The organism is Ruegeria hyattellae (assembly GCF_041537925.1).
GTDB lineage: Bacteria > Pseudomonadota > Alphaproteobacteria > Rhodobacterales > Rhodobacteraceae > Ruegeria_C.
In genome coordinates this window covers 1-57,139 of the sequence record NZ_JBGOSH010000002.1, presented here as the reverse complement: position 1 = coordinate 57,139, position 57,139 = coordinate 1, and the positions used below count along the sequence as shown (strand labels likewise).

General features: G+C 60.9%; 52 protein-coding genes (1 of these 52 cut by a window edge). 29 read left to right on the top strand and 23 right to left on the bottom strand.

The genetic code is table 11. The features are described from left to right. The 6 genes from AB1E33_RS04235 to AB1E33_RS04210 all read left to right on the top strand — a co-directional run. Positions 1-952, top strand: partial view of a hypothetical protein gene (locus AB1E33_RS04235; protein ID WP_372576019.1) — the 3' portion only. Its footprint begins 296 nt before the window's first position; only the last 952 of its 1,248 coding nucleotides appear in the window; its start codon lies beyond the left edge, outside the window; the stop codon is at positions 950-952. A gap of 47 nt (positions 953-999) precedes the next feature. Then, on the top strand, positions 1,000-2,565 hold the full coding sequence (locus AB1E33_RS04230) for a winged helix-turn-helix domain-containing tetratricopeptide repeat protein (protein WP_372576018.1): 1,566 nt from the start codon (positions 1,000-1,002) through the stop codon (positions 2,563-2,565). Between the two features lie 163 nt (positions 2,566-2,728). Then, positions 2,729-3,808: a PLP-dependent cysteine synthase family protein gene (locus AB1E33_RS04225; RefSeq protein WP_372576017.1), complete on the top strand. Its 1,080-nt coding sequence runs from the start codon at positions 2,729-2,731 to the stop codon at positions 3,806-3,808. Position 3,809: 1 nt separating this feature from the next. Beyond that, positions 3,810-5,210, top strand: coding sequence for a pyridoxal phosphate-dependent decarboxylase family protein (locus AB1E33_RS04220; RefSeq protein ID WP_372576016.1), 1,401 nt, complete (start codon positions 3,810-3,812; stop codon positions 5,208-5,210). A gap of 71 nt (positions 5,211-5,281) precedes the next feature. After that, positions 5,282-6,298 (top strand): AbrB family protein, encoded by a 1,017-nt coding sequence (locus AB1E33_RS04215; RefSeq protein WP_372576015.1) that lies wholly within the window; start codon positions 5,282-5,284, stop codon positions 6,296-6,298. 71 nt (positions 6,299-6,369) lie between these two features. Next, positions 6,370-7,557, top strand: coding sequence for a GAK system CofD-like protein (locus AB1E33_RS04210; protein ID WP_372576014.1), 1,188 nt, complete (start codon positions 6,370-6,372; stop codon positions 7,555-7,557). A gap of 128 nt (positions 7,558-7,685) precedes the next feature. Here AB1E33_RS04210 and AB1E33_RS04205 read toward each other — a convergent pair whose 3' ends face one another. The 8 genes from AB1E33_RS04205 to AB1E33_RS04170 all read right to left on the bottom strand — a co-directional run bounded on the left by AB1E33_RS04205 (position 7,686) and on the right by AB1E33_RS04170 (position 16,869). After that, complete coding sequence (locus AB1E33_RS04205) at positions 7,686-9,188, bottom strand: rhamnogalacturonan lyase family protein (protein WP_372576013.1); 1,503 nt, start codon at positions 9,186-9,188, stop codon at positions 7,686-7,688. Beyond that, positions 9,163-10,854: a thiamine pyrophosphate-binding protein gene (locus AB1E33_RS04200; protein ID WP_372576012.1), complete on the bottom strand. Its 1,692-nt coding sequence runs from the start codon at positions 10,852-10,854 to the stop codon at positions 9,163-9,165. The genes AB1E33_RS04205 and AB1E33_RS04200 overlap by 26 nt, the downstream gene beginning before the upstream one ends. A 375-nt stretch (positions 10,855-11,229) precedes the next feature. Then, positions 11,230-12,309 carry a DUF1513 domain-containing protein gene (locus AB1E33_RS04195; protein WP_372576011.1) on the bottom strand — a complete coding sequence of 360 codons (1,080 nt, stop codon included), beginning with the start codon at positions 12,307-12,309 and terminating at the stop codon, positions 11,230-11,232. 1 nt (position 12,310) lies between these two features. Beyond that, on the bottom strand, positions 12,311-13,306 hold the full coding sequence (locus tag AB1E33_RS04190; protein WP_372576010.1) for an imelysin family protein: 996 nt from the start codon (positions 13,304-13,306) through the stop codon (positions 12,311-12,313). Next, positions 13,307-14,830, bottom strand: coding sequence for a di-heme oxidoreductase family protein (locus AB1E33_RS04185; RefSeq protein WP_372576009.1), 1,524 nt, complete (start codon positions 14,828-14,830; stop codon positions 13,307-13,309). It abuts the gene before it with no gap. Beyond that, the gene (bfr, locus tag AB1E33_RS04180) at positions 14,817-15,302 is read right to left on the bottom strand and encodes a bacterioferritin (protein ID WP_372576008.1); all 486 of its coding nucleotides are present in this window, start codon (positions 15,300-15,302) and stop codon (positions 14,817-14,819) included. Before bfr ends, AB1E33_RS04185 begins: the two co-directional genes overlap by 14 nt. Beyond that, positions 15,245-15,544: a (2Fe-2S)-binding protein gene (locus AB1E33_RS04175; RefSeq protein WP_372576007.1), complete on the bottom strand. Its 300-nt coding sequence runs from the start codon at positions 15,542-15,544 to the stop codon at positions 15,245-15,247. The genes bfr and AB1E33_RS04175 overlap by 58 nt, the downstream gene beginning before the upstream one ends. A gap of 53 nt (positions 15,545-15,597) precedes the next feature. Further along, positions 15,598-16,869, bottom strand: a complete 1,272-nt coding sequence (locus tag AB1E33_RS04170) for an imelysin family protein (protein WP_372576006.1) — start codon at positions 16,867-16,869, stop codon at positions 15,598-15,600. A 277-nt stretch (positions 16,870-17,146) separates the two neighbouring features. Between AB1E33_RS04170 and nadA the strand changes: the two genes are divergently transcribed. The 5 genes from nadA to AB1E33_RS04145 all read left to right on the top strand — a co-directional run bounded on the left by nadA (position 17,147) and on the right by AB1E33_RS04145 (position 22,083). Continuing rightward, a complete protein-coding gene (nadA, locus tag AB1E33_RS04165) occupies positions 17,147-18,199 on the top strand; it encodes a quinolinate synthase NadA (RefSeq protein ID WP_372576005.1) in 1,053 nt (350 codons plus the stop codon). 7 nt (positions 18,200-18,206) lie between these two features. Next, the gene (locus tag AB1E33_RS04160; protein ID WP_372576004.1) at positions 18,207-19,775 is read left to right on the top strand and encodes an L-aspartate oxidase; all 1,569 of its coding nucleotides are present in this window, start codon (positions 18,207-18,209) and stop codon (positions 19,773-19,775) included. Further along, entirely contained in the window at positions 19,772-20,623 is an 852-nt protein-coding gene (gene nadC / locus AB1E33_RS04155) for a carboxylating nicotinate-nucleotide diphosphorylase (protein WP_372576003.1), read from the top strand. Before AB1E33_RS04160 ends, nadC begins: the two co-directional genes overlap by 4 nt. A gap of 317 nt (positions 20,624-20,940) precedes the next feature. After that, on the top strand, positions 20,941-21,330 hold the full coding sequence (locus AB1E33_RS04150; RefSeq protein ID WP_372576002.1) for an LCCL domain-containing protein: 390 nt from the start codon (positions 20,941-20,943) through the stop codon (positions 21,328-21,330). Positions 21,331-21,501: 171 nt separating this feature from the next. Beyond that, entirely contained in the window at positions 21,502-22,083 is a 582-nt protein-coding gene (locus AB1E33_RS04145; protein ID WP_372576001.1) for a GNAT family N-acetyltransferase, read from the top strand. A gap of 114 nt (positions 22,084-22,197) precedes the next feature. Here the strand turns inward: AB1E33_RS04145 and AB1E33_RS04140 are convergent, their stop codons facing one another. Further along, entirely contained in the window at positions 22,198-23,454 is a 1,257-nt protein-coding gene (locus AB1E33_RS04140; RefSeq protein ID WP_372576000.1) for a glycerate kinase type-2 family protein, read from the bottom strand. A 233-nt stretch (positions 23,455-23,687) separates the two neighbouring features. On the opposite strand from AB1E33_RS04140, the gene AB1E33_RS04135 reads away from it, so the two are divergent. After that, entirely contained in the window at positions 23,688-24,323 is a 636-nt protein-coding gene (locus AB1E33_RS04135; RefSeq protein WP_372575999.1) for a TetR/AcrR family transcriptional regulator, read from the top strand. A 7-nt stretch (positions 24,324-24,330) separates the two neighbouring features. Here AB1E33_RS04135 and AB1E33_RS04130 read toward each other — a convergent pair whose 3' ends face one another. After that, positions 24,331-25,497, bottom strand: coding sequence for an NAD(P)/FAD-dependent oxidoreductase (locus AB1E33_RS04130; protein WP_372575998.1), 1,167 nt, complete (start codon positions 25,495-25,497; stop codon positions 24,331-24,333). 374 nt (positions 25,498-25,871) lie between these two features. Between AB1E33_RS04130 and napF the strand changes: the two genes are divergently transcribed. The 8 genes from napF to AB1E33_RS04090 are packed head-to-tail and all read left to right on the top strand — an operon-like array spanning position 25,872 to position 32,378. Then, positions 25,872-26,387, top strand: coding sequence for a ferredoxin-type protein NapF (gene napF, locus AB1E33_RS04125; RefSeq protein WP_372575997.1), 516 nt, complete (start codon positions 25,872-25,874; stop codon positions 26,385-26,387). Continuing rightward, positions 26,384-26,632, top strand: a complete 249-nt coding sequence (locus tag AB1E33_RS04120) for a chaperone NapD (protein WP_372575996.1) — start codon at positions 26,384-26,386, stop codon at positions 26,630-26,632. The genes napF and AB1E33_RS04120 overlap by 4 nt, the downstream gene beginning before the upstream one ends. Positions 26,633-26,673: 41 nt before the next feature. Next, positions 26,674-29,166: a nitrate reductase catalytic subunit NapA gene (napA, locus tag AB1E33_RS04115; protein ID WP_372575995.1), complete on the top strand. Its 2,493-nt coding sequence runs from the start codon at positions 26,674-26,676 to the stop codon at positions 29,164-29,166. Between the two features lie 27 nt (positions 29,167-29,193). Beyond that, complete coding sequence (gene napG, locus AB1E33_RS04110; RefSeq protein WP_372575994.1) at positions 29,194-30,012, top strand: ferredoxin-type protein NapG; 819 nt, start codon at positions 29,194-29,196, stop codon at positions 30,010-30,012. Then, positions 30,009-30,926 (top strand): quinol dehydrogenase ferredoxin subunit NapH, encoded by a 918-nt coding sequence (gene napH / locus AB1E33_RS04105; RefSeq protein WP_372575993.1) that lies wholly within the window; start codon positions 30,009-30,011, stop codon positions 30,924-30,926. The genes napG and napH overlap by 4 nt, the downstream gene beginning before the upstream one ends. 12 nt (positions 30,927-30,938) lie before the next feature. Beyond that, entirely contained in the window at positions 30,939-31,376 is a 438-nt protein-coding gene (locus AB1E33_RS04100) for a nitrate reductase cytochrome c-type subunit (RefSeq protein ID WP_372575992.1), read from the top strand. A 29-nt stretch (positions 31,377-31,405) separates the two neighbouring features. Next, positions 31,406-32,110 carry a NapC/NirT family cytochrome c gene (locus AB1E33_RS04095; RefSeq protein ID WP_372575991.1) on the top strand — a complete coding sequence of 235 codons (705 nt, stop codon included), beginning with the start codon at positions 31,406-31,408 and terminating at the stop codon, positions 32,108-32,110. Positions 32,111-32,120: 10 nt separating this feature from the next. Next, complete coding sequence (locus AB1E33_RS04090; RefSeq protein ID WP_372575990.1) at positions 32,121-32,378, top strand: hypothetical protein; 258 nt, start codon at positions 32,121-32,123, stop codon at positions 32,376-32,378. Between the two features lie 106 nt (positions 32,379-32,484). Here AB1E33_RS04090 and AB1E33_RS04085 read toward each other — a convergent pair whose 3' ends face one another. From AB1E33_RS04085 to AB1E33_RS04060, 6 genes are all read right to left on the bottom strand, one after another. Continuing rightward, positions 32,485-33,480: an ABC transporter ATP-binding protein gene (locus AB1E33_RS04085; RefSeq protein ID WP_372575989.1), complete on the bottom strand. Its 996-nt coding sequence runs from the start codon at positions 33,478-33,480 to the stop codon at positions 32,485-32,487. After that, entirely contained in the window at positions 33,477-34,508 is a 1,032-nt protein-coding gene (locus tag AB1E33_RS04080) for a Gfo/Idh/MocA family protein (protein ID WP_372575988.1), read from the bottom strand. The genes AB1E33_RS04085 and AB1E33_RS04080 overlap by 4 nt, the downstream gene beginning before the upstream one ends. Continuing rightward, positions 34,505-35,344: a carbohydrate ABC transporter permease gene (locus AB1E33_RS04075; RefSeq protein ID WP_249711227.1), complete on the bottom strand. Its 840-nt coding sequence runs from the start codon at positions 35,342-35,344 to the stop codon at positions 34,505-34,507. Before AB1E33_RS04075 ends, AB1E33_RS04080 begins: the two co-directional genes overlap by 4 nt. A 10-nt stretch (positions 35,345-35,354) precedes the next feature. Further along, entirely contained in the window at positions 35,355-36,269 is a 915-nt protein-coding gene (locus tag AB1E33_RS04070; protein WP_372575987.1) for a carbohydrate ABC transporter permease, read from the bottom strand. 62 nt (positions 36,270-36,331) lie between these two features. Beyond that, positions 36,332-37,585: an ABC transporter substrate-binding protein gene (locus AB1E33_RS04065; protein ID WP_372575986.1), complete on the bottom strand. Its 1,254-nt coding sequence runs from the start codon at positions 37,583-37,585 to the stop codon at positions 36,332-36,334. A 36-nt stretch (positions 37,586-37,621) separates the two neighbouring features. Beyond that, on the bottom strand, positions 37,622-38,509 hold the full coding sequence (locus tag AB1E33_RS04060) for an N-acetylmuramic acid 6-phosphate etherase (protein ID WP_372575985.1): 888 nt from the start codon (positions 38,507-38,509) through the stop codon (positions 37,622-37,624). A gap of 167 nt (positions 38,510-38,676) precedes the next feature. Here AB1E33_RS04060 and AB1E33_RS04055 point away from each other — a divergent pair, with 167 nt between their 5' ends. From AB1E33_RS04055 to nagA, 4 genes are read left to right on the top strand one after another with little or no spacing between them, the layout of a single operon-like run. Continuing rightward, positions 38,677-39,564 (top strand): glucosamine kinase nucleotide-binding domain-containing protein, encoded by an 888-nt coding sequence (locus tag AB1E33_RS04055; protein ID WP_372575984.1) that lies wholly within the window; start codon positions 38,677-38,679, stop codon positions 39,562-39,564. Next, the gene (locus AB1E33_RS04050; RefSeq protein ID WP_372575983.1) at positions 39,551-40,306 is read left to right on the top strand and encodes a GntR family transcriptional regulator; all 756 of its coding nucleotides are present in this window, start codon (positions 39,551-39,553) and stop codon (positions 40,304-40,306) included. The genes AB1E33_RS04055 and AB1E33_RS04050 overlap by 14 nt, the downstream gene beginning before the upstream one ends. A 13-nt stretch (positions 40,307-40,319) precedes the next feature. Further along, positions 40,320-41,348, top strand: a complete 1,029-nt coding sequence (locus AB1E33_RS04045; protein ID WP_372575982.1) for an SIS domain-containing protein — start codon at positions 40,320-40,322, stop codon at positions 41,346-41,348. Beyond that, positions 41,345-42,523 (top strand): N-acetylglucosamine-6-phosphate deacetylase, encoded by a 1,179-nt coding sequence (gene nagA / locus AB1E33_RS04040; RefSeq protein ID WP_372575981.1) that lies wholly within the window; start codon positions 41,345-41,347, stop codon positions 42,521-42,523. The genes AB1E33_RS04045 and nagA overlap by 4 nt, the downstream gene beginning before the upstream one ends. Before the next feature lie 9 nt (positions 42,524-42,532). Here nagA and AB1E33_RS04035 read toward each other — a convergent pair whose 3' ends face one another. Next, positions 42,533-43,216, bottom strand: a complete 684-nt coding sequence (locus tag AB1E33_RS04035; protein ID WP_372575980.1) for a DnaA N-terminal domain-containing protein — start codon at positions 43,214-43,216, stop codon at positions 42,533-42,535. A 465-nt stretch (positions 43,217-43,681) separates the two neighbouring features. On the opposite strand from AB1E33_RS04035, the gene AB1E33_RS04030 reads away from it, so the two are divergent. Both AB1E33_RS04030 and AB1E33_RS04025 read left to right on the top strand, forming a co-directional pair. Then, entirely contained in the window at positions 43,682-44,989 is a 1,308-nt protein-coding gene (locus AB1E33_RS04030; RefSeq protein WP_372575979.1) for an AAA family ATPase, read from the top strand. Continuing rightward, positions 44,986-46,092, top strand: a complete 1,107-nt coding sequence (locus AB1E33_RS04025; protein ID WP_372575978.1) for a ParB/RepB/Spo0J family partition protein — start codon at positions 44,986-44,988, stop codon at positions 46,090-46,092. The genes AB1E33_RS04030 and AB1E33_RS04025 overlap by 4 nt, the downstream gene beginning before the upstream one ends. 65 nt (positions 46,093-46,157) lie before the next feature. On the opposite strand, the gene AB1E33_RS04020 is transcribed toward AB1E33_RS04025, so the two are convergent. Continuing rightward, positions 46,158-47,213, bottom strand: coding sequence for a tyrosine-type recombinase/integrase (locus AB1E33_RS04020; protein ID WP_372575977.1), 1,056 nt, complete (start codon positions 47,211-47,213; stop codon positions 46,158-46,160). Positions 47,214-47,566: 353 nt separating this feature from the next. Between AB1E33_RS04020 and AB1E33_RS04015 the strand changes: the two genes are divergently transcribed. Beyond that, positions 47,567-49,009, top strand: a complete 1,443-nt coding sequence (locus AB1E33_RS04015) for a hypothetical protein (RefSeq protein WP_372575976.1) — start codon at positions 47,567-47,569, stop codon at positions 49,007-49,009. Further along, on the top strand, positions 48,949-50,817 hold the full coding sequence (locus tag AB1E33_RS04010) for a hypothetical protein (protein WP_372575975.1): 1,869 nt from the start codon (positions 48,949-48,951) through the stop codon (positions 50,815-50,817). The genes AB1E33_RS04015 and AB1E33_RS04010 overlap by 61 nt, the downstream gene beginning before the upstream one ends. Here AB1E33_RS04010 and AB1E33_RS04005 read toward each other — a convergent pair whose 3' ends face one another. From AB1E33_RS04005 to AB1E33_RS03985, 5 genes are all read right to left on the bottom strand, one after another. Further along, positions 50,818-52,293, bottom strand: coding sequence for a peptidoglycan-binding protein (locus tag AB1E33_RS04005; protein WP_372575974.1), 1,476 nt, complete (start codon positions 52,291-52,293; stop codon positions 50,818-50,820). 52 nt (positions 52,294-52,345) lie between these two features. After that, positions 52,346-52,567 (bottom strand): hypothetical protein, encoded by a 222-nt coding sequence (locus AB1E33_RS04000; protein WP_372575973.1) that lies wholly within the window; start codon positions 52,565-52,567, stop codon positions 52,346-52,348. Between the two features lie 512 nt (positions 52,568-53,079). After that, entirely contained in the window at positions 53,080-53,508 is a 429-nt protein-coding gene (locus tag AB1E33_RS03995; RefSeq protein WP_372575972.1) for a hypothetical protein, read from the bottom strand. After that, the gene (locus AB1E33_RS03990) at positions 53,505-53,900 is read right to left on the bottom strand and encodes a DUF1348 family protein (RefSeq protein WP_372575971.1); all 396 of its coding nucleotides are present in this window, start codon (positions 53,898-53,900) and stop codon (positions 53,505-53,507) included. The genes AB1E33_RS03995 and AB1E33_RS03990 overlap by 4 nt, the downstream gene beginning before the upstream one ends. Positions 53,901-54,125: 225 nt before the next feature. Then, positions 54,126-54,932 (bottom strand): helix-turn-helix domain-containing protein, encoded by an 807-nt coding sequence (locus AB1E33_RS03985; protein ID WP_372575970.1) that lies wholly within the window; start codon positions 54,930-54,932, stop codon positions 54,126-54,128. Positions 54,933-55,323: 391 nt separating this feature from the next. On the opposite strand from AB1E33_RS03985, the gene AB1E33_RS03980 reads away from it, so the two are divergent. Further along, positions 55,324-56,511, top strand: coding sequence for a sterol desaturase family protein (locus AB1E33_RS03980; RefSeq protein ID WP_372575969.1), 1,188 nt, complete (start codon positions 55,324-55,326; stop codon positions 56,509-56,511). Positions 56,512-57,139: the final 628 nt, after the last annotated feature.

Sequence of the window (57,139 nt, the reverse complement as noted above, 5' to 3'; positions counted from 1 at the left end):
CAGCGACGGGTTCGAAGATTTCATCCCCCGCATCAATCGCATGTATCCGCTGGCGCGCAAGCTGGCACAGACCCGCTATGTGGGCGAGATCTATGCCGCGACCGACCTGAAGTTCCTGCGCGACACGCTGGAGAATCAGAATATGCGGTTCGAATATGCCGGCGATACGGAAAACCCGTTCTATACCGGCAACGGGTTCCTGTTCTCTACACCGTCGGATTTCACTGCCAATCGGGTGGGGTATTCCAATCTGGATTTCAACAACCCCAATTCGCTGGGGCTCGGCGATGTCATCGAGTTGAGCACCGAAGAACGCGCCCGCCTGGACCAGGCCGCCGCATTCGGTGCCGACAGCAATATCTCGCCGCTGATGCTGGGGCTCGACCATATGGCGACGCGCATTCTGGCCGGTGAGCGCGAGGATGCGATCCTCGAATTCCTGACCATGGTACCCTACTATTTCTGGGGGGCCTACAACATCTCGGACATGAACTCGTCCACCAATGTCAACCGCAACCCCCACGTGGATGACGACAAGAAATCGCCCGCCAAGGTCTTTACCGCAAACAACACGCCCTCTTTCGTCAACTCATTTGACCGGCTGCCGATGCCAACCGAGGATTTCGTTCGCAATTTCGGGCGGCGCTTGCATCACATGGCGGTCGAGATCAAGGATGGTGATCATGCGGGCGGTGAGAAGAATGTCGATTTCGTGGTCAACACGCTGAAAGACAAAGGGGTGCCGTTCCTCGCGCATGTGGTTGGCGAATGCAAAGACGACCCGAATCTGAAACAGATCTTCTCGAAACATTCGCGCTACACGCTGCTGATCACCGAATATATCGAGCGTTGCCACAAATATGATGGCTTCTTCACCAAGGACAACGTCGCCGCCCTGACCGCTGCGGCGGGGCAGGATGAGCAGTATCAGCACGGCCATGTCTTTGACTGAGCGGCGCATGATTTAGACAGAACCGCGATTGCTGCTATGATCCGGCGATGATTTATCGGTTTGGGGCGTTTTCACTGGATATTGCGCGGCAGGAATTGCGCCGCGGCGATGCACTTGTCGAGACCGAACCGCTGGCGCTGGCGCTGATCCAGCACCTGATTGAACATCGCGAGCGGCTGGTCGGCAAGGACGAGTTGTTCGATGTACTCTGGGACGGACGGGCGGTGTCGGATGCGGCACTGTCGACCTGTATCAAATCTGCCCGCCGCGCGGTAGACGATTCCGGCACCCTGCAGGCGGCGATCAAGACCGTGCATGGCAAGGGCCTGCGCTGGATCGCCGAGATTGAACCCGCCCCTGCCACAACTCACCAGAACACTCAAACCGATCTGGACCAGCCCGACGAGGACTGGACCCAAGCCTCGCGCCGTCCCTCGCTGGCGATCCTGCCCTTCGACATCATGGGTGGTGACATGACCGCCGCCACGCTCAGCGAGGCGATCCCGCATGAGCTGATCGCCGCCATCTCGCGCCTGCGCTGGATTTCGGTGATTGCGCGTGGCTCTTCCTTCCGGTTCCGGTCGAACCACGGCAACCTGGACGAGATCCGGCAGAAACTGGGTGTGCGGTATTGCCTGACTGGTAGCGTCGAGATGATCGGACCGCAGGTCTGCATCAGCGTCGAACTGGCCGAGACCTCGGACGGTCAGGTGATCTGGGCCGAGCGGTTCCAGTCGCCGCTGGAAGAGGTGCACCAAATCCGCGAGACGATCGTGGCGCAGGTGATCTTTGCGGTCGAAATGCAAATCCCGCTCAGCGAGGCCGCCAAGGCTCGACTGCAGTCGCCCGAGAATATCGATGTCTGGGCGACCTATCATCTGGGCCTGCAATCGCTCTATCGCTTTGATCAAAGCGACAATGCCCGCGCGATAGCGATGTTCGAAAAGGCCATCGCGCTGGACTCCGGCTTTGCCCGCGCCCATGCAGCGCTGTCATTCGCCCATTTCAAAACTGCCTTCATGCATTACGGCACCGACCGGGACGTTGCGGTCAACGCGGCGCGCGGCGCCGCCGAGCGCGGGATCGAGCTGGATCCGATGGACCCGTTCACAAATTTTAATATGGGCCGGTCGCTGTGGCTGGTCGATGATCTGACTGGAGCACAAAGCTGGCTGGGCCGCGCCACCTCGCTCAGCCCCAGCTTTGCGCAAGGTCTCTATGCTCGCGCATGGACCGAAACCGTGTCAGGCTCCAGCGAAACCGGCCGCCGCCTTTCGGATGAAGCCCGCGCGCTCAGCCCGCTGGACCCGATGCTCTACGCCATGTTGGGCACCCGTGCGATCAGCCTGTCGCAGCAGAACCGCGATTATGAGGCCGCCAAATGGATCGAACGCTCGGCCAACGCGCCCGGCTCGCATTACCTGATCAAGGCCATCGCGGTGGCGATCAACGACATGGCTGGCAAACCCAGCGAAGCCGCCGCCTGGGCCGAGCGGCTGCTGCAACAGCGACAGGATATCACACAGGCGCAGTTCTTCCGCTCGTTCCCGTTTCGCGACGACACGTATCGCGCGCGGATGGCCGAAGCGCTGCGCCGGCACGGGATTGAATGACGGGGCCTGCGACTGCGTTTTTCCAACTTTCCTCAAGCTTTCCCCAGACAGCCCTCAAGACATTGCCGATTTCTGCGCATAGCTTGGAGCGACAAACCGGGGCTCGGGAAGACAGACCCAGACCCATTTAGGAATTTATTGAATGCCAAAGAAGGGGCGCATTATGACCACCGAAACCGTCAGAACAACAAAGGGCCACGGCCACACCTATGACAGCGTGCTGGAAACGATCGGCAACACACCCGCCATTCGGGTGAACAACATCGCCCCCGACCATGTCGACATGTTCGTGAAGTTCGAGGCGTTCAACCCGGCAGGCTCGGTCAAGGACCGGCTGGCGATCAATATTATCGAGGCCGCCGAACGCAGCGGCGCGCTCAAACCCGGCCAGACCGTGGTCGAGGCGACCAGCGGCAATACCGGCATCGGGCTGGCCATGGTCTGCGCGCAGAAGGGTTATCCGCTGGTGGTGACCATGGCCGACAGCTTCTCGGTCGAGCGGCGTAAATTAATGCGGATGCTGGGGGCCAAGGTGATCCTGACACCGCGCGCCGAAAAGGGTTTTGGCATGTATCGCAAGGCAGTGGAGCTGGCCGAGAAACACGGCTGGCTGCTGGCCCGCCAGTTCGAGACCGAGGCCAATGCCGATATTCACGCCGCCACAACCGCGCAGGAAATTCTGAATGATTTCGAAGGCAAGCGGCTGGATTATTTCGTCACAGGCTACGGTACCGGCGGCACGGTTGCAGGCGTGGGGCGGGTGCTGCGTGAAAAGCGTCCCGAGACGAAAATCATTCTATCTGAACCTGCCAACGCGCAGCTGATCGGCAGCGGTCACGCGCAAGAGCGCGGTGCCGACGACGCCCCCGCCGCCAGCCACCCGGCATTTGAGCCGCACCCGATCCAGGGCTGGACCCCGGATTTCATCCCCGCGGTCCTGCAAGAAGCCATTGATGGCGGTTATTATCAGGACCTGCGCCCGGTACCCGGCATGACTGGCGTGGAATGGGCCAAGAAGCTTGCCGCGCAGGAGGGCATCCTGACCGGCGTGTCGGGCGGGGCCAGCTACGCCATCGCCATGGAAGTGGCCGAAAAGGCTGAACCGGGGTCGACCATCCTGTGCATGCTTCCTGATACCGGCGAGCGCTACCTGTCGACGCCACTGTTCGAGGATATCGCCGAGGAGATGACCGAGGAAGAGATCGAAATATCGGCCTCGACCCCCGGTTATCACATGCCCTGACATGTCCGGGCCTCTCGCAGAACTGGAGCTGGCCTGTGCGCAGGCCCTGTCCTATCGACAGGGTCTGGCGGGCGCGCCCTGCATCGCGGCGCGCGACTTTGCGCAGATGCTGGACCTTTTTGACTCGCCCCTCCCCGAAACCGGGGAGCCGGGTGCGGCCGTCATCCGTGATCTGGCGGAAACCGCGACGCAGGGCCTGACGCCGATGGCGCATCCGCGCTTTTTTGGCTGGGTGCTGGGTGGGTCCGCCCCGGCAGGCGTGGCGGCAGACTGGCTGGTCAGCGCCTGGGGCCAGAACGCCGCCTTTCACACTAGCTCCCCAGCGGTTTCCGCACTGGAACAAGTAGCCGAACGCTGGCTGCTCGACATTCTCGACCTGCCGCGCGAAGCCGCAGTGGGCTTTGTCACCGGCGCAACGGTAGGCAATTTCACAGCACTTGCGGCGGCGCGCGGCACGGTGCTGCGCCAACATGGCTGGGACCCCGATCAGGACGGTCTGTTCGGCGCGCCGCCCGTGGCGGTGTTTCTGGGTGATGACGCCCATACCTCGGTCTTTTCGGCGCTGGGGTATCTGGGCTTTGGCCGCCGCCGGGTGCAGCGGATCGCCACCGACGCCCAAGGTCGGATGGACCCAAGCGATCTGGCAAGGCAGATCGCGCAGCTCCCCGGCCCGGCAATGGTTATCGCGCAGGCTGGTCAGATCAACACCGGGGCGTTCGATCCGTTTGAACCAATTGCCGATATCGCGGCTGAACATGGCGCGTGGCTGCATGTGGACGGTGCCTTTGGCCTCTGGGCACGGGCGCATCCGGACTATCGAGCGCTGACCCACGGCATCGAGCGCGCCCAGTCCTGGGCGTTGGATGGGCATAAATGGCTGCAAACCCCGTTTGACAGCGGCTATGCCATCGTTCGCGACCGCTCCGCGCTGGAGGCCGCGATGGGCATCGACGCCAGCTATCTGCCCGACCGTTACGAGCAGGACAGAATCCCCTCATTTCTTGTGCCCGAACTATCGCGCCGGGCGCGTGGTGTACCGACCTATGCGATGCTGCGCAGCCTGGGCCGTCAGGGCGTAGCCAACATGGTGGGGCGCCATTGCGGGATCGCCCGCCAAATCGCCGACCGGCTGACGGACCAACCCGGCATCAGAGTCCTGAACAACGTGCATCTCAACCAGATTATCCTGCGCTTTGGCGCAGGTGCGGGCTGCGATATGGCTACCGAGCAGGTCATCCAGACACTGCGCGATCAGGGTGCCCTGTTTGCAGGCGGCGCCAGATGGCGAGGTCAATGGGTCATGCGTCTGTCTGTGATCTGCGACGCCAGCGCCGCCGGGGATGCCGACCCCGTCGCCGAGGCCATCCTGGCCGCCTGGGCGCAGGCGCAGGTAGAATTCTGACAGGTGGAAATCACCTTGCTCTTTAATGTATACGACAGTATGCATTTTCGAGACCCAAAGGCCCGCCTGCCATGACCCTCTCCATCCTGCGCACACTTGCCATCTCCCTTACTGGTGTGCTCGTCTTTCTGACGGTCGGCCTGCCCCTGCCCTGGCTGCTGGGGCCGATGTTCGCCTGTCTCGCCGCAGCGCTGCTGGGCCTTGACCTGCGTGCGCCCGAGCGCCTCTGCGCCGGGATGCGGACGATCCTTGGAGTGGCCGTCGGCGCCTCGATCACACCTGCGGTGGTGGCACGGTTACCAGACATGGCGGCCTCGATCGCGCTGATCCCGCCTTTTGTCCTGCTGATCGGGCTGATCGGGTATCCCTATTTCCGCAAACTCTGGAGGTTTGACCCGGCCACCAGCTATTACGCCGCCATGCCCGGCGGATTGCAGGACATGCTGGTCTTCGGCGAAGCGGCGGGCGGCTCCGCCCGCGTGCTCAGCCTTGTTCACGCCACCCGCGTTCTGGTCATCGTCAGCCTGCTGCCGCTTTTTCTGACCGAGATGTTCGACCTCGACCTGTCCAACCCACCCGGCAAACCGCTGGCCGATGTACCCTGTCAGCAACTGATCGTGATGGTCGTTATCGCTGCCGCCGGGTGGCGCGCGGCAGCTGCAGTGGGCATGTTCGGGGCGTCAATCCTCGGCCCGATGATTCTGGCCACCATTGCCAGCCTCACCGGCCTGATCGATCAGCGCCCGCCCGCCGAGGCGATCCTGGCGGCGCAGTTCTTCATCGGTCTCGCCGTAGGCGTGCGCTATGTCGGCCTGACGGTGGCCGAACTGCGCAGCATCGTGGTTGCCGGTCTGGGCTTTACCCTGATCCTCGCCGCGCTTTCAGTTGTGTTCATGGAGATCGTGATTCTGCTGGGCCTCTCGGACCCGGTCGATGCGATCCTCGCCTTCGCGCCGGGCGGGCAAGGAGAGATGACGGTCATCGCGCTGATCGCGGGCGCAGATGTGGCCTATGTGGTCACCCACCACCTGACCCGGCTGATCACGGTGATCATCGGCGCACCCCTTGTCGGGCGCTGGCTGCGCTGAACGGGACCAAGCTGGTCGCCTGCGCCCCCCGCTGATATATCCGAATTTGAACATGTTGGAGTGCCCAATCAGTGTCAAACCTGCTGATCTCACGTAGCGCCGATATCCCGGATCCGCTGCGGGTGGCGCGAGCCAGAAGCCTGCCCAACCTGGGGCCGCGCCTGCTGTTTCTCAGCGGAGGCAGTGCGCTCAACGACATCGCGCGGCAGCTCAAACTCTATACCCATAACTCCATGCACCTGATCACGCCCTTCGACAGTGGCGGCAGTTCACAGGTGCTGCGGCAGGCCTTCGACATGCCCGCCGTGGGCGACCTGCGCAGCCGCCTGATGGCATTGGCCGACGAGACTGAGCTGGGCCAGCCCAACATTCTTAGGCTGTTCAGCTATCGCTTTCCCGAGAACGCCAGTGCAGACGCCCTGGAGAACGAATTCGCGACGCTCCTGTCGGGCGAGCACCACCTGATGCGCGCCATCACCCAGCCCATGCGCCGGCTGATCCTGTCGCAACTGCGCGCCTTTGCCGAGCGCCGACCGCACGGGTTCGACCTGGCCGGGGCAAGCACCGGCAATCTGATCCTTGCAGGCGGCTACCTGACCCAAGACCGCGCACTGGAGCCGGTGCTGTTTCTGATGTCCAAGATGGTCGACGTTCGCGGCACAGTGCGGGCCATCGTCGACGACAATCTGGGTCTGGGTGCAGAGCTTGAGGATGGTCAGACTGTGCGGGGCCAGCGAGACCTGACCGGCAAAGAGGTTACACCGATCACTGCGCCCATCCACCAGCTGTTCCTGACCCGTGACGGCGCGCGCCTGCCTGTCGCCTCGGTTCCGCTGCCCAAACGCAACCGGCGCCTGATCGAACGTGTCGACCTGATCTGCTATCCGCCCGGCAGCCTTTATACAAGTGTGCTGGCCAACCTGCTTCCCGCCGGAGCGGGTCGCGCCATTGCTGCGCGAAACGTACCCAAGATCTATCTGCCCAGTCTCGGCCACGACCCCGAATGCCTTGGGCTGACCCTGCCCGATCAGGTTGCGACCCTGCTGGCGTACCTGCGCGCCGACGCAGGGGAGGATTGCCCGGCAGAGGCGCTGCTCAATGCGGTGCTTTGTGATGCCGGGGCCACAACGCTGGATCAGAGGCAGGCGATTGAGGCCCGGTTCGGCATCCCCTGCCTGCCCCTCGCCCTGACCCGCACCGAACGTCCGGACCGCTATGACCCAGACTCGATTTGCGCGATGTTGATCTCACTGACCTGACAGGTTTCGGGAATTTCCGGAAACGTACTCATCCCGGAGGTCAGCACCCGTCTTCTGACAAATACCTGTTCTTCGGCCGCAAGCGGTTGCGCAGGTAATAGTCTGTCAAAGACATGCCGATCTTAGGATCAGGGCGAATAATAGTTCCAGTTCTGCCGCATACGACGATACGCGCGGTCCTCCCACAGCCTGTCATGTGTAATGTCGTCGGTCGGTTCTTCGTTCCAGAATATCTTCAGCGCTGAGCCGTCTGGCCGGGCTTCCAGCACGATAAGCTCTTCGCGGGCATCCCCGGTAACATCGGCTGCATAAGTCCGTACCGCCTTGGTTGGCCAGATCCTCAGGAACTCGCCTGTCAACGCGTTAACCAGTGCGATCTGGCCGTCGATATGGCGCTCGGTAACAAACAGTTGCTGCTGCCCGGTTCCGTCCCAATACACAGCACGCACGATGTCGATCCCGTATTCGCCACGGCGCGGGCTGCGCCCACCGCGCAGGTCCACCCGGATGCGGTCGGCAAACCGCTGGAACAAACTCGCCTCCGGGTCAGCGCGGCAGTCGCCAACATGGCACCAGCCAGGTGGGGCGGTGTCACGCACCGACCATGCCGCAATCACGGTGCCATCTCCGGCCATCACCCAGGGATGGTTACCACAGGACGAGCGGGCAAAGACCTCCTGCCCCGGACGATCCGGATCGAACTCGCCCACCGCCAGCTTGTCGGGATCCTCGCGGGAACGGCATTCACCAATCGCCCAGATTCCACCCGGTTCGTGATGCCGCCACCAACCCGGGCCCGTGATACCCATCACGATCGTCTCGTCATTGCCATGCTGCTCGGCCAGCGCGACCTCCAACCCGGGGTCGGGCAAAATGTCACCCACTGCAAGGCTGTCGAAACTGTGCATCTTGGTGCCCTCGCGCGCGGCCGAGCGCAAAGCCTGCCCCGTGGGGTCCAGCAGGATCGGCCCCAGCACCTCATCCCGGCCATCCCCGTCAAGGTCAAGCACACGGGCGATCCCGTGTTCCAAGCCCCGCCAATCCGTCACATGCCAGAGGGATTGTCCGGTTTCCAAGTTGATGGCACGCAATTCGCGCTGTGAGTATTGCAGCACCGCGTCTCGGTCTCCGGTGCCTCGAAAATCGGCAATCGCCAATCCCAGCGCACCCGGAAACGCGTAGTTTCGCTTGATCTGACCAGTTCTGCCCTCGCGGATGACCAGCGTGCCATCGGGCAGCAGATAGGCAAGCTCCTCGGCACCGTCCCCGTCCATGTCACCGGCAATCGCCCCCGAAGCGTGTGGCCCCGGAAACGGAAATCCGCGCTTGTCCTGCCCCAGGTTGATCTCGTCCCGCACATGCCAGAGCGGCGCGCCTTCTGCGGTGTAAACTGCAACATGACCCGGCGCGGTGATGACGAAATCCATACGCCCATCCCCGGTCAGGTCATGCGCAAAAAGCCCGCCTTTCCAGGGCGAGGTGAGAGGCACGTCAAGCTCGAACACCATCGGATTCTCGGGATAGGGTGACGCGACGGCGGGTGGCAGACCGGCAAGTAGGCCAGCCAAGGCCAAAACAAGGCGCAATCCGCCGCTACCCATGCGGCTACCGGCAGCGGTTCGGGCGGCCATTGTTGCGGGCCACCTGATTGCCCCAGCGCAGCAGGTTGACGTTGCAGTCATCGCGGTCGATCGCCACTTCAATGAAACACAAGCCATCCCGGCCCTGCGCCTCGGCGATTGCTGCGTCCAGCTCGCCTTCGGTGGTTGCCCGGGTGCCCCAGGCCTTGCCCTCGCCCGCGCCAAACACCTTGACCAGGCCAGCATAGTCCCAGTTCTTGATGGTGTTGTAGGGACCGTCATGAATTTCAACCTCGATCGTGTAACCGCCATTGTTTATCAGGAAGATGATCGGCTTCGCATCATAGCGGATCATGGTCGAAATCTCTTGCGCGGTCAGCTGGAACGACCCATCGCCGATGCAAGAAATCAACCGACCACCGCTCTTGCCAAGCGCATAGCCCAGCGTCGCGCCGACCGACCAGCCGATCGAACCATATTGCATCTGAATCTCGAACCGCGCCCCGTCGGGCAGCTCGACATCTATGCCGTTGAACCAGGAATCGCCGGTCTCGACCAGCAAGGTGCTGTCGCTATCCAGCATGGCCTGAATCCGCGCAAAAAGCTGGCGCACGGTCAACAGCGTCTCTGCGGCACCTGGTGCCGGCACATGCCGCGGGGACTTGACCCGTTCAAAGGCCCTGACAGCCCCGTCATTCGGAGTCAGCCGCCCGCTCAGTGCTTCCAAAAACTCGTCCATGCGGACATTGCTGTAATTGGTCTCGTCGAGCTGCACTGAGGTGGGGTGCGCGATCACCGCCTTGGACTTGTCGAAACCAAGCTGATGGCCGGTGGTGGTGTAATCTGTAAAGACTGGCCCGGAAAACAGCAGTGCATCGGCGGCATCGACGATCTCGCCACAGCCCGGCGTGCTGACCGGCCCCCAGTAGATACCCATGTAATTCGCATGCGCCTCGGACAGAAAGCTCTTGGCATTGGGCATCGCCGCCTGCGCATAGTCGCAGGCCCCGGCCAGCCCGCGCAGCGCCGCTTCCGCCTGCGCCGCCCGGGTCTTGCTGCCGGCAATCAGCACCGGGCGCGTGGCGGCGTTCAGAACCTTTGCCGCATGATCGACAGCGGCAGCCAGCGAGTTCGGGTCGCTGTTGACCTGCCGGGCAAAGCTGCGGGCAATTGGTTCGGAGGTGGGCGCATTTGCGATATTCGAGGCGATCTCGATATAGACCGGCTTGCGGTGCAACATGGCAGTGTCGATGGCCCGGTCGATCGCCGCTGGTGCCAGCGAGGGGTGGTGGATGATCACTGCCTCGGCGGTGACCCGCTCGAAAATCTCGCGCTGATAGCCGTAATCGACCTCGCCCAGCGTGTGATGCAGGTACTCCCACTCGGCCTCGGAATTGGTGTTGGGACCGCCTGAGATTGCGATCACCGGCAAATCCTCGGCATAGGCCCCTGCCACCGCATTGAGCAAGCTCAGCCCACCCACCGAATAGGTCACCACAGCCGCCGACGGGCCGCCAGTCGCGCGGGCATAGCCATCCGCCGCATAACCTGCGTTCAACTCGTTGCAGCAGCTGATCATCCGCAAGTTCGGATTGCCCAGCAACTCGTCCAGCAGCACCAGATTGTAATCCCCAGGCACCGTGAAATAATCGCAGATCCCGGCCTCCTGCAAGCGCCGCGCCAGATATGATCCGACCGTCCAATGCTCCGATGCCATGGCAATACCTCTTACGATTGTCTTCAATAAAATGGGGGTACCCATACCCTAGGGGTCGGAATGTGGCCTTGGCAAGTTTCCGAGGCCCGAACCTGAGCCTTCACTCATTCAGCCAGCAACTGGTCGAATGCCTGCCCGCCTCAACGCACACAGATCAGGTGTCTCGGTGGGCGCCGATATTCTCGATCATGCGATGGAGCTTCGCGTTGATCTCCTGATCGATACTATGTCAGCAACCGGGATCTTCCTCCGTGTCCCGAAGAACAGAAATCAGTGCCAATAGAATGCCTCTCGGCAGTTTACCGCGATGAGGCGGCTCCGTTCACAGCCTTCAGTTCGGCAACCGCATCTGGCCAGCCCGCAGAGGTGCGCTGCTCAGGCCACCGGTACCAGGTGGTTGTCCCATTGGCACCCTGCCTGCGCCACTCTGGCAGGTCGCCCGCGCCCGAGCCAACCGGTCAGGCCGGTCCCCGCCGTAAAGAAGAAGCCGGAAGCGCCCGCGCCCAGCCCGCAGACATCCTCGATCTCATGCGCCCCGGCAAAGGCGTGACTGTCCACGTCAAAGAGATGCAGCACACTGCCGCGCGGCGCGGTGATCCCGACATGAGACCCGTCGCCCGAAAAGGCGATGCTACCCGCATAGCCCTGCAACCGCGCCTGCTGCGGTTCCGGCGCGGCCAGAAACACCGGAGTCATGCCGCGCCGGTGCAGACCCAATAGCGGCGGATGGGTGGTAACATCACCTTGCCATTGCATCGCAAAGCCCAGCAGACCGTCGCCGCGCAGCGCCAAATGGCGGATCGAGTTCCGGTGCAGGCCCGGCGGCGGGGTGACCTGATCCTCGATACGGCCATCCAGCGCCATATAGGTCAGGTTCGGTTCCATGAAGGGCAGGTTCAGCTTGGTGCGCCCGGTCTCGGGATGGGTCTCGATCCCGCCATTGGCCACGGCTAGCGTTTCGCCATCCGGCATCAGCACCATGTCATGCGGCCCGATCCCGCCCGACGGCATCTCACCGATCCTTGCGTAGGACCGGCCCGCATCCCACAGCCCGATCACTCCCCGCCCCGCGCCATAGTCGTTCTCGGTGGTGAACAGCGTGCGGCCATCGCGCGAGAAGGTGCCATGACCGTAGAAATGCCGCCCCTCGAGTGCTTCCAGCGTGGCAATGCGTTGCCCTGTTCGGCAGTCGATGACCAGCGCAAACCGGCCCGGTCTACGGGCGAACGCCACCGCCTCGGGTCGCACCGGATGTGCCGCCGCCGCGTGGCCGCGACCGGGCAGTGGCAGGTCGAATACTAATGCGCCCGAAGCGCGCAGCCCGGCTAGCCGGAAAGACCCGTCGGGGAACAAGGCGGCGGCCAGATAGTCCGGTGCGCCCGCCTCGGCCCAACCGTTGGCGGGCAACGCACCCGTTGCCGCGAGGCCGGCGAGAAACCCGCGCCGCGTGGTCACCTCAATCCCCGTCCAGCGAATTGAACCCCGCCGCGACACCAAGTTGCGGGCCAAGCTGGGTTGCGGTGATCGCGCGGATTTCGTCGATGCTGTTCTTAAGTGCCTCAACCCGGAATCGACCCTGCGGCGTGGACACACTCGCAAAATCCGGGTCCTCCAGCCGTTCGGCCAGGGCGATACTGCGGTCGAATGCGGCGTCAAGTTCCGCCGCAGTCCCCGGATGCCCTTCGGAGAGCAGTGCCGCCAGATCGCGCAGCGCGGCCAGCGACAGGATCACATTGCGCAAGGACCGCTCTGACCGGCGCGCCTCGGCCCGTTTCGGGCGCGGTTTGTCGAATGTGCCCATCGGGCGACCCAACCGCGTATCGCTGGTGAATTGCAGACCCGTGGACAGCGCCTTGAACAACTCCTGCGCCGCTTCTTCGTCGCTTCTATAGCGGCTGTCAGGGCCTGGCGCGGTCAGCAGGGCGGCGTAATGCGGGGTCCAGTCGGACAGGATGTCAACGGCGATCCTGTCCATGTCCTGGGCAATCGCCCGGATCAGGTCGCAGCGATAGCCGTCTTCGCCCGCCGTCGAGAACTGAGCGTCATAGAGCAGGTACTCCAGCGCAAAGAGGCCCCGCGCGGCGACCGAGACCTCGGCAAAGTCGACCGGGTTGTTCACCGCCGGATCCTGATCCTCGATCAGCGCTGACAGCGATTTGGGCGTAAACCCCTTGGCGTCGGGCCAGAAGGCCATGGCAAAGGCGCGATCCTGCGCCTCGGTCGGGCCAAAACGCAGATGCGAGACGCCGATCCAGGCGTCAAAAGCGTCGTGATAGGGTGTCTCCAGACCCGTGCAGCCCTCGCCACTTGCCGCTTTCAGTGCCTCGGTGCGCTGCGCCAGCGTCTGAAATCCCGGCAGGATATGGCGATCGACCACCTGTTGCACCACCGGTAACTGGGCAAGGGCGGCACAGGGCAAAAGCGCCAGGCACAGGGCAAACACACGCATCATCTACAAGCTCTCTAGAAATCGGATCAGGGCGTCACGGTCACGTTTGGGCATCTCGATCACCGCATCCAGCTGGGCCTGCGCCTCGCCGCCATGCCACAGCACCGCCTCGAGCAGCGAGCGCGCCCGCCCGTCATGCAGGAAACGGGTGTGGCCCGAGACCTGCTCGGTCAGCCCGATACCCCAGAGCGGCGGTGTGCGCCACTCGCGCCCCGTCGCGCGGCCCTCGGGGCGGTTGTCGGCCAACCCCTCGCCCATGTCATGCAGCAGCATGTCGCTATAGGGCCAGATCAGCTGGAAACTGTGCTCGGGCCGATCCTCGAGCCGGTGCGTGACAAAGGCGGGCGTGTGACACGCGGTGCAGCCGGTCTCGTTGAACACCTGCTTGCCGCGCAGGACCATTGGGTCATCCACGTCGCGTCGCGCGGGTACGCCCAGATTGCGGCTGTAGAAACTGGTCAGGTCCAGCCCCAGTTGGTCCACCTCATCGCCGCGCACCGGGTCATTGCCATGAGGGGCTGCAAGGCAGTCGACCTGCGCCTCGGTGCAATCGCCGGCAGGCGCGGGAAACAGCGGTGACGAGATTCCGATATCACCGGAAAATGCCGCCGCCGATTGCTGGCTGATCGTGGGCTGCACAGCCTTGTGCCCGAACCGACCCAACATCGGGCGGTCATTTTCAAGCGACCAGACGATATTGGCGCGGCCAGATATGCCGTCACCATCCAAATCCTCGGGATCGGCACCCGCCAGAATGTCGGCTGTCGGCACCGCCTCAAGCAGTCCCAACCCGATCATCTGCTGCGCAACGCGCGGGCTGAACATCGCCTGCGGGTGCAACGGACCATAGCCCAAGTCGTCGACGTGATAGGTCGGTTTGCGCAGCCGCGCATATTCGCCATCCGACATCGGCAGGCCGATCTCTTCATTGGTGATCCGCAGTGCGTATTCCGGCGGGTGGCCCGGCAGGGCGAAATCCTGCAACTGCTCGCCATAGACCGGGTCGGGCTTCGGCGCCAGATAGCCCTCGATCGCCTCCACCGCCGCACCGCCGGGCACCGAGACCCGCAACAGGAACGACACCGGGCTGTCCTGTGCCGATGGCGGCGGATGGCCGCGCCCGTCCTTGATATGACAGCGCTGGCAGGCGCGCGCATTATAAAGCGGCCCCAGCCCGTCCGAAGCAAGCGTCGATGATGGCGAAGACACCCAGATCTTCTTGAACAACCCGTTGCCGACCCGGAAATCCAGCTCCTGCTCAAAGCTCAGATTGGCCGAAGGTTGCGAAAACGCATCGGCATCGCTGCGCACGCGCACCGTGGCGGCACCAGCGGACAGGTGTTCGAATTGTTGGGGTTGCGAAAAATCCGTGGCCGGGGCGGTGATGACGGCGATCCGCGCGGTCTCTTCCTCGGTCCGGGGCAGAGTGTTCAAATGCCGATCGCGCAGCGGCGCGGTTTCCGTCTCTGTGGCAAAAGCGGCCGGGCTGATCAGCCCGGCCAGCAGGACAAGGCTATTCAGCCTCATCCATTTTCGACGCGTTGAGCTGCGCATAGTTTTCCGCACCGATCCGGTCATGAAGTTCCAGCTGGGTTTCGAGGAAGTCGATATGGCTCTCTTCATCGGCCAGCAACCCCTCGAACAGCGCCATCGAGACGAAATCGCCCACCGACTGGCAATATTTGCGGGCCTCGGCATAAAGCGCCTGCGCCTCCTGCTCGGCTGCCAAATCGCATTCCATGGTTTCGCGGGGATCCTGTCCAATCCGCAGCGAATTCAGTTTCTGCAAGTTCGGGTGGCCTTCCAGAAAGATAATCCGTTCGATCAGCTTGTCCGCGTGCTCCATCTCTTCGATAGATTCCTCGCGGCTTTTCTTGGCCATGTGACCAAGACCCCAATCGTCCTGCAACCGGTAGTGTAACCAATACTGACTGACCGCCGTCAATTCATGACGGAGAGAGTCGTTGAGATATTCAATGACTTTGCTGTCGCCTTGCATGTGCTGGGTTCCTTTGTTGCTCCACCCCTGAGGGACCGGAGTTGCATGGGTATTTCTAAGCTATCGTTTTTTCTCATGGAGTCCAAAAAAAGTGGCATGCAGCCGCCGCAATCTGCGACCTTGCCAAGGGCCCGATAGACCTTTCCGGGCGTGATCAGGGCCTGCGGGTCCGAGGCCCGCATCCAGTCGATGGCGGCGTCAATCTCGGTGTCCGAGATGTTCTGGCAATGACAGACAATCATGGTCGCATCCTGATCAATCGTGCCGAGCGCAGGCTGCGCCCGGCTGTTACTGGTTACTGGAAAACCGCATCCGGGTTGTCGAGGCTGTCGGAGCCTTCGAACTCCAACTGATCGAGGCCAAGCGCGGTCACCACGCGCTCGATGCTCTTGGTCTGGTCTACCAGCCCGGCCACACCGCTCATCACCAGCGCCTCGCCGCTTTCATTGCCGCGTTCCAGCATCTGGTCATAGGCAAAGCCGGCCTCGGCGGCAGTCTTGATGCGGCTAAGCGCCAGCATCGTGTTGGCCAGTTTCAGCTTCATCTCGGCGTCGAGCGCCGGGTCCGAAGCGATCACCAGATCGGACAGGCTGGGACCTGCCACCAGCGAACCATCAGCGCTGACATATTGACCCAAATAGACGTTCTGCACACCCAAACCGTCATAGTAGTGGTCGTTATGGGTGTTGTCGGAAAAGCAGGAATGCTCTTCTTCAGGATCGTTCAGCATCAAGCCAAGACGCATCCTTTCGCCCGCCTGCTCGCCATAAGACAGCGAGCCCATGCCGGTCAGGATCGCCACAACGCCCGCATCCTCGTTCTCGGTCAGCGTGCTGCGCGCTGCACCATCTTCGCCCCATTGTGCCACCATCCATTCCAGATCGCTCACCAGCAGGTCGGTCGCCGCGCTCAGGTAGGCCGCGCGGCGGTCGCAATTGCCATTGGTGCAATCATCGCCTTGTGCATAATCGGTCCAGGGCCGGTTGCCCGCGCCGGTGCCGTGGCCGTTCAGGTCCTGACCCCAGAGAAGGAATTCAATGGCATGGTAACCGGTGGCCACATTGGCCTCGATCCCGTCGGCTTCATGCAGGGTCTCGGAGAGCAGCTCAGGCGTGATGTCGCTGGCGTCGATCTCATTGCCTGACAGGAAGAAGTTTGGGTTTGCGATCACGTTCAGAGCCGCAAATTCATTGTCATCGGTGGGTCCGCCATAAGAGGCATCCACATAGTCGATCAGACCTTCATCCAGCGGCCAGGCATTCACCTTGCCTTCCCAGTCGTCCACGATCGCATTGCCGAAACGATAAACCTCGGTCTGCTGGTAGGGTACCCGTGACACCAGCCAAGCCGCCTTGGCTGCCTGCAGCGCCTCAGCCGACGGGTTGGCAATCAGCGCCTCCACTGCCACCTGCAACAATTTCGCAGTCGCAAGGCTGTCGCCGAATTTCGCTGCCGCGATGTTCGAATAATTGGCCAGCACGTCGGCCTTGTTGACGTCGGCTGAGGCCACCACCGGCGCTGTCAGCGCAATCGCCGAAATTGCCGTCGAAAGAAGCGCAGATTTCATTTGGAATATCCCTTGTTCAGCTTTGCTCACGGCCCCACCTCCGGACGCGACTCAGAAAGACGGGACATAACTGATTAATTTACTCGGAATAGTCAAGTTGAGTTTTTTACTCGGGTAAGTGCAATCCTGTTTCCGAAAGGCGCTATGCCACCGATGATTCCGGTAGAAACCGTCAAAAAACCGTCGCGTTAGCGCTGGCACGGCCCGTTGACCTGTAGTCAAACCGTCCGAAACTGCCTATATGCGGCCCGGACTCAACCAACCGGGGGCTATACCCTTGTTCGATCTGCCAACGCTTCGCGCCTCGCTTTCCGACAAATACGATCTTGCGCCCTCGCCCGAGATCGCGACCGAACTGAGCCATATCTACGACCGGATGAGCCGGGTGGTGACGCCCGCCGACTGGGCGATTTACGCGCCCTATGTCAAGGCGATCAACGCACTGAAAAAAGAGCGTAACGCCGTGATTTTGGGCCATAACTACATGACGCCCGAGATCTTTCACGGTATCTCGGATTTTGGCGGCGACAGCTTGCAGCTGGCGATCAAGGCCACCGAGGTCGAGGCAGATGTGATCGTGCAATGCGGCGTGCATTTTATGGCCGAGACATCAAAAATCCTCAGCCCCGGCAAGACCGTGCTGATGCCGGATATGGAGGCGGGCTGTTCTCTTGCCGAATCCATCACCGCCGAAGGGGTGGCCGAGATGCGCCGCCGCTATCCCGGCGCTCCGGTCGTTACCTATGTGAATACCACCGCCGAGGTCAAAGCGGCCTCCGACATCTGCTGCACCTCGTCGAACGCCGCCCAGATCGTTGCCGCACAGGACAGCGACACGGTGATCATGACGCCCGACCAGTATCTGGCGCAGAACGTGGCTAGGGACGTGCCGCAGAAAAACATCGTCTGGTGGGAAGGCTCCTGCATCGTGCATGAGCAGTATTCGGCCAAGGATCTGCGCGATTTCCGCGAATGGAACCCCGGTACCCGTCTGATCGCCCATCCCGAGTGCCCTCCCGATGTGGTGGCCGAGGCCGATTTCTCGGGCTCGACCAGCGGCATCATCAAATATGTGACCGACGAAAAACCGGAAAAGGCGCTGCTGATCACCGAATGCTCAATGGCTTCGAACATCGCGGATGAACTGCCGCAGGTCGATTTCGTCGGCCCCTGCAACATGTGCCCCTTTATGAAAAAGATCACGCTGGAGAAAGTGCTCTATACGCTGGACACCATGACAGGCCAGGTCGAGGTCGACCCGACCGTGGCCGACAAGGCGCGTCTTTCCGTGCAGCGGATGATCGACCTCAGCCGCCAGCTGGGCATCTGAGTTTCCAATGCAGCAAGTCACCACCGAGAGGGTGGTCATTGTCGGCGCCGGGCTGGCCGCGATCTACGCGGCGCTGAAACTGGCACCTTTGCCGGTAGTGATGATCTCGCCCGACCCTTTGGGTATGGGGGCAAGCTCGGCCTGGGCGCAGGGCGGTGTGGCTGCCGCAATGAACCCCGATGACAGCCCCGAGGCCCATGCCGCCGACACGGTGCGCGCAGGTGCGGGCGCGGTGGATGCGGCGGTCGCCAAATTCGTCACACGTGCCGCCCGCGAACACGTTCTGGACCTAACCGATCTCGGCACCGGCTTCGATCGCACCCGTGATGGCGGCTATGTGCTGTCGCGCGAAGCGGCGCACAGCATGGCGCGCGTGGTGCGGGTCAAAGGCGATCAGGCTGGGGCCGAAATCATGCGCGCATTAATCGCCGAACTGCGCGGAACCCCTTCGGTGCAGGTGCTGAAAGGCACCCAGGCGGTGCGGCTGGAAACCGACGGCAACCGCGTCACCGGCGTGGTGCTGACCAGCTCGGACGAGGCCGAATCGCAGCCCGTGCTGTTGCGCGGCGCGGCCATTTTGTTGGCAGGCGGCGGCTCTGGCGGGCTTTACGCACTGACTACCAACCCGCCGCGTATTCGGGGTCAGGTGATCGGCATGGCCGCCCGCGCCGGGGCGGCCATAATAGATGCCGAGTTCGTCCAATTCCACCCAACCGCCATCGACGTCGGCGAGGACCCCGCCCCGCTCGCCACCGAGGCCCTGCGCGGCGATGGCGCGGTGCTGATCAACCGCGAGGGTTTGCGGTTCATGACTGATCTGCACCCCGATGCAGAGCTTGCTCCCCGCGACGTGGTGGCCCGCGCGATCTACGCCCAGACCCAAGCCGGACTGCGCCCGACGCTCGACACGCGCGATGCGATCGGCTCCCGCATCCTGACCGAGTTTCCCGTCGTCGCGCAGGCCTGTGCCCGCAACGATCTGGACCCGGTGAAGCAGCCGATCCCTGTTGCCGCCGCCGCGCACTATCACATGGGCGGGGTCGCCACCGACCTGACCGGGCGCAGCACGCTGGAAGGTCTCTGGGCCTGTGGCGAGGTTGCCTCAACCGGGCTGCACGGCGCCAACCGGTTGGCCTCGAACGGGCTGCTCGAAGCGATGGTGTTTGCCCGCGCCTGCGCGCAGGACATCGCCCAAAGCACTCCCCTGCCCGACAGCGCGCCCTTGCTTACCATTGATTTTCATCCGGGCGGTCAGATTGCCGATCCCGGCGCCGTCACAAAGCTGCGCCAGATCATGACCAACCATGTGGGCGTTGTGCGGGATGGCGACGGGCTGCGCCGTGCGCTGGCTAGACTCGCCACGCTGGAGCACGAACACCCCGCCTGCGACACCTTCGAGAACATGACCGCCACCGCCACACTCATTACTGCCGCAGCGCTGATGCGCGAGGAAAGCCGCGGTGCGCATTGCCGCTCGGATTTCCCCGAATCCGACGCCGGACCGGGCCGCCGCTCACCCCTACAATTGAGCGATGCCCTGACATTGCGAAATCAATTCGCAAAGGACATGACATGACCCAAGCCCCCCTGCCCGATCTTGTTCTGGAACCGATGGTCCGCGCCGCCCTGTTGGAAGATCTCGGCACCAATGGCGACATCACCACCCGAACGGTTATCCCGGCCGGTACCACCTACACCGCGCGCCTCAATGCACGCGAAGACGCGATGGTTTCGGGCATGCAGGTGGCGCGGCTTGCCTTCCGTCTGATGGATGCTGATCTGGTGATCAGCACCCTGATCGATGATGGTGCACCCTGCCAAAAGGGCGACACGCTGATGGAGATCCGGGGCAGCGCCGCCTCGATCCTGTCTGCCGAGCGGGTTGCGCTGAACTTTGCCGGGCGGCTGACAGGTGTTGCCACCCAAACCGCCACGCTGGTGGCCGAGACCGAGGGCACGCGCGCCCGCATTACCTGCACCCGCAAGACCACACCGGGCCTGCGCATTGTCGAAAAACAGGCCGTGCTGCATGGCGGCGGCTTCAACCACCGCCATTCGCTGTCCGACGCGATCCTGATCAAGGACAACCACATCGCCGCCGCCGGAGGCATCGCGCCGGTGCTTGAGGCGACCAAAGCACAAGCCTCGCACATGGTGAAGGTCGAGATCGAAGTGGATACGCTGGATCAACTGGCTGACGTCCTGCAGGTCGGCGGCGCGGATGTGGTCCTGCTCGACAACATGACCCCCGACACCCTGCGCGAAGCGGTCGCGATGATCGACGGGCGGCTGGTATCGGAGGCCTCCGGCAACGTCACACGCGACACGGCGGCGGCCATTGCGGCTACCGGTGTTGATTATATCTCTTCCGGCGCGCTGACCCATTCCTACCGGACCATCGACCTGGGCCTGGATTTCGGCTGATCCGTGAGCAATCAAACGGGCAGCCAGCCTCCGAATTAGCGGCGTTACCCCGTATCGGAAGCCTCTCCTGCCCTGAGCTATCCGGCGAGATTTAGAATCCGGCAAACGTTCAGGCCATTGCATACACTGAACCCTGTTTTTGACTTGCTGCAAAAAGATGGGGTCTCGTCAGGGCAAGAATGAAATCCACCGATCGAGCGGTGTGTCGTGAACGACCGGTACGAGCCCAAAGCGGACAGCCGGTCAAACTTGGATTTCGCTGCTTTTCATGTCTACCTACGTTTGGCGGCAACTCACATTCTTGTTATGGTCTTGCTATGAAACACGACTCCCAGCGCGTTTTGCTGCCTGTCCTGCTGATTGCATTTGGTGGATTCGGAAGTCAGCCAATTGCTGCGGCCGAGCTCCCTGATTGTCCTGGCCACATTGGATCCCTTGAACTGCCAATGGATTGCATTTGTACGAAAGAGGCGCGTAGAATTAGGCCTTTCAACATTCAGGGGTGTGAAGTTTATGCTTGGTGGAGCAATATTTGTATGGCTGCGGTTCATGCAGGCGTAACAACCCGTGATGGAGGGCCTATTCGTATCGAACAGCAAGAACCAAAATCCGAATACATTGGCTGCCTGCGCAACAACATGTTCAGCAATGACATGCACAACAGCGATCTACCTAGTTTTGTGATAGTTCCAATTGAAGACAATTAAGTCTCGCTACCTTACCTCCGAGTCGACCTGCTTGATGTCTGCACTGTCCGCAAAGCACCAGTTCGCAACCAACGCAGACTGCTTGAGCCAATAGCGACCTTTGCCCAAAGTGTATCTCGTCTTAACCTGTTGTTCGACGACTGCCCGACACCGTTACATCTGGAGGAAGGAATGATCGCGCTTGAACGCCCCGAGAGATTGGCGACCCCATCAGATGCCCAGCAGCTCGCCGAGCTGATCAATATCGCCGGTGAAGGTCTGCCTCTCCATATCTGGACCGGCCTTGCGCGCGATGGGCAAGATCCATGGGATATTGGCCGGGCGCGACAGGCGGAAAAGGCGCAGGAGGGTCAGATTGTCGTGGTCGACTTCGGAGAAGGTGCCGTCGCTGGCCTGACCGGCTACTCGATCGGAACAGAACCGGTCGAAATCGGCGCCGATTTCCCGACTTTGTTCCGCCCTTTGCAGGAACTGGAAAACCAGGCCCTTGAGAGTTGGTATGTAAATGTCCTCGCCTGCTACCCCGAACATCGCGGCCAAGGGCTTGGCGCGCGCTTTCTGGATCTGGCAGATGAGATCGCACGTGCCGAGGGCCTACATCGGATGAGCGTCATCGTGGCCGGGGACAATGTCGGCGCGCGGCGTCTTTATGAACGCAAAGGCTACAGGACAGTAGCCTCGGCGCCCTGTTTGAAAGACGGGTGGGACACCAATACACAAGAATGGCTGCTCTTGATGAAAGAGCTCTTCTGACCCATGTCCGTTTTGACCTCCGGGCGTGCTTGTGTGGCCTGGTAAACCCGGTCAGGTCCTTGTCAGCAATGCCTTGATGAAGCCGACCCCGTTCAACAGCCAAAGCCCCATGCTTTACCGGATCAGGATCGCCCGGAAATCATTGACATTGGTTCCGGTCGGCCCGGGCGCGAACAGATCACCAACCGCCTCGAATGCGCTATAGGCGTCGTTGTTGCCCAGATCCCCCGCAGGGTCGCGCCCCGCAGCGCGCAGCCGGGTGCAGGTGGTGCCGTCGGCAAAGGCCCCGGCATTGTCTTCAGACCCGTCGATCCCGTCGGTGTCAGCCGCCAGCGCAGTGATACCCGCCACCCCCTCCAGCTCTGCTGCCAATGACAGCAGGAACTCGGAATTGCGCCCACCGCGCCCGGTGCCGCGAAGGGTCACCGTGGTCTCGCCCCCTGACAGGATCACCACCGGCTTGGCGAAGGGGCGGTCCCGGTTCAACACTTCACGCGCGATCGCGGCATGCACCCGCGCCACCTCGCGCGCCTCACCTTCGATCGCGTCCGACAGGATCACCGCCGGCACGCCCTGCGCCTCAGCCCGCGCGGCGGCGGCCTCAAGCGAAATGGCGGCTGAGGCGACAACCCGCACCTCATGCCCCGCAAAAACCTGATCACCCGGATCCGGTGCAGCCGCCTCGGGGCGCTGCATATGGGCCAGAACCGCCTCGGGCAGATTGATCCGGTGGCTTTCGATCAGCCGCAATGCGTCCTGCCGCGACACCGTATCGGGAACGGTTGGCCCCGAAGCCACCTGCGCTGGATCGTCGCCGGGCACGTCCGAGACCACCATCGACACCACCCGCGCCGGATATGCTGCCGCTGCAAGCCGCCCGCCCTTGATCCCGCTCACATGTTTGCGGATCGCGTTCATCACCGAGATTGGCGCGCCCGAGGCCAGCAGCGCGCGGTTCAGAGCCTGCTCATCCTCCAGCGACAGCCCCTCGGGCGGAGACGGCAGCAAAGCCGAACCGCCGCCACAGATCAGCGCCACCACCAAGTCATTCGGCCCCAGCCCCGAGACGGCTTGAAACAGTGCCCGCGTGGCCTCTTCACCCGCTGCATCCGGCACCGGGTGTGACGCCTCGAGCACGTGAATCTGCGCGCACTCTGTGCCATAGCCATAACGTGTGACCACCACGCCTGAAACCAGCCCGTCCCATAGCTGCTCGAAAGCGTGCGCAAGCTGCGCAGCCCCCTTGCCCGCGCCGATCACGACGGTCCGCCCTTTTGGGGTCTCAGGAAGGTGCGGTGCCAGCGCCGCAAGCGGATCGGCGGCCTCGACGGCCGCATCAAACAGTCCGGTCAGAAAATCTCTCTCGTTCATTCGCAGCCCGATATCGCAAAAAAATTCCCACTCCCGCCGACCGGCGGACGCCTTGATCGCTACTCTTACCTTTACGTCACGGAAATCAAGCCGGAACATGCCCCGATACCACCGGCATGCAACCGCCGATGCGGTGGCCTGCCCGTTTCTCCCCCTTGACTGATTGTCGCAGGCAGGGTGATCAGGTCGATCAATATCGATACCGGGCGCAATTAGACCCGGAGGGGGAAGAAATGACGCAACCGCACGCGACTGCCAAGCGCGATGCCGACGCCACGCGCGCGCGCATCCTTGCTGCGGCCCGGACCGAGTTCGCCCGTTCCGGGCTGAGCGGCGCGCGCATCGACGACATCGCTGAACGCGCCCAGGCCAACAAGCGGATGATCTACCACTATTTCGGTAACAAGGAAGCCCTATTCACAGCCGTACTCGAGGCCGCCTATCTGCATATTAGATCCGCTGAACAGCAGCTTGACCTCGACAGCCTGCCTCCGCGTGCGGCACTGGACAGGCTGGTGCGGTTCACCTGGGACTACTATCTGAAACATCCCGAACTCATCGCGCTGTCCAATAGCGAGAACCTGCATCAAGGCCGCCATATCCGCCGCGTCGACAGCCTACCGCAAAGCGCGCGGGGCCTTGTCGACCTGGTCGCCCGCATCCTCGACCGGGGCCAGGAGGCGAACGTGTTTCGCCACGGGGTCGACGCGGCGCAGCTGACCATCACTATCGCCGCGATCGGCTGTTATTACCTGGCAAACCGGTATACCGGGTCACTGCTCTTTGGCCACGACATGATGGCGCCAGACGCGCTGGAGGCGCGCCTGGCTTTCAATCTGGACGCCATTCACCGGATGGTCGCCGCCTGAGCAAGTCTCAGGCCGCCAGGGTCTGCGAGAACGCGCAGTGGCCCAGCTCACTCTGCTCCTGTTTCAGGCAGGCATTGAATGCCATATGCAACTGCTTGAGCTGGGCCAGATCCCAATCATAGGACGCGATCTGCTGGGTCAGCGTGAACATGTGCGGGGCCAGCCGGTCGCGCGCGGTCTGGTAGGCCGCCGCCTCGCCCGGCGTCTCGGACAGGGCATCGGCCAGTCGCTGCGCATCCAGAAACGCATCGGTGATGCCATGGGCCGTGGCCGGGTCCTTGAAATACCCCGCATCCCCGACCAGCGCCCAGCCCGGCCCGGCGCAGTCGCGCAAGTGGCCCGGCGCACCGGCAAAGCGGCGCAACCGCTCAATGGGGCCGCGCGCTGCCAGTTCGGCAGCCAGTTCGGGATCCCATTGCGACAGCATCTGCACCATCCCTCCGAAAGCATCGAAGTTGAACCAGCGGCGCATGGCGCGCGGATCGCAGGCGGCGAAGAAGCAATGTGCCCCGTCGGCGGTGGGGATCAGCCCGGCTGAAACCCGATCTCCGAAAAACCAGCGGTAGCCCTCGTTTGGGAGGCCGTCGACATAGCTGTAGATGCAGGCCGCGCGCGTATCCGAATTCATGATCGAACGCGCGCCGACCATTCCCGCCAGACTCGACTGCCGTCCGTCCGCGCCGATCACGATCCCGGCCGAGACAGGCTCGACTTCGCCGGATTTCAGCCGCAGCGAGACGCCGCAGACACGGCCATTCAACTGCTTCTGCACACCAACCAGCGTGACGCCGGTATGGAGTTCTACTCCGGCCTCCCAGGCCGCGTCGCGCAGAACCCGGTCGAGAAGCCAGCGGCGCGGCGCGTAGAGCCCCGCAATCCCGCCACCCGGCTGCACCGGTACGTCCACCACGTCATCACCGTATTGAAACCGGGTCTGCCGGACGACCGGCGTGCCAGCTCTGGTGATCCGGCCCAGCAGCCCCCAATCATTAATCAGCGACACTGCAGGCCGCGTCAGAGCATGAGTGGACAGCGTATCCTGGCTGCCATCCTCGCGATCGACCATCAGAACCCGCGCTCCAGCGCGGGCCAGCAGCAACGCGGTGGCTGCCCCTGCGCAGCGTGCGCCGATAATGACGGCATCATATTGGGGACGTGAAAAAATCCGGGTCATTGAAAATCTCCTACTCTGTGCAACATGGAACATGCCCTCAGCCTGCCCCACCCGGGGCGCGCAGGCTTGAGGAGGAGGTGGGGAAAGTCTGGAGATTTCCTGAAAACCAATGGAAAAAGCAGCCCGGGCCGCGTCCCGTCATCTGCAACAACGCGCGGATTTCCCTAGAGACAAACCCCAATAGTCCGTAGAAGTCTGCGCGGAAGTCGGTTGATAAAGATCGATTTCAGTCATTTGCAACGGCATTCAGGATATTTGCGCCACCCCCGCTTGATCCAAAAAATAATTACCCGCGAAAATGATCTGGATCAAATTGCATCCCTTGCGGAATCGTTAGCGAGAACGGATCAGAAAAACCCTCGGGTCGCCAGCGAATGAGCCAACAGACCAGCAGACGCGCGTTTCTCAGCGCTCGCATTCTTCGACAAGACTCCGACGCCATCAGGCCGCCGGGAGCGGCGGTGCTTGGTTTTGGGGAGCTTTGCACAAAATGCGGCGACTGCGTTCCGGCCTGCCCCGAGGGGATCATAACCGTCGACGCAGACGGTTTTCCCGTGGTAGAGTTAAATACCGGTTCGTGCACGTTTTGCGGCGCTTGTGCCAGGTCCTGTGCAGCCGACGCGCTTGTCGTCGAGCGGCTGTCGGACTGGCCTTGGCGCGCGGCGATTGAGGGCGCGGCCTGCCTGTCGATACGAGGTGTCAGTTGCCGACTCTGCCAGGACAGTTGCGACCACGGCGCTATCCGATTCAGGCTGCAGCTTGGCGGGCGTGCCGAACCGAAACTCGACCTCGACACCTGTACCGGGTGCGGGGCCTGCGCCCATGTATGCCCCGCCGATGCCGTCACATTCGAACGCCACGCCAATTACCAGTCGGAAGAGATCCAATGAACATCTGCGGTTGCCTTATACACGTCACGCCTGACCGCGCCGACCCCGCACGCCTGGCGATGACTGAAACGCCCGGCGTTGAAATTCACGCCGCCGCCGAGGATGGCCGCTTTGTTGTCGTCGTCGAAGATACCGCCGACCGGCTGGCCTCAGAGACCATCATGGATCTGCACCAGATCCCCGGTGTGATCTCTCTCAGCCTGACCTACCACCACTTTGAAGATATCGCGGCAACCCGTCCGTGAACCGATGCCCCAAGCCAACCGCCCAGCAGGAGGCCCATGCCATGACCATCTCTGAATCCCGCCGCACCTTCCTCAAGGCCTCTGCCGCCGCCGCGACTGCCTCGGCTGCAGGCATGCCGCTGGCCATGGGCCAGGCAAATGCCCAGGCCGCCGCACCCGACATTCGCTGGGACAAGGCGCCCTGCCGGTTCTGCGGCACCGGCTGTTCAGTTCTGGTGGGCACCAAAGACGGCAGGGTTGTGGCCACGCAGGGTGATCCGGATGCACCGGTCAATCGCGGGTTGAACTGCATCAAGGGCTATTTCCTGTCCAAGATCATGTATGGTCAGGACCGCCTGACCACGCCACTTTTGCGCAAGACCAACGGCGTTTACGACAAGAACGGCGAATTCGAACCGGTCAGCTGGGACGAAGCCTTCGACGTGATGGCCGAGAAGTGGAAAGAGGCACTGGCCAAGAAAGGACCGACCAGCGTCGGCATGTTCGGGTCGGGCCAATGGACGGTCTGGGAAGGGTACGCCGCCGCCAAGCTGATGAAGGCCGGGTTCCGGTCCAACAATCTCGATCCCAACGCGCGCCACTGCATGGCCTCGGCAGTGGTCGGCTTCATGCGCACCTTCGGCATCGACGAGCCGATGGGCTGCTATGACGATCTAGAACATGCCGATACCTTCGTGCTCTGGGGGTCGAACATGGCCGAGATGCACCCGATCCTGTGGTCGCGCCTGACCGACACGCGCCTGACCAAGCCGGGATGCCAGGTGCATGTGCTGTCGACCTTCGAGCATCGCTCATTCGAACTGGCCGACAATGGCCTTGTCTTCAACCCGCAGACCGATCTGGCGATCCTGAACTATATCGCCAATTACATCATCCAGAACGGCGCGGTGAACGAGGATTTCGTCCGCGATCACGTCAACATCACCAAAACCGCAACAGATATCGGCTATGGGCTGCGCGATACCAACGCGGTGCAGCAAGAGGCCGAAAATCCCAACTCAGGTAAGCTGGAAACGATCAGCTTTGAGGAATACGCCGAATCTGTCGCCCCCTATACGCTGGAATACACCGCCGAGCTGTCTGGCGTTCCGGCCGACAAGCTGGAAAAGCTTGCGCAGCAATATGCCGACCCGAACCGCAAGGTGATGAGCTTGTGGACCATGGGTTTCAACCAGCACACCCGCGGGTCCTGGGTGAACTCGTTGATGTACAACGTGCACCTGCTGGTCGGCAAGATTTCGGAACCCGGTAACTCGCCCTTTTCGCTGACCGGCCAGCCCTCGGCCTGTGGCACGGCGCGCGAGGTTGGCACATTTGCCCACCGTCTGCCCGCCGACATGGTGGTGGCCAATGACGAACACCGCAAGATCTGCGAAACCGCGTGGAAGATCCCCGAAGGCACCATTCCACCCAAGCCCGGTTTCCACGCCGTGTTGCAGAACCGCAAGCTGAAGGATGGCGAGTTGAACGCCTATTGGGTGCAGTGCAACAACAACATGCAGGCCGCGCCCAATATCAACGAAGAGGGCTATCCCGGCTATCGCAATCCGGAAAACTTCATCGCCGTCTCGGACCCCTATCCGACGGTCACCGCCGTGTCCGCCGACCTGATCCTGCCCACCGCCATGTGGGTCGAAAAAGAAGGCGCCTATGGCAACGCCGAACGCCGCACCCAATTCTGGCGCCAGCAGGTGAAAGCACCCGGTGAGGCGAAATCAGATCTGTGGCAACTGATGGAGTTCTCCAAACGCTTCACCATCGAAGAGGTCTGGGACGAAGAACTGCTGGCCAAGATGCCCGAACATCGCGGCAAGACCATGTATGACGTTCTCTACGCCAATGGCACAGTAGATCAGTTCCCGCTGTCCGAGACCGCCGAGGGTTTCGACAATGACGAAGCCGAGCATTTTGGGTTCTACGTCCAGAAAGGTCTGTTCGAGGAATATGCCGGATTCGGGCGCGGCCACGGGCATGACCTCGCGCCGTTCGACACCTACCACAAGGCACGCGGGCTGCGCTGGCCAGTGGTTGACGGAGAAGAGACACTCTATCGCTTCCGCGAAGGCTACGACTCATATGTGCCCGAAGGGGCCGACGTGAAATTCTATGGCCACAAGGACGGCAAGGCCAAGATCATCTTTGCCCCCTATGAACCCGCCGCCGAGGAACCTGACGAGGAATTCGACCTCTGGCTTTGCACCGGGCGTGTGCTGGAACACTGGCATTCCGGCTCGATGACCCGCCGGGTGCCCGAACTGCACCGCGCGTTTCCCGCTGCCGTGGTCTACATGCATCCCGAGGACGCGCGCGACCGTGGCCTGAGGCGCGGGCAGGAAATCGTCCTGTCTACCCGCAGGGGCGAGGTCACAAGCCGGGTCGAAACGCGCGGTCGCAACAAGGTGCCACGCGGTCTGGTCTTCATGCCCTGGTTCGACGAAGGCCAGCTGACCAACAAGCTGACACTGGACGCGACCTGCCCGCTGTCCAAGGAAACCGACTACAAGAAATGCGCCTGCAAGGTCGAGCGCGCGTAACCGGCACGGATCGCGAAGGTAATCCCCATGTCCCTTGCCGGAACCCCCCTTTCGCCGCAACGGCGCCGTTTCCTGCAGGATACGGCACGTGTAGCTGGTGGCTGCGTGGTGGCCGGATCGCTGCTGGCCTATCTGGCCCGCAGCGCCCGAGCCCTGCCGGCAGAGGCTCTGCGCCCGCCCGGCGCATTGCCGGAAGAGGCGTTTCTAACGGCCTGCATTCGCTGCGGGCTCTGCGTGCGGGACTGTCCTTATGACACGCTGAAGCTGGCAGAACTGGGCGCGGGGTCCGGCGCCACCGGCACGCCTTATTTCACTGCCCGCGACGTGCCATGCGAAATGTGTGATGACATCCCGTGTGTCGCCGCCTGCCCCACCGGTGCGCTGGATCCCGGGCTGGACAAAATCGATGATGCCAAAATGGGCGTTGCGGTGCTGGTCGATCAGGAAAACTGCCTGAATTACCTCGGCCTGCGCTGCGACGTCTGCTATCGGGTCTGTCCCGTCATTGACGAAGCAATCACGCTGGAGCCGTCGCACAACACAAGATCAGGGCATCACGCGATCTTTGCGCCCACAGTGCATGCCGACCGCTGTACCGGCTGCGGCATGTGCGAAAAAAGCTGCGTTCTGCCCGAAGCGGCCATCAAAGTCCTGCCCGCCCGATTGGCGCGCGGCAGTTCTGCCACGCATTACCGCAAGGGCTGGGAAGAAAAGGCAGCCAAGGGCGGGCCATTGGTCGAGGATGTGATCGACCTGCCTGACCGCCTGCCCGGACCGGGCACCGACAATCTGGCCGCGCCTGGCGGGTATGAGCCGGGCTACAATCTGCCGGGGCTGGGCCAATGAGCGCCCGCGCCCACATACCCGTGGCGCTTGAGGCCGTTGAGGCCAAAGGTTGGATCGGCGCGCATCGCTTTCTGCTGCTGCGCCGCGCCAGCCAGTTGTTTTTTCTGCTGCTGTTCCTGCTCGGGCCCTGGTTCGGAATCTGGATCGTCGAGGGGACGCTGGCCGGGTCGCGGACCTTGGGTGTTCTGCCTTTGACCGATCCGTTCATCCTGTCGCAAAGCCTTATCGCCGGGCATTGGCCCGAACTCACGGCGCTGATCGGCGGCCTGATCGTTCTGGTGAGCTATGCGTTGATCGGTGGTCGGGTCTATTGTTCCTGGGTTTGCCCGATCAATCCGGTGACCGACGCCGCAAACTGGCTTCATCGTCGTCTGGACCTGCCAAAAGGCTGGCAACCCAAACGGGGGACACGGCTGTGGATACTGGCGACGGTGCTGATTGTCTCGGGCCTGACAGGTGTCATCGCGTGGGAGGTGATCAATCCGATCACCATGCTGCACCGGGGGCTGATCTTTGGCATGGGTTTCGTCTGGGCAATGATCGCCGCGATCTTTGTCTTTGACCTTTTTGTCGCGCGTCATGGTTGGTGCGGTCACCTTTGCCCGGTCGGCGCCTTCTATGGCCTGATCGGCGCAAAGAGCCTGCTGCGGGTCAGCGCCGCCAACCGCGTGGCCTGCGACGACTGCATGGATTGTTACGCGGTCTGCCCGGAAAACCAGGTGATCTCACCCGCGCTTAAGGGCAAACCGGGGACCACGCCTCTGATCCTGTCGCCGGACTGCACCAATTGCGGCCGCTGCATCGATGTCTGCGCGGTCGATGTATTTCACTTTACGCACCGGTTCGACGACCACGTCGTCACGCCATCCGATCCAGCAACCGCGCCCGAGCCGCGCACCGCCAGACTTATCTAAGGGAGTGCCAAAATGAGAAAATCAATCGTGACGGGTGGAATTGCCCTGATCCCAGTTTTGCTCCTGAGTGGGTTCGCCCTTGCGCAATCGGCCCAGGTGGACACCTTGCGCGGCGGTGAGGTGGATGAACTTGTTCCGCTCGATCAGGTCCACAAGAATGTCGAGGGACGGATGCAGCGCAACTATCGGCAGCAGCCGCCGCTGATCCCGCATTCGGTCGCACAATACCAGATCGACACGCGCACCAATCAGTGCCTGTCCTGCCACGACTGGACCAAGGCGGGCGAGCGCAACGCGCCTACGCTGTCGATGACCCACTATCTGGACCGCGACGGCAATGAACTGGATCGGATCGCGGGCACAAGGTACTTCTGCAACCAGTGCCACGTCCCACAGGCCGACGCACCGCCGCTGATCGAGAATGTCTTTCAGCCTTCTTCCGGCAATTAATCCAACGCATGTCAGAAAGGAGCACCGAAATGGCAGACTCCCCCGAAAAACGCGGTTGGATCCGCCGCCTCTGGAGCTGGATCTGGACACCGGCTGTCGCGTTCAGTTCCGGATTCCTCATCCTTGCAGGCTTTCTGGCCGGTATCCTGTTCTGGGGCGGGTTTCACTGGACGCTGGAACTGACCAATACCGAGGAATTCTGCACCTCGTGCCACACGATGGAGACCAATCTGGGCGAGTATCGCGAGACCATCCACTACAACAACCATTCCGGTGTGCGCGCGATCTGTTCCGATTGCCATGTGCCGCATGAATGGAACCATAAGATCAAGGCCAAGATCATGGCCGTCAAGGATGTCTATCACGAGCTTGCCGGCACGATCAGCACCCCCGAGAAATACGAGGCGCACCGCCTGAGCATGGCATCCGCCGTATGGAAAAAGATGAAGGCGTCCGACAGCCGGGAATGCCGCAATTGCCACAATTTCGATTATATGGATTTCACGCTGCAGGAAACGCGAGCCGCATCCGAACACCAGCGCGCGATCGACAACAACATGACCTGTATCGACTGCCACCAGGGAATCGCCCACAGCCTGCCGCCCGATTATCTGGAGACATACCAGAAGGTCACCGAAGCACTGGATACAAAATCCTCGGGGACGGCGCATCAGCAGGTCGCTGAAAACGGTGAACAGATCCGGTCATTCCTGACCACGCGCACGGACCAATAAGGGGCAAGACATGCTTGAGCTACTTGGAACGATCGGCGGAAATGCCCTTGGCCTGCCGGGCATTCTTGGACTTGCACTTGGCATGATGACCCGCCGCCTGTGGCTGGGCGCGGCCATGGGCGCACTGGTCGGCGTAATCGAGACGCTGCTTTTCGCCGGGTGGCAATTCGCCCATGTTGAAATGCTGGAGCTGATGATCGCCATTGTCGTGGGCGTCTGCGCCGGCAGCCTAGGCTGCGTGATCCGGCGGATTGGCGCAACCGTATAAGACGGGTCCGAATATGGGTGTCTTGCCGCCTTTGTGAGACACCCAGAGTGAGTCTTGGACGCATTCCAACCCATCAAGCAATGCGTTCAAATGCCCGTAAAACGCTTCACTGCACGCGCGCGCCGTTATCGTCGAAATAGTACAGACGCTCTGGCGAAAATCCGAGCGTCACCGTTTCGCCCTGAGCGATCGCATGCTGTCCGAACAGCCGGGCCGTGATCTGAGTGTTCTTCACGCGGGCAATGACATTGGTGTCACCGCCCAGATGCTCGACATGCTGTACCGCGGCAGCCAATGCACCATCGTCCGCCAGACGCAGGTCTTCCGGGCGCACGCCCATGATCCGCTTATCGCCGTCATTCACATATCCGGCCGGCATGAAGTTCATTGCCGGAGAACCCAGGAACCCCGCGACAAACTGGTTAGCGGGGTTGTTATAAAGCTCCATCGGGCTGCCGATCTGCTCCACCCGACCATCGCGCAGGACAACGATCTTGTCTGCCAGGGTCATCGCTTCGGTTTGGTCATGCGTGACGTAGATCATCGAGGCCGCAAGCGCATCGTGAAGGTTCGCGATCTCAAGCCGAGTGTTCATCCGCAACGCCGCGTCGAGGTTTGACAGCGGTTCGTCAAAGAGAAACAATTTCGGCTCCCGCACGATTGCGCGGCCGATGGCAACGCGTTGGCGCTGGCCACCTGACAGCTCGGACGGATAACGATCCAGGTAGTCTTCGAGGTTGAGCATCTTGCTGGCCTTGGCCACGCGTTCCCCGATGACCGCCTTGCTTTGCTTTTCCTGCTTCAGCGCCAGTGACATGTTCTTACGCACGTTCAGATGCGGATAAAGCGCGTAAGATTGAAAAACCATGGCGATACCGCGCTTCGATGGCGGTGTCGCGTTGACCAATTCACCACCGATCCGAACTTCGCCCGAGCTTGCATCCTCCAGCCCGGCGATGACTCGCAGCAGCGTTGATTTCCCACAGCCCGAGGGGCCGACAAATACAACAAACTCGCCGTCTTCCACCTCGATGTTGATATCCTTGAGCACGTGAACATCGCCAAATGACTTGTTCACATTGGTCAGTGTCAAAGCAGTCATTGTTGCGGCTCCTTCAATGAAACGGGTTGGCTGGTGCGGATGCTTTCATCAGCGGCCAGACAGATGGCGAGGGATTGCACGGCGTCGTTCATATGCCGTGTCAGGTCGATATCTTCGGTGATCGCGCGGATCATGAAGGCCTGCTCGGCATTACAAAGCTCCTGATGGCCGGGCTCGTCAGGCATTTCGATGGTTGTATCCCCTTCGGGGCGATGCACGAGGATACCGCCGACCCGGGTGTGGCCGTCGATATCCGCAGAGGCGCCTTTGTTGCCATCGGTGATCGAAACCGAGCCATTGGGAGACACGATGTCTTTCACAAAGAACGCGGTTTCCGACATCATCGGACCCCATCCCGCCTCGTACCAGCCGACAGAGCCGTCTTCGAACACCACCTGAAACTGGCCGTAATTGTACATGTCTTCGGCTATCTCGTCAGACAGGCGCAGGCCCATTCCATGCACGCGGACCGGGTCGGCATCGGTGATCTGGCACATCACGTCGACATAATGCACTCCGCAATCGACAATCGGCGAAGTCGTTTGCATCAGCGCCTTGTGCGTCTCCCACTCAGCGCCCGAGGATTGCTGGTTCAGGTTCAGGCGAAAGACGTATGGCCCGCCCAGATCACGCGCCTCATCGATCAGGCGCATCCAGGACGGATGATGGCGAAGGATATAGCCAACGACCAGCTTGCGGCCGGCTTCCTGTGCTTTGGCCACCACGCGACGCGCATCACCAACCGTCGTTGCAAGCGGCTTCTCGACGAACACATGGGCACCCGCCTCCATCGCTGCGCAGGCGTAATCGGCGTGACTGTCCGAATAGGTCGCAATGACTACAAGGTCGGGCTTGGTTTCCATGCCCTCTTCGAGAGTCGCATACCGCTGATAACCTGTCAGGTCGTCGGGCAGCGGTACCGGTGACCGGTTGACCAGTCCGACAATCTCTGACTCGGGATGGTGGTGATGGGCCAGCGCATGGGACAGCCCCATATTGCCCAGACCCGCGATGAGAACCCGGATCATTTGACCGCCCCCGACGTAATGCCGCGGATCAGTTGCCGCGAGAAGATGACGTAAAGGATCAGCACCGGCAGGATCGCCATCGACAGCGCCGAAAGGACCGCATTCCAGTCGGTGACGAACTGACCGATGAAGACCTGAGACCCAAGCGTGAGGGTCTTGGTCTCTTCGGCAGGCGCAAGGATCAGCGGGAACCACAGATCGTTCCAGATCGGGATCATGTTGAACACCGCGACCGTCGCCATTGCGGGCCGCACCAGCGGCAGCACAAGACGGAAGAAGATCGCATATTCGCTCAGCCCATCGACACGGGCGGCATTCTTAAGGTCATCCGAGACCTGGCGCATGAACTCGCTGAGAATGAAGACCGCCAGCGGCAGACCCTGCGCCGTGTAGACAAGGATCAGCGCCCAAAGCGTGTTCACTAACCCGCCTGCCACCATCATCTCAAGGATCGCCACCGTGCCGATCCGGATCGGGATCATGATCCCCAGGGCCAGATAGAGCCCCATCAGCGTGTTGCCCTTGAAGCGGTATTCGGCCAGCGCAAAGGCGGCCATCGCGCCAAACAGCAGCACAAAGAACAGCGAGGCCACCGTGACGATGAGCGAGTTCTGGAAGTAAAGAAAGAAGTCGCCCTGTTTCATCACCGTCTGGTAACCGATCATCGAGAAGGTCTCGGCATCAGGCAGCGCCAGCGGTTCGCGGAAAATCGCTTTGCGGTCCTTGAAGCTGTTGATCAGGATCACGAAGACCGGAAAGAGAGCGATCAGGGTGTAGAGGATCAACGCGCCATGCATGGCCAACGTGTTGAACGGGTTTTTGCGTGCTTTGTTCATGTCTGGTCCCTCACATCTGATACCGGCGCATCCGGGTTTGGATGCCGAACAGGTAGATGCAGACACCGATCAGGATGATCGCGAACATGCCGCTTGCGATCGCCGACCCCATATGCGGATCGCCCAGTTGCAGCTGGAAGCCGAAGAAAGTGCGGTAGAGGAAGGTGCCCAGGATGTCGGTTGAAAAATCAGGCCCGGCAAGTGCGCCCTGCGAGGCGTATATCAGGTCGAACGCATTGAAATTGCCGACGAATGTCAGGATCGAGATGATTCCGATCGACGGCAGGATCAAGGGCAGCTTGATCTTCCAGAAGGCCGATATGCCGGTGATGCCGTCGACCTCGCCCGCTTCCAGAATTTCCTCGGGGATGGACAGAAGGGCCGCGTAGATCAGCATCATCGGGATGCCGACGAACTGCCAGACCGAGATCAGCGCAAGCGTCGTCAATGCGTATTCTTCCTTGCCCAACCAAGGTGCGAACAGAGATTTCAGCCCGACGAAATCCAGCATCGAAGGTGCGATGCCCCAGATCGGCGACAGGATCAGTTTCCAGGCGAAGCCCACAATCACAAAGGACAGGATCGTTGGAATGAAAATGGCCGACCGGTAAAGCGCGGCAAAGCGCAGACGCGGGTGACTAAGGATCGCGGCCAATGCGACCCCGATCGGGTTTTGCACCAGCATATGCACGATGAAGAACCAGAAGTTGTTTCCAAGCGCGTTCCAGAACTGCTCGGACCAGGTCGGATCAAAGAACAGGGTCCGGAAATTGTCGAGGCCGACAAAAATCCGCTCCTGATCAATTTTGCTGTAAAGCGCCAGGCGCAGCGTGTTGAACAGCGGGAAGATCATGATGGCGGTGTAGACCAGCACGGCGGGTGCCAGGAACACAGCGATGTGCCAGCGAATACGAGCGCGTTGCATTGGAAATCTCCTGAAAGGTCCGGGCGGTCAACGCCGCCCGGACAGGGCAGTAAGGGGAGGGTTTACTGCTGCGGTTCGTACCAGCTTGCGAGGCCTTCCTGGAGTTCGGCACCCAGCTCCTCTGGTGCCGAGGCACCTTTGATGGCCGCAACGGACGCACCCCAGGTCTCGTTCTCGAGGTTCGGCGTGCCGCGCGACAGGATCTGGTAGGTTGAGCGGATCGTGCTTTCGCATTCACCGCGCCAGCCGACGATTTCCTTGGCCAGTGGGTCGGCCAGATCTACCGGTTCGTTGGACAGCGGGAAGAACCCCGGCAGCGCATTGCCAAAGATCGAGGCAAATTCGGGGCTGCCGACCCACGCCAGGAAGGTTTTCGCGGCCTCGGCGTTTTCGGTAGCGGCATTCATGCCGATGCCGATATCGGTGTGATCAGAGATGTAGCAGGTATCGCCTGCATTCTGCACCGGCGGCTTGAACGCACCCATCTCAAAATCGGCCTGTGTATTGAAACCCGAAATTTCCCAAGAGCCAGCCGGATAGATCGCGGCCCGGCCCAGTGTGAACAGGTTCTGGCTGTCGGGATAAGTCTGCGCCTCATACCCGTCGCCCAAATAGGCCCCCCATTTCGCAAGCGTCGCATAAGGCGCCACCCACTGCTCGTCGGTCAGCTTCTGCTCACCGGCAATCAGGGCAAGGCGGCCTTCTTCGCCTTTCCAGTAGTTCGGACCGATATTGTTGTAGCCCATCGTGGCCGCTTCCCACTGGTCATTGGTGCCCATGGCCATCGGGATGTAATTGCCATCTTCCTTGAACTTGTCGAGGGCTGCGAAGAACTCCGCCTCTGTCGTGGGAACTTCGACACCAACCTCGGCAAAGGCGTCCTTGTTGTAGATGAAGCCATGGATCACCGACGCCATTGGCACACAGAAACTCACCGCGCCGTCATCGGTTTGCCACGCGGATTTCGCAACGTCCGAGAAGTTGCTCATCGATTCCATGTCGTCGAGACCGGCCAGATGCCCCGCCTCATACAGCGCCAGAGAGGCATCGAACGGGCGGCAGGTGATCAGGTCACCGGCAGAGCCCGCGTCCAGTTTCGAATTCAAAACCGCATTGTATTCCGCAGGGGCGGAGGGCGTGAAATTTAACTTGATGCCGGGGTGTTTGGCCTCGAAGGCGGGAATGATCTGTTCCTGCCAAAGCACCAGATCGTCGTTCCGCCAGCTTTCGATATTCAGCGTCACGTCTTGTGCCATGGCGCTTGTGGCGGTGAGCGTGGTGCTCAGCAAAGCCAGCTTCAAATAGTTGCGTTTCATTGATGGATCCTCCCAGTTGCAACAGTGGTTCTTGTTTTAGTCCGAGCGCCCCAACGCAGGGCGCAGATGTCCGTGTGTGTCTTTCAGCAATGTGCTGGCCACGTCGCGGCTCACTCCCCGCGCGGCCATAAGAATGGCGACTTTCACGTCACCATCGGCGCTGTCGAGCGCGGCCCGTGCCGCCTCTTCCGAAACGACCGCGACTTTTGCGACGATCCCGCAGGCGCGGGCGCGCAGCTTGATATTGTCAGCGTGCACATTGACCATCATGCCGTCATGCACATGGCCCAGATGCACCGCCATCAGTGTGGACAGCATGTTTAGCGCGATCTTCTGCGCCGTCGCCGCCCCCATCCGGGTTGACCCGGACAGAACCTCGGGCGGAGTTTCCAGCAGGACCGCGTGGGTCGCCAGGTCCAACAGCTCCGCGCCGCGATTGTTGGCGATACCGATCACGGCAGCTCCGTGCGCTGTGGCGATACGCCCCGCCGCGACGGTGTAAGGCGTTGACCCGCTGGCCGAAACCGCGATGATCGTGTCCTTGGCTGTCAGTTCCGCGAGTGCCGCCTCCAAGCCCTCGGTGTTATCCTCGGTCCCACCCGGCATCTCGACGCCCGTTGGCAGTCCACCCGCCATATGGATGCGAATCTGATCCAACGTGATCGAAAAAGTTCCACCAAGCTCTTGCGCATCCGCGGCGGCCATCAAGCCCGAGGACCCGGCCCCGACATAGTGAAGACAACCGCCACAATCTATCGTACGCGCCATCGCGTCGGCGCCCGCACAGATAGCGGGAACCGCCCCCTGAACCGAGGCTGCCGCCGCGATTTGCCCATCACCAAGCATCGAGGCAATCTGGGCGGAAGGGCGTTGATCCAGCCCGACGGCCCCCTCATGCAGATGTTCAGTGGTTCTTGCGATCACGCGAATCTCCCTCGGTTTCTACAAAAATACCTATTAGATACCATTTGTCTACCATTATATTATTTGCTGCTGTTTCGCCGTGTTTTGGAATGAATGTGGGCTAATCAGTCAGTTTTGGTACTTTTTAGGCCTTTGAAATCCGCCAAAGGTATTATAAAGGTTTCTATATGACGGATTCGCCCGATACCCCGGTTCTGGCCATCGATGGCGGTGGCACGCGTTGCCGCATTGCGTTTGTTCGCGGCCATGATCGCCATATCATCGAGACGGGGTCGGCCAATGTATCGACCGATTTCGACAGCGCAGTGCGCTGCCTGCTCGACGGCATCCAAACCCTCGCGCAGCGCAGCGTTACCGACGCAGAAACGCTGCACGCCCTGCCCGCCTTTGTCGGATTGGCCGGAGTCACGGGTCAGGCACTTATCAACCGGCTAAGCGCGGCGCTGCCATTGCAAAACGCGCGCTATGCCGATGATCGCCTCGCCGCACTGCGCGGCGCGCTGGGGTGCGGTGACGGGCTGGTCGCCCATTGCGGCACCGGCTCCTTCTTTGCCGCCCAGATCGCCGGGACACACCGGCTAGCCGGTGGCTGGGGCTCTGTTCTGGGTGATGAGGCCTCGGCCCAGTGGGTCGGTCGTACGGCCCTGTCGCACCTTTTGCATCAGGTCGATGGGTTCATTCCAATGACGCCGATGATCGAAGATTTAAGGACCCGGTTCAGCACGGCCACTGAAATCGTGGAATTTGCCCGCGACGCCGACCCGGCGGCTTTCGGGGCACTGGCGCCACAGGTGACGGCACATGCGACAGATGGCGACCCCGTCGCCCTCAAGATCATGCAGACCGCCACCGATCACATCACCTTCAACCTGGAACAGATGGGCTGGAGACCGGGTATGCCTATTTGCCTGACCGGCGGGATAGGACCGCACTACGCCGCTTATTTCCCTGACGCGATCGAACCCGATCTGGCCGAGCCGCAGGGCGAGCCTTTGGACGGCGCGATTGCGCTTGCGCAGGAACGAGACAAGGAGATCGCACATGGATATTGCTGAATTTCTGCGTCCCGAAAGCTGGCTCAGCAGGACCGCCGGGCCGCGCTATGTGCAATTGCGCAGACGGCTCGAGGCCGGGATCGAGGGCGGTATCCTGGCCCCGAACTCCTCTTTGCCGCCTGAACGCGAGATCGCAGAGATCACTGACCTGTCGCGCGTGACAGTCCGCAAGGCCATTCAGGAGCTCGTGCGGGAAGGCACGGTTGAACAGCGGCAGGGCTCGGGCTCTTTCGTGCGTGAACCGGTGACCCGCGTGGAACAATCGCTTTCGCACCTGACCTCTTTCACCGAGGACATGCAACGTCGCGGGCTTGAAACCACGTCGAAATGGCTGGAGCGCGGCATCTTCATGCCCTCCCCCGAAGAAGTGCTTGGCCTCGGCCTTGCCGCCGGAGATCAGGTCGCCCGCATTTATCGCCTGCGCGAGGCAGGCGGGCGTCCCATGGCCCTGGAACGCGCGGCACTCCCGCTCGACATCCTGCCGAATCCGACAGCGGTGACGGCCTCTCTCTATGAATTGCTGGAACAGTCCGGCACCCGTCCGATCCGCGCGGTTCAGAAAATCTCTGCGATCAACCTCGAAGCGGAAGAAGCCGACCTGTTGGGCGTCGCCGAAGGCACCGCCGGATTGCGCATTCAGCGGACATCCTATCTGCAAAGCGGTCGTGTCGCGGAACTCACCCGATCGATCTATCGCGGCGACGCCTATGATTTTGTGGCGGAGCTGCGCCTCACTCATTGAAAAGGCACTGCAAATGACCCCTGACACCACACTCATGCGTCGCGAAATCGACGAGATCCCCGATGCCGTTGAGCGTCTTCTGTCACAAGGCGGGGACGACATTAGAAACGCCGCCGAAGCCGCCCGGCAAATGGACCCGAAATTCCTGTTGTCGGTCGCACGCGGCTCATCGGATCACGCCTGCACCTACCTGAAATATGCCAGTGAATTGGTCTTGCGCCGACCTATGGCCTCTGTCGGGCCATCCGTGAAGTCGATCTATGATGTTGACCTCATCGCGGAAGGTGCGCTTTGCCTTTCAGTATCGCAATCGGGCATGAGCCCCGACATCGTGCGGATGACCAAAGCCGTCACCGCATCGAAGGGTCTGTCCGTCGCGATCACCAACAACCCCGACTCCGATCTCGCCAAGGTCTCTTCCGCCACATTGCCGATCCATGCCGGTCCCGAGCTGAGCGTCGCGGCCACGAAAACCTTCGTCACATCGCTGGTAGTCGGCCTATGGCTAATCGCTGAAATCAAACAGGACGCCGACCTGATAAGCGCCATTCAGGCCCTGCCCGCCCATCTGGCTGCCGCCACGGCCTGCGATTGGTCAGACGCCGCCGCAGCGCTGGACGGTCGCTCGCTGTTCACGCTTGGTCGGGGGCCTTCCTGGGCCATCGCCAACGAAGCCGCGCTGAAATTCAAGGAAACCTGCCTTATCCATGCAGAAAGCTATTCCTCGGCAGAAGTGCTGCACGGGCCGGTTTCGATCGTCGATCAGGGCTTCCCGGTAATCGGCTTCGTGGCCGGTGATGCGGCCGAAAGCAGTCTAGCCGAGGTGGCCGACGCGCTGTCCGACAAGGGCGCAACTGTTTTTGCGACAACCCCCAAGCTCGATAAGGCGATCACGCTGCCGCACATACGAACCGATCACTGGTTGACCGATCCGATTACCGCAATCGTGTCATTCTACGGCATGGTCGAACAGGTCGCGCGCAATCGCGGAATCGATCCGGACACGCCAAGACACCTGAAAAAAGTGACGGAAACCGTATGACACGCGAAACCGTGACATTCATGGGCGGGCGTTTTTTTGACGGAAGCCGCCTTTACGACGGCAAGGCCGCTTGTTTCAGGGGCGGAATATTCGCCGCGCTGGTTCCGGAGGCTGAAATCACCCGCGATTGCGAGATCGTCGATCTGGGTGGTGGCATCCTGTCACCTGGATATGTCGATCTGCAAGTCAATGGCGGCGACGGGGTGATGTTCAACGATGATCCGTCGGTTGCCACCCTGACACGCATCGCAAGCGCTCATCGGAGCCTTGGGGTAACGGCGATCCTTCCGACGCTGATAACGGACACCCCAGAGAAGACCAACGCCGCGATTGACGCGGCCCGATCCGCCATTCGTGGCAAGGTTCCGGGCATTGCGGGCCTGCATCTGGAGGGCCCACATCTCAGCGTTGCCCGCAAGGGCGCGCATGATGCGGCCCTGATCCGCCCGATGGAGGACTCTGATCTCCAACTCCTGCTTGCGACAAAGGCGGACATCCCGGCCCTGAAAGTCACCGTCGCACCCGAGAGCACCACGCCCGGTCAGGTTGCCACTCTGGCCGCGGCCGGCATTCTGGTGTCGCTTGGGCATACGGATGCGGGTTTCGAGACCTGCAGGTCCTATGCCGGGGCCGGGGCTCGCTGTGTCACCCACCTGTTCAACGCGATGAGCCAGCTTGGCAATCGCGAACCCGGCCTTGTGGGCGCTACGCTGGCCACTGGTGCACTTTCGGCGGGATTGATCGCGGATGGCATCCACGTCCACTCTGCCGCCATGCGCGCTGCCTGGGAAAGCAAAACAGGGCCCGGTCGGATCTTTCTCGTCAGTGATGCAATGGCGGTGGCGGGGACCAACCAGACTGAGTTCTTCCTGGAGGGCCGGCGAATTTCCCGCCAAGACGGGCGGCTTACTCTTGAAGACGGAACACTTGCCGGGGCCGATCTGGATTTGACCACCGCAATCCGGGTGTTGGTCAACGATGTGGGCATCGCCCTGGAACAGGCACTGCAGGCTACCACAACGACGCCTGGAAGCCTGATTGACCGGCCAACCGCACCAAGGCCCGGCTCATCCCATTTGTCCGATCTGATCCACATCTCCTCATGCCTGCGCCACGTCACGCCCCTGGATCGGTTCGCGGCGTCGATGCCGCCGAAATCTGCGAGCGCCGAGTAACCCTGCCCCCTATTCCGTCGCTTCGATCCGGACGGACCGGATCGACGGGTCGACGCGCGCATAAGCCGACAGAACCCGCCCGGTCCATTTCTGCGCAATGTAGTCCGCCATGAAACGCGAGGGCGCAATCAGGGTCACCACCCCCCCTGCCCTCTCCGCCTCGGCCAGATGCTGGAACCAGCTGGACCAGAGTTCGGGATCGCGCCGGTGCAACATGGTCTGCACCTGCCCCCAGACGTCTTCGCCATCGGGCGCAGGTAACCCTTGCTTCACCTTGAACGGAACAATGTTGGTTGCGGGCTCCTTGGTGCTGCCCATTCGCTCCTGAAAGTCCGAGCCGATGACAGGCCATATCTCGGCGGTGTCCAGCATCATCTGTTTCAGGTCCAACTCGTAAACGGCAACCCGGCCCCGTGCTGCCGGGCGTTTCACGGCGATCCATCCCTGGCCGCGAAATTTGGCCATCTCCCGCTTTACGGTTCTTTCGTTCACGGACCAGAGCCGCGCGATCTCTTCCCGTCCGATCGACAATTCGTTGGATCGCCAATTGTACCGTGTCGTGATTAGCGTCAGAATACGAAGAATACTGCGTTGCCGGTGCTTATCGGCCGCAAGAGCATGGACAGCCAAAGCCGAGAGTATGTCATATTTGAGGGCCGCCGCATTTCGCCCGACCGGTTGTGCAACCTGCATTTTTTGCTCGCCGCCTTATATGCCTCATGCGTTTTATCTGCAGTCTTGCCGCCGCTTCCCAACGCTATTCCTGATCTTGGCATAATTAGCGTCCAAAGCTTCGATTCTGTCAAGAGGAGTCTGAAAACAGGTCGAAAATCCGTCCCTTTGAGCTCAAGAAAATATAAAAATTGGTGAAGTAATGGTGATGGGGGACATGCTGTCCGCCCCCCTAATTGAGCAACTTGTCCCCCTATATGAGGTGGAATGTTTTAAGGTGTCCCCCTATATCTGACCCGCTCGCCAAGCTCGACCCTTCGTATGACCGCAGGACGCTCCCGAATCAGGTCTGCGGCTAGGACCCCTTGTTTTCTTACCCACGGGTAAGTTCGCATTGGTATGATAATTTCTTTTGCCAAAAACGCAAACAGGGCGTAAATAAAAACTACATAACAATTAGCGTCCGAAAGAGCAGAGACCCGAGGCATGTACACGCACGAAGACCTGAGCGCCTTGCGCAACCAGTCCCTGAAGCTGCAGGGATGGATACGACAGCAAACCTTTAGCCCTGAGATGGAGAAGACCTTGCGCCGCTTCTCGAGCTGGGAAGTGTCCGAGTTGATCTTCAGGGTCAATCAGTCGACATTTCGTGGCAAGCTGGCGGCGGACCCGACCCTGCCAAGCGGCGAGGTGGAGCCGGACGGGCGACAACGCTGGTTCAGCCTGGAAGAGGTCAATGAACTGCGCAGGCGGCTCAAGGTCAATCGCAAATCCCTGATGCCGCCGCGCCCAACCGGCAAGCGGGCGATCCGGGCGGCAGTTGCAAATTTCAAAGGTGGCGCGGGCAAATCCACCGTTGCTCTGCATCTGGCCCACGCCTCTGCTTTGGATGGTTATCGAGTGCTGGTGGTCGATTTCGACCCGCAGGCGACGCTGAGCCATTCCATGGGTCTGACCGATGTGGCCGAAGATTTCACGGTCTGGGGCATCATGGCCAGGGACCTCATTCGTGAGACCGAGCGGATGAACAACCGGCCTGCCGCCGCCGAGTCCGGTACCGCCTTGCCCCGGCGCGAACTGCCTCCGTCCATCACGGATATGGGCCTGGGAGATCTGCGGATATCAGACTTCATCAAGAAGACATCCTGGTCGACGATCGATGCGATCCCATCCTGCGCCAACGCCGCCTTTGTTGAGTTTGCCTCAGCCCAATACAGACACTTGAATCCCGAATGGTCGTTCTTTGCGGCAGTGTCGCGCTATCTGGATCAGATCCCCGACGACGCCTATGACCTGATCCTGTTCGATTGCCCGCCGGCGATAGGTTACCAGTCGATGAACGCGGTGTTTGCGGCCGACATGCTCTACGTTCCATCAGGGCCTGGGTATTGGGAATACGACTCGACCACGTCCTTCATCGGTCAGTTGGCCGAGGCGCTGGAGGATCTGGCCTATGGGTTCGATAAGACTTTACCCACGGGTAAGATCAGCCTTCCCAAGACCTTTTGCGAACTGCGTTTCCTGCTAACGCGTTATGAGCCCGGCAATGCCCTGCATCTGGCCATGTTCGACGCATTCCGCAAGGTTTTTGGCGAACATGTCGCGCAGCATCCGGTTGAGATGACGCGCGCCGTTGAACAATCCGGTCGGTTCCTGAGCTCGGTCTACGAAATGGACTACCGCGAGATGACGCGCGAAACCTGGCGCCGGGCGCGTTCGACTTTTGACAATGTCTATGAGGAATTCCGGGACGTCATGATTTCGGCCTGGGACAAGCTGGAGGATGACGCATGACCCGCAAACGCAGAGTATTTGATATCGATATGCCAGCCATGGCGGATATCCAGACAGGCAAAGTGCCGGATGAGGTTCTTGGAAAACGGCGTGGCCCGATGGCCGCAGCAATCTCTGAGAACGCTGATGCCTTGCGGGACAAACAATCAACCGAAGATGTCATCCGTGCCGAAAATGATCGATTGGCGCATGAACTGGTCCGTCTGCGGGCCGAAGGCCTGGTCACCGAGCATATCGCACTGGAGGATGTCGTTTCCGAAAAACTGACCCGGGATCGCAAGTCAGGCCCGGACCCGGAACTGGAAGAACTGAAGGCATCGATCAAAGAGATCGGACTGTCCAACCCCATCCGTGTCGAACGCCGCACCGATGGGCGGTACGATTTGATTCAGGGCATGCGCCGTTTGTCAGCTTATCGGGCGTTGCGCGAAGAAACGGGTGACGCGGCCTATGCGGCGATTCCGGCCGGGATCGCTGATGCGGCGAAGCTCGATGACAGTTACCGACGCATGGTGGATGAGAACCTGATCCGCAAAGGTATCTCGTTTGCAGAGATGGGCGCCCTAGCCCGCGCCTATGCCGAGGATCCGGCGAATGATTGCGCGGATGTGGACAAAGCGGTGTCGACCTTGTTCAAGTCGGCGAGCTACACCAAGCGCAGCTATATCCGGGCATTTGCCAGCCTGCTGATGAAGATGGAAAAGCTCTTGATGCATCCAAATGACATTCCGCGCAATGTTGGTGTGGAACTCAAACGCAAGCTCGACACTGATCCCGGGCTGATCCGGCGGGTTGGGTCCGCATTGATGAGCGAGCCCAACCGAGACAGCGCTCGTGAAATAGCAATTCTCAGGAGTTTCGCGTCGCAGGAGGCCGTCGCTCCCTCAAAACCGAAATCTGAGGGCGGCACTAAAACTCGTCGGGCGAAAACAACATTTCAGGTTCCGGGACGGGCAGGGGTCGCCAAGTGCTCTGCCTCGAGCGGGCGGATAGAGGTGCGATATAACCTGGACTTCACACGGGTTGACCGGGCGCGTTTGGAGCAGGCGATCGCAACACTCGTCGAAGATCTTCAGGAAGAAGACGATCTTACCCGCGGGTAAGATCCATGTTTTGCAAACTTCTATGACGTGATGGCGCCAAATGCTATTTGGCGCCATCTCTTTTGCTACCCTAACAGATCGGTCGCTGGGTTTTCGGTGATCTCGACATCATCGTAATACTTCTGTGCCTGGGCGACGGAGCGATGCAGGGAAAGGCGCATGGCAGCCTGAATGGGGGCCCCGTCAAGGGCGGCCTGGGTTAGAAATCCCGAGCGCAGCCCGTGCGGCGAGGCAAAATCCTCTGGCAACCCTGCCAGTTTCAAACGGTGTTTGACGATCTGGTAGATGGCATCCGGGCTGAGGCGGCGCTTGAGAACGCGATCGGATTTGGACACCGGGCGAAACAAAGCTCCATCCTTGATCTGACCCACCTCGATCCAATGGACCAGCGCCTGTGCCGCGCGGCCCTTGAGCACCAGACGCGGGGTTTCTCCCTTGGCTGTGGTCTTGGTTTCCAGCAGCATCAGCCAGGCCAAACCTTTCTCCTTGAACTCCTTCAAGGACACATCTTCCCGCATCAGGCCGGTCAGTTCCGACCGGCGGCGCCCTCCACTTGCCCAGCCCAACATCAGCAGCGCCCGGTCGCGACAGTCGCGGCGGGATCCCCGGCAGGTGGCGAGCAGCTGTTCGAGGATATCTCGGGTGATGGGGTGAGCGGATTTCGGGGCAGGAGGCCGGGCGGCGGCGCGACGTGCCTTGGCGCGGGCCTGCTTCACCTGTGGCGCGCCAAAGGGGCCTGTCAGGTTCTTCATCCGGTGAAAGGCCAGCCAGGACGCGACACGTCGATCCAGCGTCGACGGGGCAGGGCAGGTCAATGACTTGCGCAGCCCTTGTGCGATCAGGGCCTCGGCAGCCTCTCGGGCTACGTCGGTGTCTGACGCGTCACTCAGGTCCCGGGCGTGATCGAGAAGGAACGCCAGGGCGGTTGCCTCGGATTCCGGCCAGTCCAGCGGCGTTCCAAACCGCGCGGACTTCCAGGCGGTGATATAGAGCAGGTCGCGCTCATAGGCACGCAGCGTGTTGGCGGGCGTGCCGCGGACATAGAGATCGGTGAGCGCGTCCTGGTCCGCGTCGGACAGGGCAGGGGAGACGGGTGGGAGATAGGGCGCAGGAGGCTTCATGGGTGGCATTTTGCGCAAGTTTCGTGGGGAAATCAAACAAACATGATAAGGGGTACTTATCAAGCATAATTGGGAGCTCCGCGAAAGATTTGGGTGGCGGACATAATGTCAGAATTCTGATCGGTAGAGGGGCAGGGGCATTGGAGGAGTGCCGAAATCCCCGAGACGAGGAAGGTAGTTTGCCCCACTCTGGATCCGTGGCCGAGGATTTTCTAACCTCCTGATGGCTTCCATCTCCAAGCCCTACCAGATGAGGGATCAAGGGACGTCCATTCCATCAAAAAACCGGTTTGTTTGGAGGCGCGGGAGGTTGCGTGGTAAGCTTTCCGGAACCAATGCCTGATTCCGGTCCCATGAAATGTCACCCCAGACTGGGTTACTTCCTGCTTGCTATGCTTTCTGCAATCGGCGTTCCGGGCGCAGCTCAGGCCGAGCCCGATCCGGCTACAGAAACGATGGCGGCGGTCGATGCCTGGTTCGACCATGACTGGAGCGTTTCGCTTTCGCTGTCTCGGGCGTCTCCCCGGGTCCTTCGGCCTGGCGTCCCAACCGAGCTGTTGCTTGAGGCGCGTTTCAGTGGCCCACAGACCGGGACGGACCTTTATGTCCTTATCTTTGCCGCGCACCAGGGCGCACCGCTGATCGAAATCCGGGAGATCGAAGAGGAACCCAAAGACTCGCAGGACAAATTCCCGGCGGCGAGTGTCCACACCGAGGAGATTGATGTCGTCGGGCCGGTGGTCCTGACAAACGCTGATACCGGCAAGCTTGTTCTCACACTTTTCCGCGTTGCGACAAAGGTCCTTCGCGCTGCAATCATCGAGGCCGCAGACGAAGGTCTTGCACCGCTGGTGGGCGTTCGAATGAGCGATACATCGCATGTTTCGCCGGTCATCCTGTCGCTCCAGGGTTTGCGCAGGTCTTTCAAGACATTTGTAAAGGGACGGGATGACCGAGTGGCAGGGCAAGCATCCGAAGCGGTCAGCCTCTCGCCTCAGGTAGCATATTTCACGCTCGTCCGGTTGAGCGGTCCCGGCCCAGACACGGACGGGGTGGTGCGGCGTAAGATAGGGCTGCGCGCGCCTAACCTTCCGGTCCACTATTCCGGCATCTTGATCCTGCCTGCCGAGATCACACAATTTGGATCGGATAGGAGGATCGGGATCGATACGGCGGCATCGCCGCCCCTTGTTATCCCGGTGGTCGGTCAAGAACGTCCCGATGTGCTTGGCGAGATGCTGGCCAAAAAACGTCAGGAGGAACGCGGCGACCTGCCCGCCGTTTCTCACAATTTGACGATCGCGGCTGACCGCACTCCGGTGGCGGCCGGGCGCCCGGTTCGCCGTGCTTTCGAGGTGCGTCATGGGCCCCTTCAAGAAGGCGCAGATATCTATGTCGCGCTTCTACCCGTTAACGCCGAGGATGGCGTTGTTTTCGGTCTGGGCGGCCGTGAAACTCTTCGCGGTGAGATCGACGACTTGGCCTATTCGATGCAGGCTTGCCGTGGCGATCCGGCCGCCGGCATGATGCAGATTCGCCAAAGCCCGATCGTGGTTGCATCTCCATTTCCGATTGCACCGGGTTTCGAGGCCGGGCGGTTGGGTGCTGTGACTTCGCTCTCAGGAGGGACCGTCGCGGGCCGGATAGATTTCGTCGCGCCACCCCTTGCCGCTTGGTACGACGCGGTCCTCGCAGTGCCCCTTGTAGTCGACTGGAATTTGGAGGAGGGGCAGCAATGCGCACATCTGGAATTCGGATCGGACGCGAGGGAATACATTCCCCTGCTCGGACGATGAGGCGCGCGGGACAGTGCCTACCGGTGCTGGCGGCGCTGGCCCTATTCGATGCCGCCCTGGCACAGGTGCCCGACGACTTTACGTCAGCCGACATGATGACCGTTGGCTCGATCCGCCGGATCATTGATTGGACAGTCCGCATGGCGCCGCCCAACATCGAATCGTTCGGTGCCGAGCTAGACATGCACCTCGTCCCCCCCGGTACGCCGGATGACATCGTGTTGCAGGGCGAAGCCGCGGCGGCAGCGGATCTTGCGGCGCTGACCGCCGGGGCCCGACTGTCGGTGGACAGCGGCGGGCCGGGCCCGGAACTGCGACCGGGGCAAATGTCCACGATCCCCCTGTCGCTGGATTTTGAGGGGTTGGCGGTCGGGGAGGAAATCCACGTTGCCGTCTTCTCAGGGGTGCGTGGCGGGCTCCTTCTGGAAAAGGTGCCGCGCATCCTTAACGAGGACGTCCCGGCGTTTTCCGGGATCACAATCACGGCCTCAGACGCCCGGCTGGACGGCACGCATCTGACTACGATGCCAGACGGTGCGATCGGTCCCGAATATGGCCGCTACGCGTCGCGCACGACTCGGATTCGGTTGGAAGCCGAACTGCGGGCGGGAAGCCTTTCGGCCATTACCTTCGACGCGTCGCATTTTCCCGCCCATTTTGCCGTGCCGATCAACCATATGACCGACGGCATCCGGAATTACGTCATTCTGATGGGCAGGGCTGCGGCGGCTAAGACCGGGGGGAGCGAGGCCGCGTTTGAGCTTGAGGAAATTCGCGCCATGAGCCTGGAGCCGGTGCGCCCAAGTTCGAACGTCACCGCCGGTGTGAACACAGAGGATGGCGGCGTGATCCACGTGGACGCCGAAGAGGTGCTTGACCTGATCGCGAAGATGACGCTCGATCCTGTGTCGGACGGGGCCTATGCAAACGATGCGGATATGGTGGCGGATGCACCGGTCTATTTCAATATCGTGCATGTGGCCACGGCGCTGGGACCCGCGCTCGAATCGGTTACAGCGCGCCTGACCCTGCGTCCGCCGGAATTGCCGTTCGACTATGACGCGGTCGTTCTCGTGCCCGTCATCCTTAAGCGCAAACGCACGGGTTTCCCTGTTGTCATCGCCGATACCGAACGGATGCCTCCCATCTCGATCGCCGTGGCCCCAGAGACCGGGCGCGCCGCGTTCCCGGAGACGTTCGTGCCACCTATGGAGCCTGACACCGCGCCGACGGAGTGGGAACAGCCCGAGTTGTCGATCGCCACGGCGCCGGGCATGATCAACCTGGAGGAAACGATCACCCTGCCGTTTCGGATCGCGCATGGTCCCGCGCCAGCTGGGGCCGATCTTTATGTCGTGCTTCAACCGGTGGCTGCGTTGACGAACAATCCCATCCTTGGCGGCGAGAGTGGGGTGACCGAGCTTGCCAGCCAGAACGATATCACGTTCAGCACCTGCGATGACCAGGTGGAACTGCAATCCACCTTCATGCGGGTCCGGCAGAGCCCACTGCAGGTGCGGTCGGAAGGATTTTGGAACACCGGGTTCGATGCTGGCCGGATCGGCACGGTTTCGGCGGCCGAAGGCGGGGTCATCGAGGGCGTGCTGACATTCACGCCGCCCTTGCCGCCGTCGGGGACCGTCTATGACCGAATCCGCGCGATCCCTCTGCTTCTTGCCTGGGACATCACTGATGGGCGGCAATGCGGCACCATCGTCCTCCGGTCGGACCAGGGGACCGATATCCCGGTGCGATACCTGCAATTCTGGGAATGGGTCTCGCCTTCGGGGGCCGCGTCCTTGCCCTGATCACTCGGTATCCGAGCCGCCGCCCAGACCTACCAGTAGGCGCATCGAGTCGCCCGAGGTGGACGAGGGTGAGAGGCGCGCGTTGACCACGCCCTCGGCCAGGACCCGCAAGGCGAGCGCCGCGCCGGTCCAGTTCGACCCGAAATACAGTCGGCCGCGGATGCTGTCCGGCATGCTGTAGACACTCGAATAGGCGTAGCGCACTCCGGCCGCGTCCAGCCGCCGGGCCAGCCGGTCGACTTGCTGTTCGGCGCCGATCTGGTACACGATCATGATCTCCAGGTCGTTGTCCCTGAGGCTGGACAGGTCGGTCGGCGGTTGGTTCCGCATTCGCGCGAGTGCGGCGAGCGTGGTGGCATCGGGTCGGCCCGTCGGCACGACCCCGGCGAGCGCTTGGAACGCTATGAGGGCGTCCTCGGTCTGCCGGTCAAGTCGACCGCGTTCGCCAACAGCGAATCCCAATGCGCGCAGCGCTGTCTGCGCCTCGGCGGTCTGCGGCCTGATCGTCGCGGCCCCCGCGATGGCCTCAGATGCGATCCCGGGTGACATCGCAGTTGTCTCGGCAGTGCTGACGCGTTCGCCGTATCGGATCGCCTCTTTGCGGAGCGCCGGGGTGAAGAAGAAGAACGTCCCTTCGGACGAGCCGATCTTGTAAAGCTGCGGATCAAGGTCGGAGGTCCAGCCAATGTCCCGCATTTCACGCCTGATCCGGGGTTCCAGGTACAACATCAGTTCCTGAACCGTCACGATCCCGTCGCGCGGACCAAGGTCGTTTTCGGTATCGGCCGCGCCCGAAAGGCCTTCCAGAAGCGCGCGCGTGAAACCGCCGCCTCTGGGTTGCGTTGTGGCATAGGCTTTTTGTTCCTCTGTGCCCGCAGTTAGGATTTGGCGGCTTGGGCGGCGGAGTTCCTCGAGGTCGACCGTCACCTCGCTGCCCGACATCGACTCGACTCCGATAAACCCGGAAAAGCAGGCGTCGATGGCGAACAGAAGCTGCTCGGCCGGCACGAAATCGGTCCAGCGCCGTAGCGCGTTCATCTCGATCATCGTCGCGGGGTCGCCGGACCGGGATGTGCCGAAAGCGAGAAAGCCGGTCGTTCCACCGGTCGCGACCGGGAGGGTTTCGCCGTGGCCACTCCAATAGATGAAAAACCGGTCCTGAGGCCCGACGCGCGCGCGGAACTCGTCGAGGATCAGCGTCTTGAGCCGCGATTCGGTGACATCCGCTTCGGTTAGCAGATGCACGTAGTCAAAGCCCGCCGTGTCGATCAGAAAATCCTTTACGGCATGGGGGTCGGCCTCGGTCGGCAGCGGTGCAAAGCGGTTCTCTTGCCCATATTGGCTAATGCCAACGACGAGCGCATAGCTGGCCGGGTTCATGTCGATCCCGAGGAGGTTTTCAAGCCAGCGGGCCTCGTATTGCTTCGCCTCTTTCGAGGCAAAGCCCTGATCCACCGCGTAGGAGGGCGCCGCCATGAGGACTGTCGCAACCGCGATGCAAGCAGCGACGACGAACTCACAGTTCCGCCTATTTGGATTTCGACCGGACACTGATGATTTCTTTCACAAGACTGACTACGCCCGTTGCCAGGCCCACGACGGCAGTTGCGAGCCCAACCCAGGCAACGGTCTCGGCCCCGGTATCGCCCATCGGCACGGTTCCCGGCGGAGTCCGAAACTGTAAGAAGAGCCAGACCCCCACCAAAAGCAGCAGGCCGCCGATAAAGATCCAGCGACGATTACCTGACAAATGTGTCCTCCGGTTACTCCGGGAAACGGTAACATTTCTGCCGGGGCCGCGCCACTTTCTTTAAAAGGGAAGTGCAGTCCCTCGGGCGGCGGGCGGTCAGGTCGCTCCGTTACCGGCGCGGGTGACCCGTTCCATTGCGGCGGGCTCAATCTGGGATCGGCTGCAAAAAGAATTCCCGGCGTTTTGTGTGACGTGAGCGATGGTAGATGCCGAACCAGTTCAATGATGCCCGTCGGGATATGTTTGAAAAAGCACGGTATCGGGTGGCGAACGCATCAAAGCCTACCGCCGTTGACATTGGGCTCTGGCACCTGAATTTTGGGCTTACGCTGGCGGGTCTCATACTCTCAATGGGGGCAAAATTCTGGTTTCTGGATCAGATGGTTTGGCTGTTCTCCGAGCAGGATCGTGAGTGCGCTACGGAGCAGAGTATATTGCACCTTTGAAGGAAATCATAAGCTGGTTTTTGGCCGGACTATCTCTCAGTTGCTCACGTGCTTACCTGACGAGCGTCATTGGCTAAATGTTTGCAACTGATCCGTTCGTGACCCGGTACTTTGATTCGGGGAACTTGTCGCGACGGGCATCATTATATTTGTAGGGCATCCACAGCAACTCACGGACAGGAAAGCACCGGAACTAATCCGGAAAGACGATCCATGCAACACAGTCGTCTCTAGGTAAGTCCCGACGCAGACGATGGCGATGTCGGCGCCGCGGGCCAGAACTGCTTTTGCATCTGCCTCAACCTTGACACCGAGTGATGTTCCAAGGCTTACAACATCCCCCAGATCTCGGCCAATCTTGCTTTCGCTGCGTCCGATCACTCCGACGATATCTACGCCACGTTCCACAAGAAACCGGGTGAAGATCGAGCCCATCTCTCCGACACCGTAGACGATCGCCCGTACGGGCCGTGCCTCCTTGGCAGTGATCATCATTCGCCAGCAACCTGGCGTTCATAGTCGGCGCTGTCATACCAGCCCAACGACTTGATCACCTTTAGATCGTTGTCCAAATCCCATTCCTCCCAACCAGAGAACTTCACATGGCTGCCCGTGTCTTTGTGGTGGCCCTCAAAGGTCCACGCATAGACCATATGGTGATCGGCAACTAAAACACTGTCGAGCTTGAGGGTGAGATCGGGAAAGTCGGCCATAAAACCCGCTGCCATTTCGGCGATTTCGGCTTGGCTTGTCATCGGGTCGCCGCGGTTCATACCCATGGTCGTGTTATTTGCGTAGCGGTTTGCCACGGCCTCTGGATTTCGTTCGGTCCAGGCGTCGCAATGCGCTTTCGCCATTCTGTGCGCAGTCTCAAAATCAGGTGTCAAAACGTCCCCCAGAAAGCAGCAATCGCGTTTCAGTGAAGTTAGTGGCGGACAAACCATTAGGCCATCCGAAACTTTACGGTCAGAATTGTTGAACGGCAGTTCCGCGCTCGTTGAGAGTGCTCGTCCGGCACCGGCGTACGCAGACGCAGCGAATAACCGTAAAGCGGGCTCGACTGCAGAATTCGACAGCTGCGCTGAGAGTCTGGAATGGGCCGTTAGCAGCGATCATTCCACTCGAAACAGCGCTTCATTTCGGTATTCTGTAGGGGTCATGCCTGTTTGCGAGCGAAAGGCCCGATTGAATGGCCCGAGCGAAGAGAAACCAACGTCAAATGCAATGCTGAGCACTGTACGCTCAACCATTTCCGGCTTTTCTAGCATTGTTTGGGCCTCATGAATGCGAAATGCGTTCACGAAGCTGGTGAAATTGCGGTGCCCCATTCCCTGATTGATCGCAGACCGTAGCCGATGTTCTTGCGTCCCCAGTTTGGCCGCCATTTGTGCTACGGTCAGCCCTTCCTCCCTCCAAAGACCTGCGGCCATCGCAGCTTCAATGCGCTTGATCAATGCCGCTTGCGCGGGGTTCGGGGTTGTGTCGCGCTGCGAGGCAGAGGGGTGTTCGATCCAGATGTCGGGCGCAACACGCACCGACCAGACCAGGAACGCAGCTGCGGATAGACAAATTGCTGATGCCTGCAGCAGGAATACCCAATACGGAAGCACTTGATCCAAATGGGTGATTTCAATCACCGTGGTGATTATGCCAAGGGTCAATAACCAAGCCAGAAACCAACGGCGAAACCGGCGGCGATCGGCGATCAAATCTTCCATTTCGCCTGACACAACAATTTTCAACATGTGCAAAAACAAGATCAGCACGCATGCGCCGCGAACCACACCCAGCGGAATCTGCAGCTGGGTCAACCAGCTTGTCGCAACGATCAGCACCGCAACAACGATCTGCCAAGATTGAATGACAACGTCATCCTGAAACAGCTCAATTGCGGCCCAATAGATCAGAACCGGGATCACGCCCGAGATCATCACAAGCACAAACCGGACAAGCCCCTCGCTCAGGTCGATACTCGGAGAGGATACGATCACATAAGGGCCAAGGCTCAGGCACAGTAGCACGACGGCCAGACTTTTTCGGGTCCGGGGTCCGTTTGTCAGAAAGATTACAGCGCAGAGATAGAGAGTGCCAGCGGCGCTGCCACGCAGGAAAGTATCAAAGAGCGCTAATTCTGACATCACGCGCATAAGCGAAGTGCCATTTGGCTTTCCGGTCAATGGCTGGACCATGTCGAAACTGAAAAATCCTCGCCGAAAACTCAAAATGCCCTTCGTTATTCGAAATCAGAGGGCACCCGCTATCCGCCTGCGTCAGGTCGTTGTGCATGTCCTTTCGCACTTGGAGAAGTCAATGACACATCTCATTACACTGCTTTCCGTCTATGCAAATGTCTTTGGCGGCGACTTCATGCGCTTTGTTTTAGGCTCAGGCGGTACGTATCTGTTGATCAATGTCTTTCTGGCACGTCGGCTTGCTGCGCAAAAAATCCGCCCTTCAGATCCACCCAATGGCCAGATCCGTCGCGAGATCCTGGCAAGCTTGCGGACCGTCCTGATCTTTGCCACCGCTGGGACGTCAATCGTGCTGGGTGCAAATGCCGGGGTCATCACGATTTACCAACAGGTCGCGACATTTGGCTGGATCTATTTCGTGTTCAGCATTGTAGCGCTGTTCGTCCTTCACGATGCGTGGTTCTATTGGACACACCGCGCGTTGCACTATCCGCCGCTTTTTCGGCGGTTCCACCGGTTGCACCATAGATCTCACCAACCCACGCCCTTCACCTCTTACAGCTTCGATGTCGGTGAGGCTGTGGTAAACGCTCTCTACCTACCTTTGGTGTTGGTCATTCTCCCGGCGCATCCATTGGCGCTGTTCGTCTTTGTGACTCATATGATGTTGCGCAATGCAGTGGGGCACTGCGGGGTCGAGGTCTTTCCTGCCAATCAGAAAGGGCAACCCGTCTTTGGCTGGCTGACAAGCGTCACTCATCACGATTTGCATCACGCCCATGCCGGTTACAACCTCGGGCTCTATTTCTCTTGGTGGGATCGGCTGATGAGGACGGAGCATCCTGAATACCTCGCCAAGTTTGCCCGTGTTGCGCCACGCATCCCGACTGTCGGCCTGAAAGCAGTAATTCTGTTGGTGGCAATTGTTGGAGGTCTGGCAGCCAGCCGCGGCGATGCCTTCGAGCTCAGCGGTCGTTACGCGTCGCCCGGGCTTGGTATTATAGTCGCGTTCGAGGATTGCGGGCCGGAGGGCACAACCAGATGCGGGCGGTTGCTTTGGATGTGGGAGGGGCAGACGCCCCACGCAAAAATAGGCGATTTGATCCTTACGGATCTGGTGTTCAATGGTACTGCCTGGGAGGGAATGCTGCGGGACCCAGAATCCGGGCGTACCTATCGAGGTTCGATCAGACAACCAAGCCAACACCGACTTAACCTCAAAGGCTGCGCCGGGATCATCTGTGCAAGCCAAACATGGCACTCTACAATTTACCTTCGAACCGTACTTTCTGAACACGGAGGTTAACTCCACGCATTTCGAGTGAGCGCCTTGAACACGTTACCAAATCGGCGTCAGGCCTGTATCGCAACATCCCCATTTCCCGTACTCATAGCGTGCAAAGTGTATAAACAGCGCGCCCAAATAACGGCTTTGTCCGCGATTTATCAGTTCGTCGCCTTCTGGATTTGGTAGTAGCTGCGAATGTCTGCAAGGCAGGAGGCGGCCGCAGCATTTCAACTGGCTGTCAGATGTCAGCTGTGGGCCGCCTTTGTTGGTGCGGATAGCTTTCCACGAGTCAGATACTGCGGTGCATCGGAGGTCGGGAAAGAGCCCACTTCGACCGATGCTGCAGACTTCCCAAACGAGCGTGAAGTGCAGGTAGCTGTCACCGCCCACAGCAGGGACGGCCTAAACTGGGCATCGGCTGAAGTTCGCACCGCCGCGGTGCAGTTTTCTGATCTCCGCCAGCCGTAGATTGCATGGTGCCCACCTTGCTGGCGCAAACTACACGCTCGTGGCTTAGGACTTCCCGCATCGGTCTGAACCCCATAGAGTGGTGGCGCCCGCATGTGACGCCGGGAGGTCCGCGCTGCCAATCCCGGATGCTACGGTCCCGCCTTTAAGGACAGAAATGATGGCATCAGAAACCACT

What these genes read in the sequence shown, in the direction of transcription:
- AB1E33_RS04080 (WP_372575988.1), bottom strand. Translation starts at nt 34,508, where the DNA reads ATGATCCGGGTTCTCATCGCGGGTCTGGGCAATATGGGGCTGTCCCAT.
- nadC (WP_372576003.1), top strand. Translation starts at nt 19,772, where the DNA reads ATGACCCAAGCCCCCCTGCCCGATCTTGTTCTGGAACCGATGGTCCGC.
- AB1E33_RS04190 (WP_372576010.1), bottom strand. Translation starts at nt 13,306, where the DNA reads ATGATGCGTGTGTTTGCCCTGTGCCTGGCGCTTTTGCCCTGTGCCGCC.
- AB1E33_RS04045 (WP_372575982.1), top strand. Translation starts at nt 40,320, where the DNA reads ATGACCCCTGACACCACACTCATGCGTCGCGAAATCGACGAGATCCCC.
- napG (WP_372575994.1), top strand. Translation starts at nt 29,194, where the DNA reads ATGTCCCTTGCCGGAACCCCCCTTTCGCCGCAACGGCGCCGTTTCCTG.
- AB1E33_RS04010 (WP_372575975.1), top strand. Translation starts at nt 48,949, where the DNA reads ATGCGCACATCTGGAATTCGGATCGGACGCGAGGGAATACATTCCCCT.
- AB1E33_RS04135 (WP_372575999.1), top strand. Translation starts at nt 23,688, where the DNA reads ATGACGCAACCGCACGCGACTGCCAAGCGCGATGCCGACGCCACGCGC.
- AB1E33_RS04070 (WP_372575987.1), bottom strand. Translation starts at nt 36,269, where the DNA reads ATGCAACGCGCTCGTATTCGCTGGCACATCGCTGTGTTCCTGGCACCC.
- AB1E33_RS03980 (WP_372575969.1), top strand. Translation starts at nt 55,324, where the DNA reads ATGACACATCTCATTACACTGCTTTCCGTCTATGCAAATGTCTTTGGC.
- AB1E33_RS04145 (WP_372576001.1), top strand. Translation starts at nt 21,502, where the DNA reads ATGATCGCGCTTGAACGCCCCGAGAGATTGGCGACCCCATCAGATGCC.
- AB1E33_RS04035 (WP_372575980.1), bottom strand. Translation starts at nt 43,216, where the DNA reads ATGCAGGTTGCACAACCGGTCGGGCGAAATGCGGCGGCCCTCAAATAT.
- AB1E33_RS04005 (WP_372575974.1), bottom strand. Translation starts at nt 52,293, where the DNA reads ATGGCGGCGCCCTCCTACGCGGTGGATCAGGGCTTTGCCTCGAAAGAG.
- AB1E33_RS04175 (WP_372576007.1), bottom strand. Translation starts at nt 15,544, where the DNA reads ATGATTGTCTGTCATTGCCAGAACATCTCGGACACCGAGATTGACGCC.
- AB1E33_RS04120 (WP_372575996.1), top strand. Translation starts at nt 26,384, where the DNA reads ATGAACATCTGCGGTTGCCTTATACACGTCACGCCTGACCGCGCCGAC.
- nagA (WP_372575981.1), top strand. Translation starts at nt 41,345, where the DNA reads ATGACACGCGAAACCGTGACATTCATGGGCGGGCGTTTTTTTGACGGA.
- AB1E33_RS04055 (WP_372575984.1), top strand. Translation starts at nt 38,677, where the DNA reads ATGACGGATTCGCCCGATACCCCGGTTCTGGCCATCGATGGCGGTGGC.
- bfr (WP_372576008.1), bottom strand. Translation starts at nt 15,302, where the DNA reads ATGCAAGGCGACAGCAAAGTCATTGAATATCTCAACGACTCTCTCCGT.
- AB1E33_RS04200 (WP_372576012.1), bottom strand. Translation starts at nt 10,854, where the DNA reads ATGGCATCGGAGCATTGGACGGTCGGATCATATCTGGCGCGGCGCTTG.
- AB1E33_RS04130 (WP_372575998.1), bottom strand. Translation starts at nt 25,497, where the DNA reads ATGACCCGGATTTTTTCACGTCCCCAATATGATGCCGTCATTATCGGC.
- AB1E33_RS04100 (WP_372575992.1), top strand. Translation starts at nt 30,939, where the DNA reads ATGAGAAAATCAATCGTGACGGGTGGAATTGCCCTGATCCCAGTTTTG.
- AB1E33_RS04170 (WP_372576006.1), bottom strand. Translation starts at nt 16,869, where the DNA reads ATGAAATCTGCGCTTCTTTCGACGGCAATTTCGGCGATTGCGCTGACA.
- AB1E33_RS04205 (WP_372576013.1), bottom strand. Translation starts at nt 9,188, where the DNA reads ATGGCCGCCCGAACCGCTGCCGGTAGCCGCATGGGTAGCGGCGGATTG.
- AB1E33_RS04160 (WP_372576004.1), top strand. Translation starts at nt 18,207, where the DNA reads ATGCAGCAAGTCACCACCGAGAGGGTGGTCATTGTCGGCGCCGGGCTG.
- AB1E33_RS04220 (WP_372576016.1), top strand. Translation starts at nt 3,810, where the DNA reads ATGTCCGGGCCTCTCGCAGAACTGGAGCTGGCCTGTGCGCAGGCCCTG.
- AB1E33_RS04085 (WP_372575989.1), bottom strand. Translation starts at nt 33,480, where the DNA reads ATGACTGCTTTGACACTGACCAATGTGAACAAGTCATTTGGCGATGTT.
- AB1E33_RS04065 (WP_372575986.1), bottom strand. Translation starts at nt 37,585, where the DNA reads ATGAAACGCAACTATTTGAAGCTGGCTTTGCTGAGCACCACGCTCACC.
- AB1E33_RS04090 (WP_372575990.1), top strand. Translation starts at nt 32,121, where the DNA reads ATGCTTGAGCTACTTGGAACGATCGGCGGAAATGCCCTTGGCCTGCCG.
- AB1E33_RS04215 (WP_372576015.1), top strand. Translation starts at nt 5,282, where the DNA reads ATGACCCTCTCCATCCTGCGCACACTTGCCATCTCCCTTACTGGTGTG.
- AB1E33_RS04075 (WP_249711227.1), bottom strand. Translation starts at nt 35,344, where the DNA reads ATGAACAAAGCACGCAAAAACCCGTTCAACACGTTGGCCATGCATGGC.
- napF (WP_372575997.1), top strand. Translation starts at nt 25,872, where the DNA reads ATGAGCCAACAGACCAGCAGACGCGCGTTTCTCAGCGCTCGCATTCTT.
- AB1E33_RS04050 (WP_372575983.1), top strand. Translation starts at nt 39,551, where the DNA reads ATGGATATTGCTGAATTTCTGCGTCCCGAAAGCTGGCTCAGCAGGACC.
- AB1E33_RS03995 (WP_372575972.1), bottom strand. Translation starts at nt 53,508, where the DNA reads ATGATGATCACTGCCAAGGAGGCACGGCCCGTACGGGCGATCGTCTAC.
- AB1E33_RS04225 (WP_372576017.1), top strand. Translation starts at nt 2,729, where the DNA reads ATGACCACCGAAACCGTCAGAACAACAAAGGGCCACGGCCACACCTAT.
- AB1E33_RS04030 (WP_372575979.1), top strand. Translation starts at nt 43,682, where the DNA reads ATGTACACGCACGAAGACCTGAGCGCCTTGCGCAACCAGTCCCTGAAG.
- AB1E33_RS04230 (WP_372576018.1), top strand. Translation starts at nt 1,000, where the DNA reads ATGATTTATCGGTTTGGGGCGTTTTCACTGGATATTGCGCGGCAGGAA.
- AB1E33_RS04025 (WP_372575978.1), top strand. Translation starts at nt 44,986, where the DNA reads ATGACCCGCAAACGCAGAGTATTTGATATCGATATGCCAGCCATGGCG.
- napH (WP_372575993.1), top strand. Translation starts at nt 30,009, where the DNA reads ATGAGCGCCCGCGCCCACATACCCGTGGCGCTTGAGGCCGTTGAGGCC.
- AB1E33_RS04015 (WP_372575976.1), top strand. Translation starts at nt 47,567, where the DNA reads ATGAAATGTCACCCCAGACTGGGTTACTTCCTGCTTGCTATGCTTTCT.
- AB1E33_RS04140 (WP_372576000.1), bottom strand. Translation starts at nt 23,454, where the DNA reads ATGAACGAGAGAGATTTTCTGACCGGACTGTTTGATGCGGCCGTCGAG.
- AB1E33_RS04020 (WP_372575977.1), bottom strand. Translation starts at nt 47,213, where the DNA reads ATGAAGCCTCCTGCGCCCTATCTCCCACCCGTCTCCCCTGCCCTGTCC.
- napA (WP_372575995.1), top strand. Translation starts at nt 26,674, where the DNA reads ATGACCATCTCTGAATCCCGCCGCACCTTCCTCAAGGCCTCTGCCGCC.
- AB1E33_RS04095 (WP_372575991.1), top strand. Translation starts at nt 31,406, where the DNA reads ATGGCAGACTCCCCCGAAAAACGCGGTTGGATCCGCCGCCTCTGGAGC.
- AB1E33_RS04185 (WP_372576009.1), bottom strand. Translation starts at nt 14,830, where the DNA reads ATGAGGCTGAATAGCCTTGTCCTGCTGGCCGGGCTGATCAGCCCGGCC.
- AB1E33_RS04150 (WP_372576002.1), top strand. Translation starts at nt 20,941, where the DNA reads ATGAAACACGACTCCCAGCGCGTTTTGCTGCCTGTCCTGCTGATTGCA.